This is a genomic window from Rhodanobacter sp. 7MK24 (assembly GCF_014842995.1).
Taxonomy (GTDB): Bacteria; Pseudomonadota; Gammaproteobacteria; order Xanthomonadales; family Rhodanobacteraceae; genus Rhodanobacter_A.
Genome location: NZ_JACYXL010000007.1, coordinates 115343 through 173013, shown reverse-complemented (window position 1 = coordinate 173013; position 57671 = coordinate 115343). Strand labels below are relative to the sequence as shown.

The following is a 57671-nucleotide window of genomic DNA, read 5'->3' as shown; positions in this document are numbered from 1 at the left end:
CGCGCGCATTGCGCATTGCTTGGAGCATTTTTGCAATTGAATTCACCAGACGCGAGACGAGCAGGGAGGCTTTTCATGAAAGCATCATATTCATCCTTCTTCGCCTGATGCGCATCCGTAGTCTGCCTTCTCATCGTATCGCAAACCGGGGCATCGTGTGTAGAAAGGAAATGGCCAAGCATCTTTGCCATTTGCAAACGTGCATTACCAATATCTTCGCACGCCTGTTTGATATCATCAGTCTGCGGCGCATCGGCGCCAAATAGTGCACTACATCCTGGATAGAGACTTTCTGTGTCGGCAAGGTTGCCATTCAGGTCAGTTTGAGTTTGTGAGTTACTATAGTCGTTGGCAACCGCTTGAATGCAATCCGCTCTCTCACCGGATGAGAGCCCAGCAGACGCGGATACTGCAGCACTGTCTCCGCTTGATGCGTTGACCGGCCGTTCGTCCGCACTTCCATTGCTATCATCTTTGATAGACGCAGTACATACTGGCGGAAGATCATTCTTCCGAACCTCTGGATGCTGTGTCCTTATTGAGACGCAGATTTCATCCGACATTGGCGTCGGGTCATTACTCATGAGAATCTGCTGACAATCGGAAGACACGGCTGAATGGAACATATTTAAGAATTTCTCTTTCGTCGAAGAGCCAATCTTCCCATAAAGATCGTTGATCTGAATCTTGCACTGATCCTCGAAATCATTGAGCTTCTGCGTCAGTACGTCATTCTCCTTCTTGGAGATTTCCGGAACGGTCGAAGCGACCGCTAGCGTTGCTTGGCTTGGCTGCTGTGGCAAACCTCCGTTGGAACAAGAAACCGTAGAAAGTGCAGTCAAGATTATCGTAAGCGTCAAAATCATTTTTTTCACAATGCACGCCCTCACCATGCCTGCTTTGAAGAAGAGTAAATCATGAGTCATGATTTACTTTTCGGTCGCGCCTTTCTTTTTCTCGGCGGCCAAAGAAGCTCGAAGCTCTTTCATTCGCGCATCCTTAATTTTGACTTTCGCTCTTTGTACTGCAATATCAGCTTTCAATTTCTCGTTCTCGGCAATGAGACGCTCTTCCCGAAGCGAATGATTTTTGTCGCCGAGCTTGCGTCCACCTGTTTTCTTAGTTTTCATGTGTTAGGCCCCCATTGATTAGTAATTTCCATATAAACACCCCCGTGTTTAGTGACGAATAAGTTGATTTCAGCCTATCCAAGGCCGCCTTTAGGGTTGATCTAACTTATTGTCTTGGTATTAAGCCGCGCATCGCCACTCGCCACAACGAGAAAATTTCTCACTCGCCCCGAAGCGGCTGCCGCAGCAGCGCATGCACGCGTAGCCCAGAGCGCAGGTCGCTTAAATGCAGGCGCCCGCCGAGTGCCGTGACGCGATCCTGCATGGTGGTCAGGCCATGGCCTTGGCGCAGGTGCGCTGCACCGCCGATGCCATCGTCGCGCACATCTATGAACAACCACAGCGCGCCCCCGCGCCGCTCGATGCGCAGGCGCACACGGGCGCAGACGGCATGGGCATGGCGCACGATGTTGGTGACCGACTCCTGTACCAGCCGATAGGCGGCGATGCGGTGGACATCATCCAACAGGGACAGCAGGCGCGCGTCCCCTTCGATGATGACGTCCAATTCGAGGCCCGCCCCCTGCGCCAAGCGGCGCGGCATGCCGCGGTCGATGGCGCCGAACAAACCGAGTTCATCCAATGCCATCGGGCGCAGGCGTTCGAGCACGCCGGATATGTTGTGGCGCATCGCCCGGATGATGTCCAGGAGATGATCCGCTGCGCCGCTCTTGCCGGCTCGATGCAGGTCGTCGCGAAACACCTGCATATAGGTCTGCAAGGCGGTGAGGTTCTGGCCGAATTCGTCGTGCAGTTCGCCAGCGATGCGATGGCGTTCGCGTTCCTCGGCCCGCAGATTGCCGGTTGCGGCACTGGCAAGCCCGTCGGCCAGTGCGAAGGCGCGTATCTGTGCTTCGTCAAGCTGCCGGCGCTGCCGACGCATTTCGTCGATGGCAGCACCGAACATCAAGCCCATCGCACCACTGATGGCGATGAACATCTGCAACTGGATCGGGTTGGCGGCGGTTTGGCCGGCATAGTCATCAATCGCCACCGCGATGCTCACCGACAGCACGGCCAGCGCGGCGCCGCGCCAGCCATCGCGCACGGCGGCGACTGCGATCACCGCCAGCAGAAGCAGGCGCAACACCTCCGCCAACGGAGCACTGCGCACCACCGTTCCGAGCAGCAGGAACAGCAAGGCGGCGGGCAATACCAGGCGCTGGGTGTCGCGAAGCACCTGGGCGGAACCAACGCGCTCACCCGGCGACACCACCCAGAACGTGACCGGAGCGATCAACAGGATGCCGACGAAGCAGCCCATGAAGTTCTTGATGGCAAAACGCAGCACGAGCTCCCATGACCCGGGCTGACCCAGTGGCACGGCATCGTGGATCACGTAAAGCGTCACGTCGGCGATGAATCCGTCGTTGAGCACATACAGCACGTCCTTGCTCGCCACGGCCACCGCAGAGAGCGCTGCAGCCAAATGCAGGCGCGCTATGGCGCGTGCATCGACAAGCGCGCCTGGAACCACCCCCCATCGCTGCAGCGCCAGCACGCCCGGAGCGATCAGGAACGGCTCCAGGCAGGCTCCAAGCACGAACGCCGTCCAGTCCTTCCAATAGCCCAACACGGCGCCATGACCGTGCATCACCAAGTCATTGCTCACCACCCCGTTCAACAACCGTCCCAATATCATGGCTGCAAACAACCACGGCCACCGTTGCCGCGGACTGATCCACAGCACCGCAAACAACAGCCCATCGGTAATCAACCAGTGATAGAACTGGATGTATCCCAGCAACGGGTAGATGGCGGTAAACAGCAGCGCAATCGCCGCATCCTTCATCCATGCTGGACGATGCGACCAAGGTGAGCGCGCGGAGGATGAAGCATTGGGCATCCGGCCAGCCTAGCAGCGCGCATTCCTTTCCGGACTGCGATTTTTTCAGCCCCTGCCGACGCAATGGCTCTGGCAAACTGCATGCATGCTGCGGATACTTTTAATCGACGACCACGCCATCGTGCGCGCGGGATTCAAGAGCTTGATCGCCGGCACGGAGGGCTTCGAGGTGGTGGCCGAGGCCGGCAACGCCGCATCGGCACTGGAGATGGCTCGTCGTCACCAACCCGCCTTGGCCGTGCTTGACCTCAGCCTTGGCGCTGATAGCGGTCTGTCGTTGTTGCCGCGTTTACGTGCCGCCGTGCCCGGCATGCGTGTGGTGTTGCTGAGCATGCACGAGGATCCCAGCCTGGTGCTGCGAGCCATAGAGGAAGGCGCGCAGGGCTACGTGACCAAGGCCGTTGCGGCCGAAGAGCTGATTGCCTTGCTGCGTCGCGCAGCCACTGGGGAAATCGTGTTCAGCAGCGACTTGCTGCCCAACACCGTACAGACATCGCACACTGTCCGCCTGACACCGCGCGAGCGCGAAACCTTGCGCGGCTTGCTCTCCGACCGCCCTCCCAAAGCCGTCGCCGCCGACCTTGGCATCAGCGACAAGACGTTGTACCGCCATCGTGCCAACTTGATGGAAAAGCTCGGCGCCCGTACCCATGGCGATTTGGCACGCATCGTCCGTGAACGCGGCCTGCTGATGGAGCTGGGAGCAGACTCGGTGGCTGCGCAGTGATGCAACAGGTCGCAAGTGGACGCGGCGCCTGATGCCCAGCAGGTATAGTCTTTCCGGCCACGACAACGTGCGGAGCAGACATGGGCAAGCGCTACCGCGAGACCCTGGAGGAACTCCAGATCGAATTGACCCGGCTGCAGCAAGGGCTGCGCAGCAGCGGCAAGCGGCTGCTGGTGATCTTCGAAGGACGCGACACCGCCGGCAAGGGCGGCACCATCAAGGCCATCAGCGAAAGACTGGATACCCGCGGCTGCCGCATCGTGGCGCTGCCCAAGCCCAGCGACACCGAGGCCACGCAGTGGTACTTCCAGCGTTACGTCCCTCACCTGCCCAATGCCGGCGAGCTCGTGCTGTTCGACCGCAGCTGGTACAACCGCGCCGTGGTCGAGCCGGCGATGGGCTTCTGCAGCAAGGCACAATACGAGGCCTTCATGCAGGCGGTGCCGGCTTTCGAGAAGCTGCTCGTCGACGACGGCATCGTCCTGCTGAAGTACTGGCTGACGGTGGACCAGGCCGAACAGGAACAGCGCTTCGCCGATCGTGCCAACGATCCGCTGAAGCGCTGGAAGCTGTCGCCGGTGGATCTGCGGGCGCGGCACAAATATGCCGAGATGGGGCGGCTGCGCGACACGATGATCGAATGCACGCACAGCGACCAAGCCCCGTGGTTCTTGGCCGACTTCAACGACCAGAAACGCGGCCGCATCAACCTGATCCGGCACCTGCTGCAGCAGGTGCCTCTGCACGACAAGGTTACTCCGCCCGTAAAGCTGCCCAAGTTGAAGGGCAAGCCCGGCAAGGAGCATGTCACCAAGCTGGCCCACTGGGTGCCGGACACGTACTAGCCAACAGGCGCCTGCTAGGCGATGCGGAATCCGTTCGCTGCCTGCTCGGGCAGGGCCATTCGCTCGACCGCATCCACCTGCGCCGCGGGCGGCCCTTGCCACAGCCAGCGCTCCAGCGCATCGAGCGCGGCGGCACTGCCGACGGCCAGCACTTGGACACCGCCGTCGGGCAAGTTGACCGCATGGCCTTCGATACCCAGCGCCAAAGCCTGTTCGCGGGTACTGGCGCGAAAGCACACGCCCTGCACGCGGCCACGGACGAGGAAGCGCGCTGCTGGCATCACCTGGCCTTGTTGATCGCCGCGTCCAGCTTGGCGGCATCGATCGGGCCGAGGAAATGCGCCGCCACTGTGCCGTCCGGTGCGATCAGGTAGGTGGTTGGCAGGCCGCGCGGTTCGTCGAAATCCTTGACCGGCTTGTCCAGCGTGACCTGCGCGATGGGGTAGACCACTGGATGCTTGGCGAGGAATGCTTTGATGTCGGCGGGTTCGCTGTCTTCGTAGGCGAGGCCGATGGCACGCACGTTCTTGTGCGAGGCCACGTAGTGCGAAAGCACCGGCATCTCGGCAATGCATGGCACGCACCACGTGGCCCAGAAATTCACGATCACCCAATGCCCGTGCTGGGCGGCCAGGTCATAGGCCTTGCCGTCCATCGTGGTGACGTGGATGGCCGGATGGGCAGGCATCGCGGCGCGCGTCGTGCCCACCAGCGCCAGCGGTAGCAGCAGTGCCGCAAGCCAGACGTGTCGTTTCATGGTGAAGATTCCTCCGGAGCAGCAAGCGCTGCGGGAAACACTTGCAGGAGCGGCGTGCCCAAGGTCGAGCGCATCGCGGTCGCAAGCTCGTCTAGCATCGCCAGCAACTCCGGCGGCAACGGCAGGTTCAACGCCGTCGCTTCCTGCGTCGGCTGCAGGGGCAGGCGGTAGCGGGTGTGCAGGTATACGCGCAGCAGATCGGCACTGTCCAGGCTGCGGCTGAGCAGCCAGCCGCCCGATTCGTTGCGCTGGACCAGACCAGCACGCACGAGGTCGTCGACATAGACCGCCGCCGAGGCGGTGCGCAGCCGCGGTTCGCTGGCGCAGATCGACGCGGGATCCACGCTTTCGCCCCGCCGTTGCGCGTCCACGAAGTGCTTGAGCACCACCATCAGCCCGAGGAACTCCGCGCCCTCGGGCAGCCGCTCGGCTGGCGGCTCGTACTCGTACGCCGAGATCGAGGCGGCGATCGAGGCGCCGAGGATCACGATGATCCATGACAGATAGATCCACACCAGGAAGATCGGGATCGCCGCCAGCGCCTTGCCGTAGATCTGCTGGTAAGTGTGCGCCCCGTGCACGAACAGACGGAACCCCCAGCGCGCGAACTCGAACAGGATCGCGGCGACCAGCGCGCCCACGGTGGCATCGCGCCGCGACACACGGCGGTTCGGCACCAGCACGTACATCAGCCACAGGGACACGAAGGTGGCCACGAATGGCACCACCCGCAACGCATGCGTGCCCAAACCGGGCGATGCGGCGACAGCCGCCGCTCCCTGGCGCAGCGGCGCGGACGACGCGGCGACGGTGGCCGACCCCTGCAACAGCGGTTGCGCACTCAGGTAGGAACTGGCCGCGATACCGCCGCCCACCAGCACCGGCCCCAGCGTCAGCGCCGCCCAGTACAACAGCAGGCGCGCGGCCCAGCGGCGCGGCCGCTGCACCCGCCAGATGCGGTTCAAACGGTCTTCGATACTGACCATCATCGAGATCGCGCTGAACAGCATCATCAGGATGCTGATGCCGGTGAGCTGGCTGGCATTGCCGGCGAAGCCCTGCAGTGCGTCCTGGATGTGATGGCCCGCCGCCGGCACGAAGTTGCGGAACACGAAGTCCAGCAGCAGGTCGCGCGACTGCGCGAACACCGGGAACGCCGCGAACATCGCCAGCGCCGCCACCATCAGCGGCACCAGCGACACCAAGGTGGTGTAGGACAGCGCTCCAGCTGTCTCGAAGCACTTGTCGTCGACGAAGCGCTGCCACAGGAAGTGGCCGAAGCTGTGCGTGCGGTCGCGGTCGAAACGCAGTTGCATGGGCGGCTTGCCAACCTGATCAAAAACCGGAAACCGTTCGTACCGAGCGTAGCGGAACAGAGTTCCGCGAAGTCGAAACACCTGTGCAAGGCATTGCCCTTCGACTCCGCTTTGCTACGCCCTGGACAAACGGGTGGAGCGATGGGGCTCCTTGCTCGTCATCCCGGCGAAGGCCGGAGGCGCAGGAATGACGAGCAAGATCGGGCCTTGCATAACTCTTACACTAGCGCATTGCCCACATCGCGCCCACACGCATGAATGACGTCCTCGTCCTCTATTACAGCCGCAACGGCCACACCGCGCAGCTGGCGCGACTGATCGCCCGCGGCATCGAGGAGGTGCCCGGCATGCGCGCGCGCCTGCGTCAGGTGCCGCCGGTGGCGCCCGTCACTGAAACTGCGCAGCCACCTGTACCTGAAGAGGGCGCACCCTACGTGACCAGGCAGGATCTGCAGGAATGCAGCGGCCTCGCGCTTGGCAGTCCGACCCGTTTCGGCAACATGGCCGCACCGCTCAAGCACTTCCTCGACAGCACCGGCGCCGAGTGGGCCAGCGGCACGCTGGCCGGCAAGCCCGCCGCGCTGTTCACTTCGACCAGCACCATGCACGGCGGCCAGGAATCCACCCTGCTGACGATGGCGCTGCCGTTGCTGCACCATGGCATGCTGCTGGTGGGCATTCCGTTCACCGAGCCCACGCTCAGCATCACGCAAACCGGGGGCTCGCCTTACGGCGCAAGCCATGTCGCCGGTGCCAAGGGCGAGAACGCCATCAGCGAACACGAGCGCGAACTGGCCCGCGCGCTGGGACGCCGTCTCGCCGACACCGCGCGCAAGCTGGCCGCAGGCGCATGAGCGCTGGCGCCCTGCCCTCCGAACAAAAGCTCGGCCTTGTCGCATGGGCTGCGCTCGCCGTGCTGCAATTGATCTGGCATGGCTGGCTGTTGCCGCCGCAAAGCATGCCGATGACGCTCGTACTGGCGATCGCCCTGATTCCGTTGTTGCTGCCGCTGGCCGCGCTGCGCAATCCGCGCCGCGCCCTGCTCTGGGTCGGCATCCTTGCCCTGTTCTACTTCTGCCATGGCGTGGCCGAGGCATGGAGTTCATCGATCGAACGCATGCCCGCCGTCATCGAAATCACGCTCACCCTGCTGTTGATCGGCACGCTGGGCGCAGGCGTGCGGCGACCGCGCCGCTGATATCAACCTTCCGGGAGAACCGCATGCCACACCCTGCCTTGCTGGCCGCCGCCGACATCGAAGCCATGGAGGCGGAAGCGCGTCCGCATCCGTTAAATCCGAATGCGCTGCGGCTGCGCAAGTCGCTGGGCGACGTCACCGGCCTGACCCAGCTCGGCGTGCATCGCATCGAGTTGCCGCCCGGCCGCGATTCCAGCGAATACCACCGCCATCTGTACGAGGAAGAATTCGTCTACGTACTCGCCGGACACGGACGCGCATTGATCGACGAACAGGCTCGCGACATCGGCCCGGGCGACTTCCTCGGCTTCGCGCGCAACGGCCCCGCCCACGTCATCACCAACACCACCGATGCACCCTTGGTGTTGCTGGTGGCCGGCCAGCGGCTGGAACAGGACGTCTGCGACTATCCACACCGCCGCAAGCGACTGTATGTACGCGGTGAAGAGAGTGATCTGGTGGACTTCGATGCGATCCAGCCAGGCTGAGTGCCATACGACGTGTCACAGCGCGCGATCGTGACAAAGGCAGCGGCAAGTCAGGTCACAGCGACAACCGACAGTACCTCGGCACGCCGCGCCAGCAGCGCATCGACGCCCGAGTGCGCGAGGATCGCGGACAGCGCGCCGGCGGCCGTGGCCGGATCAAGCAGGCCGGCCGCCGCATCGAACACCGACTTCACCGCCATCACCAGATCGCCGTCCACCGCCGCGAGGCGTTCGAGTGCGTCACGCTCGTTGACGTGCCGCTGCGTCACCCGATCCATCTCCGGCACCGGCGCCGTGCGCACCTTTGTCTCCAGCGATTCCAGACCCTGCTGCGCACGTTGCAAGGCCTGCGCCGTGGCGATGGCCGCGGCATCGGGAAACGGGTGTTCGCGCGTCGGCGCGGGCAGGTGTTCGCGCCGCCAATCCCGTTCCAATCCGGCCAGGTGCGCGCGCATCTGGCCTAGCATCTCGCTGACCTTGGCGCGTATCAGCAGGTCGTCCGCGCGAAGCTGGTTTTCCTTGCGATAGAAGTTGTAGCCCCAGCCGTAGAACAGGTTCGACAGCACCTGCGTGGCCGGGTCCGCGGTCTCGATCGGGTTTTCCGTCGTCTTCAATTCCATCGTGCAATCTCCAATCCGGTGGACGCACACCGCGCCCCGGCGGGGGCGGTGTGCGTGGACAGCCGTCACCCCTTCGGCAGCGTCACCGATGCATGACCATCGGGCACCGGGTACGTGCCCATCGTGGCGCCGCCAATCGAAAACGGCGCGCCCACCGCCATGTTCGGCGCAGAGACCAGGCCGCGCTCGGCCATCTTCAACGCCGTGTAGTAGCGCACCGCATCGAGCTCGCTCAAGCCGAACGCGCGCAGCGAAATCAGTTCACGCATGCGGTCGTCCTTGGGCAGGATCAGCACCTTGGCGTCGTTCAAGGTGATGCCGAATACCGAGAGGAACGCGCTCATGTGCTCCTTCAGCAGCTCGACCACTTCGTGGATGTGCTCGTTGATCTTCTCCATCGGCGTGACCTGCACGACCTGGTTGATCGCCTGCTCGACCACCGGAGCGGCGTAACTGGCCACCTCGTCGGCCTTGATGTAGTGCCCGCTGAACGGCATGTGCGTGGTGAGCTTGAGCGCATCGTCCTTGCTGTCGACGTGGATGTAGTAGTCGACCTGGTACACCATCTCGGCCATCTCCGCCGAGGTGGCCACGCCGCTGGCGCGCACCAGCAACTTGGCGCGATTCACATAGAGCACCTCGTACTGCCACGGCGAATTGCCGCCGAAGAAACCGGTGACGAAGCCGCCGAGCAGCGGCTTGTCGGGCGTCTGGATCGGATACTGGCCAGTGTCGTAGACGCCGAGCACTGCGCCACGCGACTTGAGCACGGCGAAATGGTTCGCCTCCACCGTCAACAAACTCCCGGAGATGATGCTCGCGTCCGGGTAGTGGTAGGCCATCACGTCCGGCCCCATGATGTCCGTGCCGTTGTCCTGCAGAGTCGAGATCACTTGCCGCGTCAGTGCCATGGTCATTCCCTCGTGTTATGGATGGTGTGCGCCTGTCCCTGGCCCGGCCCCTGGTACGCTGGATCGACCCGGCGATTCCGACAATACGCATCGCCGATTATGAGGTAGCGCGAGGCGCAAGTTCTTGGCGTCCACGCCTCGGCAAGGCTCCATGTTTCCTGGCCGAGCTCTACAAACCGGGGCGCCGTTGGCCACGCAAACCGGCCGCTGGCGCATGAACGCCACTATGCTGCCGGTCGAACAGAAGCGGGGCATCGCTGCGTGGCCAGGGCCGTCGTACTGCCACTGAGCTGGCATGGCATGGCCGAATGTCATGCTTCGACAAAGCGGACTCATATTCCAGGGAGGCGAATGGACGGAATGAACGATCTGAAAAGGTGGCAACCATGAAATGCCCGATGCTCATACTTGGAGCTGCACTTCTCTTGCCAAGCCAGTTCGTGCATTCCCAAGATGGTTGGCTACAGCCGGCTTCCATTCGGGACTGGGGTACGAAGCACAGCCGGGTGCCCGCCGCGAACTTTCTCGATTTGTGCGGTGATCCACAAGCACTACGGGAGTTGAAGAGCAACACATTCGTACTGGACCACAGCACGACTGGCCCTTCACTTGGCCTTAGTTGTGAAGCGCCAAGCAAGAGATACCTAATTCGATCTCTATCTCTTGGGAGCGGCGGTTTGGCGGTCTATGAGGGGCCGAATGGCTTGATCGTAAGCGTTGTCGACTTCTCTGACCCGCGCCCTCCAGCAAGGAGTGCCTTGGCCATTTGCCTTCCCTCAGACCCTCGTGGTGTGCGAGGCAGCGTGAGTTTTGCGAAGTAAGTGTGGGAGCCGATGAAACGCGGGATGTCCGCTTCCACCTAGAAGCATGCCGGCAATACTGGCGAGATGGCACCGGCACCACAGTCGGTACCGTTTCCAGGGAAGCCTGCACCGGCGCACTCGCCACGCCACTTCGCTAAGCTGTCCCCGACTACATCCATCGAGGACGGATCCCCACGCATGCGTCGCATCATCCCGTTTGCGCTGCCGCTGCTGCTGTTCGCGACACTCGCGCAGGCTGGCGTGCAACTGGTGGTGCGTGGCGTGGACGAACCGCTGCAGCAGGCGATCGGCGCATCGGTAGGGCTGTCGCAGTACGCGCGGCGCGACGTGAGCGACGCGCAAGTGCGCCGCCTGTACGCGCAGGCGCCTGCGCAGGCAAAGGCCGCACTGGAACCCTACGGCTATTACGACGCGGACATCACGGCGCAACTGCAGCAGGTCGGCAAGGACTGGAAGGTGACGCTGGACGTGCGCCCTGGCGAGCCGGTGAAGGTCGCTTCGGTGGATGTGCAACTGGATGCCGAAGCGCTCGCGCTGCCTTCGATCCGCCGCGCCCGCAGTGCCTTGACCCGCATGCGCGGCAGGCAACTGGACGATGCCAGCTACGACGCCGCACGCGATGCATTGTCGGCGACGCTCACCGCAAGCGGCTTCCTCGATGCGAGGCTGACGACGCATCGCGTGGAAGTGAACACGGCGCAACACACGGCGGCGATCCGGCTCGCATGGCAGGTCGGTCGACGCTATCGCTACGGCGCGGTGCACTTCGTAGGGTCGCAGTTCAAGGATGGCTTCCTCGAGCGCTACGTGCCGTTCAAGCCGGGCGACTATTTCGACCAGAGCCAGCTGCTGCAGTTGCAGCAGGCATTGAACGGTGCGGACTACTTCGCCGTGGTCAACGTGCTGCCGCAGGTCGACGAGAAGGCCGACGGCAAGGTCGACGTCAAGGTCGAGCTGGCGCCGGCGAAGCGTACGATCTACACCGGCGGCCCGTTCATCGGCACCGACACCGGCTTCGGTGTGCGCGGCGGACTGGAGCGGCGCTGGGTGAACCGCAGCGGCGACAAATGGAAGAACGAACTGGTACTGGCGCAACGGCTGAAAACGCTGTCCACGCTGTATTCCATACCGTTGCCCGGCGACAACCAGCGCAGCCTCGACTTCGGCGCCAACTACCGCGACGCGAACACCGACACTTCGCAATCGCGCACGCTGGAGCTGGTCGCCAACGAAACGCAGCTCTGGCACGGCTGGACGCGCACCGTGGGCCTGCATGCGCTGTCCGGCACCTTCACCGTGGGCAAGCGCAGCGACGAACCGGACGATACGCCTGGCATCGAGCACGGCAGCAGCACGCTGGTGTTCGCCGAGGCATCGCTGTCGCGCAAACAGGCGGACAACTACGATTTCGTGCACGACGGCTGGTCGCTGAATTTCGCGGCGCGCAGCACCGCGGGTGACCTGCTCTCCTCGGCCAGCTTCAGCCAGCTCACCGCGGATGCGAAATGGATACATGCGTTCGGTGCGAAAAAGCGCAACCGCCTGATCCTGCGCGGCAGCGCCGGCAAGACCTGGACCGACGACTTCTCCGCGCTGCCGCCGCAGTTGCGTTTCTTCGCTGGCGGCGATCGCTCGGTGCGCGGTTATGGCTTCCAGTCGATTGGCCCCGAAAACAGCTACGGCCGGGTGCTCGGCGGCAGCAACCTGTTCGTCGCCAGCGCGGAGGTGGAGCACTACTTCACCCGCAACTGGGGTATCGCCACTTTCCTCGACGCCGGCAACGCCTTCGACGCCGTGGATTTCCAGCCCAAGCTCGGCACCGGCATCGGTGTGCGCTGGCGTTCGCCCGTAGGCATGGTCCGGGTGGACCTCGGCACGCCCATCGACAATTCGCAGCGCCATGGCGTGGTGTTGCACCTGGTGATCGGGCCGGACCTGTGAGCAGTCGCCTGCAGCGACTGCTCACAGGCGATCCATGGATGGGTCGCACGCGTATCGGCCACAAAGTGGACGATGCGCGGTGCCGGGTCTGCGCAACGGACTCGGCGAGTCGAAGACGGGCAGGACAGCCCGGCTTCGACATAGGCAAAGGGCCTGGCCCTGCAACGCGCAAATGCACGGCGACCGAAACAAACCAGAGGCAGCAGACAACATCATGAAGTGGCTGAAGCGCCTCGCCATCGCCTTCGCGATCCTGCTGGCAGTGATTGCAGCCACGCTGTGGTGGCTGTTGGATACCGGCGCCGGGCTGCGCTTCGCCCTGGCACGCGCGCAATCCGCCACGCATGGCGCGCTGCAGTGGAAGCACGCGCAAGGCCGCTTGATCGGTCCGCTGCAACTCGACGGGCTGCGCTACGACGACGGCCAGGGCACGCGCATCGACGCGGCACACGCACGCCTCGACCTGCGCTTCTGGGCATTGCTGGCGGCCCGCGTACACGTGCGCGATCTCGACCTCGAAGACGTGACGGTGTCGCTGCCGAAAAGCAGCGACACGAGCGAAAGCTCCGGCAGCTTCTCGCTGCAGCCGCCGATCGACCTGCTGCTGGATCGCACGCATGTCGGCGCGGTGCATGTAAGCCGGGGCGGCCATCCCGTGTTCGCCTCCGACAGCCTCGACCTCGCCGGCCGCTGGACGCATGCAGGCATCGCCATCAACACGCTGAAACTGCGCGCGCCGGACGGCGTTGTCGATCTCCAGGGCCAGTTGGCCCTCGCCCGCGGACAACGCGGCAACGGCCATGCCGACTTCGCGTGGCAACTGGGCGCTACCCGCTACGCCGGCCAGCTGGTCGCCAGCAGCGACGGCAGGCAGGCGCAGCTCGACTTGCAACTCGCGCAACCCATGGCGGCACACCTGCAACTGGGTTTGAGCCAGGACACCCAGTACGCATGGAAGGCAACGCTCGATGCGCCACGCTTCGATCCCAAGCCGCTGCTCGGCGACGGCCCATTGGCATCCGTGGCGATGGCCGTGCACGGCCAGGGCGACCGCCATGGCGGCGAACTCACCGGCACGCTGGATCTGAACCAGTACCGTCTCCTGTTGCAACCGTTGCGCGCCAGCCTCAGCGGCGACGGCAACACGCTGGAGCTGCAGCAGCTCACACTGGCTTCGCCGCAGATCAAGGGAACACTGGCAGCCAACGGCAAACTGCGACTGGACGCGAAGCCCTTGGGTGGCCAGTTGGCGATCCAATGGAGCGACCTGCAATTGCCCGCCGAACTGGTTGGCCAGCCCTTGGCAAGCGCGGGCAAGCTCGATGCATACGGCAATGCAGAAAATTTCCATGCGGCCGGCGATCTCACTGTCGGGCCGCCCGGCAAGCCCGCGCACTTAGTGTTGAACATCGACGGCACGCCGCAGGCCATCGCCCTGCACCCGCTCACCCTGCAACAGGCGCAGGGCCAGTTGCAGGCTCAAGGCAGGTTGCAACTGCAACCCGTGCTCGGCTGGCAACTCGACGCCAAGGCCAGCCGCATCGATCCCGGCCAGTTGTTCGCCGGATGGAACGGCGCGCTGGATTTCGCAATCGCCAGCCAGGGAACGCTGGCGAAAGCCGGACCCGATGCCACACTGGAGCTCAAGCAACTCGCCGGACGCTTGCGCGACCGCAGCCTCGGCGGCGAGGGAAAACTGCATCTGTCGCCGGACCAAGTGATCGACGGCAAATTGAAGCTGTCCTCCGGCGGCAGCACGGTGCAGATCGACGCCAAACCCGGCGTGGGCAACAACGCCGAGCTCACGCTCGCCATCGCCTCGCTGGCCGACTGGCTGCCCGATGCCGGCGGCCGCCTGGATGGCCGGCTCTCCATCCGCGGCCTGCTGCCGAAACTTTCCGTCAACGGTCACTTGAACGGCAACGCGCTGGCATGGCAGCAGCAGCGCGTGGATACGTTGCAACTGATCGTCGGCATTCCCGACATCAGCCATCCCGCGGGAAAGCTGGAACTCACCATGGGCGGCACGCACGCCGGCGGACTGGTGTTCCAGCGTATCCACCTGCTCGCCGAGGGTAGCCAGAGCGACCACCGGTTGACGCTGGAGGCGCACGGCAGCCAGGTTTCCGGTGCGCTGGCACTACATGGGGCGCTGAAGAACGACGGATGGAGCGGTACGCTGTCCACGCTGAACCTCGATCCGCAAGGCCTGCCCGGCTGGCGCCTGCAGAACGCCAGCCAGTTGGCCTGGCGCGACGGCGCCTTCAGCCTGTCCGAACTGTGCCTCACGGCGGGCGACCCGCAGCTGTGCGCCAGCGCAAAGCAGGACAAGGCCGGCAACCTCGACGCCAGCTACCGGCTGCGCGCGTTGCCGCTTGCGCTGCTGCTCAATGCCGCAGGCGAATCCGATTTGCCGGTGCGCGTGGACGGAAGCCTGCAGGGCGACGGTCAAGTGCACCGCAATGCGGCCGGCGCATTCAGCGGCCACGCCAACATCGGCTCCAGCAGCGGCAGCATCACCTACACCGAGCATGCCGACGCGCCGTTGCTGAGCTATGACAGCTTCGCGCTGAACGTCGAACTCGACCCGCACAGCCAGCGCTTCACCCTGCAGGCAGGACTCGACCACGGCGGACGCCTGGACGGCCAAATGAATTTGAGCGGCAAGCAACAAGCACTGGCCGGACAGATCGACCTGCGTCTTAACAGCCTTGCCTTCATCGAACTGTTCAGCGACGCGCTGGCGAACGTGCATGGCCGGGCCAGCGGCAGCTTCCATCTCGGCGGCACGCTGACGCAGCCGGCCATCGACGGCAATGCCACGCTCGACGACTTCGCCGCCGAGGTTCCCGCAGCAGGGCTGAAGCTTGCGCAAGGGCGGCTGACGGCAAGCGCCATCGACGCGCGCGGCCTGCGCGTGGATGGCAGTGTGCAGTCCGGTGCAGGGACGTTGACGGTAAGCGGCGTGGTGGGCCTGGGGGGCGACGTCTCCACCGACATCGCGATCAAGGGCAGCCAGTTCACCGCCGCCGACATCCCCGCCGCCAAGGTCGCGATCGCGCCCGACCTGCGCCTGCAGCGCAATGCGCAAGGGCTGGACCTCAACGGTGCAGTGTTGCTGGACAGCGCCGACGTGAATCTCGACAAGCTGCCCGGTGCGGGTGCGAGCAAGGCTTCGCCCGACGTGGTGGTGGTCGATCGCCCGCAGCCCGAGCCGGGCGCATCGCTGCCGTTCACCGCCACGGTGAAAGTGGACCTGGGCAACAAGACCCATCTCGCCGGCATGGGCCTGGACGGCCGCCTCCGCGGCGTACTCACGGTGAGCGAGCGTCCTGGCCGCACCACCACCGGCCAGGGCCAGGTCACCGTGAGCGGCACGTACAAGGCCTACGGCCAGAACCTGGCGATCCAGAGCGGCAAGCTGCTGTTCGCCAGCACCCCCATCGACAACCCGGGCCTGGACATCCGGGCGAGCCGCAAGCTCAATCCCAATGCCACCATCGACGAAGGCCAGGAAGTGGGGCTGCAGATTTCCGGCACCGCGCAACGCCCCGTGCTCACCGTGTTCTCCAATCCGCTGATGGAGCAGTCCGACGCACTCTCCTATCTCGTCACCGGCAAGCCGCTGTCGCAGGTGAAAGGCGGCGAGGGCGACATGCTGAGCGCCGCCGCGCAGGCGCTGGGTTCGGCGGCGGGCAACCTGCTGGCCAAGAGCATCGGTTCGAAGATCGGCGTGGACGACATCGGCGTCTCCAACAACGAGGCGCTGGGCGGCAACTCCGCCTTCACCGTGGGCAAGTACCTGTCGCCACGGCTTTACCTGAGTTACGGCGTAGGTCTTTTCGAATCCGGCCAGGTCGTCACGCTACGCTACCGGCTCAACCATCGCTGGAATTTCGAGGCGCAAAGCGCCACCGACTTCAGTCGCGCCAGCTTCAACTACCGGTACGAACGCTGAACGTGTTCGCAAGAAAGTCCGCAACACCGTCCTTTTTGCGGAATCGCGCATGACCGGCGCATCGCACGTAACGAATACCGTACGACACGCATGGCAATAATCACCGCACCGCTTCTGTTCCATCGTCATCCCCATGGAGTGTTTCCGATGATCGACCGAACCTTCCCCCGCAACGCCGCCTGCACGCTGCTCTGCGCCGGCGTCGTGATGCTGGCCGGCTGCAACAAGGCCGCCGATTCGCAAGCCGCGAACCCAGCCGCCGCGGGCACCGCACCCGCATCCGCCGGCACCAGCGCACAACAGCCCGCGCCGTACACGCCTCCCTCGGCCGACCAGCTCTATCAAATGGTGGCGCCAATCGCCCTGTTCCCCGACAAGCTGGTAGCGCAAGTGCTGGCCGGCTCGACGTATCCCGACCAGATCACGGCCGCCGACAACATGCTGCAGCAGCATCCGAACCTCACCGGCAGCCAGTTGGCCGATGAGGTGAATCCGCAGCCGTGGGACCCCAGCGTGAAGGGCCTGACGCAATTCCCCAACGTGCTGGACCAGATGGCGCAGAACATCCCGTGGACGACCGCGCTGGGCGAGGCCTACGTCAATGACCCGTCCGACGTGATGAACGCCATCCAGGTGATGCGCCAGCGCGCGCAGCACAATGGCAGCCTGCGCAGCTCGGCGCAGATGCAGGTGGTCAGCCAGCCCTCGACCGCGCCGGCAGACGAACAACAAGTGGCGTATGAAGGCGACGCACAGCCCGTGTATGCCGGCCCCGCCGAGGTGCCGCCGCCGCCGCAGACCATCGAGATCCTGCCCGCGCAGCCCGATACGGTGTACGTGCCGCAATACGACCCGGAAACCGTATACGGCGAGCCGATGGCGCCCTACCCCGGCTACACCTATGCCCAGCCCGCCGGTTACAGCACCGGCCAGATCGTGGCGACGGGCGCCATCGCCTTCGGCGTCGGCATCGTGGTTGGAGCATTGTTCGAACACCACCACGACAACCAGGGCGGTCCCGGCCCGAATCCAGGCTGGGGCTGGAACAGTTGGGGCATGAACTGGGGCAGACATGGCGGCGGCCCGGAAGGCCAGGGCGGCGGCTGGCAGCGTCCGGCGGTGGTGCACAACAACACCGTCTATGTCTCGCGCTCCACGACGGTGGTCAACCGCTATGTCACCAACAACATCAACAACAGCCGCACGATCAACAACGTTACGAACAACACCCGCTACGTCAATACGACGAACAGCGGCAACAACCGTTACATCGGCAACGGCGCGAACAACGAACGCGCGCCAGCAGCGGCTGCGCAGAAACCCGCCATGCAGGCCATGACCATGCCGCACTTCGGCACGCCGGTACGCGGCGCCGAACCTGCGCGTTTCCAGCAGGCACACGCCGGCGCTCCCGCTCAGCCGGTGCCGCACGCTGCAGAAGCGCCGCGGGCCGTCGAAGCCCGGCGCGCTACCGCAGGATCGCGTCCTTTCGAAGCGCCGCGGGCTGCCGCGGCACCGCGTCCCGTCGAGGCTCCGCATGCGGTGGCAGCGCCGCGTCCCGCCGAGGCACCCCGTGCTGCCGAGGTGGTGCATAGCGTCGAAGCGCCGCATGAAGCAGCGCGCCCCGAAGCCACGCACACGGCGCCCCCGCGCCCCGAGCCCACCCACGCCACCGCACCGCGACCGGTGGAGATGGAACGTGCACCGCAACCTCCCGCGCCGCGCCCGGAAGCCAGGCCCCAGCCGGCACCCAGCCCGGCTGCCCATCCGGCGCCGGCTGAACAGCATCAGGCTGCCAAGCCCGCACACGCCCCACCGAAGAAACAGGACAACAACCAGCACTGACGGCGAGGCACGCCGGGAGCGCGCAAGAGCGCGCTCCCGGTCTTCCGGCACCTGCAACACCACCCGCTTGGCGCTATCGTGCCCGTCTCCCAAGACAGCGAGGTGGCACCCATGCAAAGCACTCGATGGATCCTGGCAACGGCGATCGCCGCCGCGCTTTGCGGCATGCCAGCCCTTGCCGCCGTGCCTGTCGCACACGGCCCCGACATCGGCATCGACCTCGCCGGCATCGACCACTCCGTACAGCCGGGCGACGAATTCTTCGACTACGCGAACGGCAATTGGCTGAAGACCGCGCAGATCCCCGCCGACCGCTCCAGCACCGGCACCTTCCTCAAGATCTTCGAGCTGACCGAGCAGCACACCGCCGACCTCATCAAGAACGCCGGCGCCAGCCATCCCGCCGCGGGCAGCAACGCACGCAGGATCGCCGACTACTACGCCGCCTACATGGACGAGGCCGCGATCGAGCAGCATGGCCTCGCGCCGCTGAAGACCGAACTGTCCGCCATCGACGCCATCGCCTCGAAGGACGACCTCGCCCGCGTGCTCGGCAGCCGCCTGCGCGCCGACGTGGATCCGGTCAACGCCACCAACTTCCATACCGAGAACCTGTTCGGCCTGTTCGTGACGCAGGGGCTGGAAGATCCCTCGCACACCGTCGCGTATCTGCTGCAGGGCGGCGTGGCCATGCCCAGCCGGGACTACTACCTCGCCGACGATTCAAACATGGCGGCGTTCCGCAGCCAGTACCACACCTACGTGGTCGCGCTGTTCAAGCAGGCCGGCATCGCCGACGCGGAGGCCAAGGCCGCCACGGTGATCGACCTGGAAACCAAGATCGCCAAGGCGCAGGAAAGCCTGGTCGACAGCCAGGACGTGCACAAGGCGAACAACCTGTGGAGCACGACCGACTTCGCGCAGAAGGCACCCGGCCTGGACTGGGCCAGCTACTTCAAGGCCGCCGGCCTCGGCAGCCAGAAGCAGATCGACGCATGGCAGCCCGGCGCCATCACCCGCCTCGCCGCACTGGTCGGCAGCGAACCGCTGGACGCATGGAAGACCCTGCTCACCTTCCACACGCTGGACGGCGCCGCGCCCTTGCTGCCCAAGGCCTACGCCGACCTCCATTTCGGTTTCTATGGCCACACCTTGCAGGGCACGCCCCAGCAACAGCCGCGCTGGAAGCTCGCGGTGGGCGCCACCAACACCGATCTCGGCGATGCGGTGGGCCAGCTCTACGTGCAGAAATATTTCCCCGCCTCCTCCAAGGCCGAAGTGCAGCAACTGGTGAAGAACCTGATCGCCGCCTTCAACGAACGCCTCGACACGCTGAGCTGGATGACCCCGGGTACCCGCGCCAAGGCGAAGGAGAAACTGGTCACGTTGAAAGTGGGCGTGGGCTATCCCGAGCACTGGCGCGACTACGGCAGCATGCAGGTCAGCGCCGACGATCCACTGGGCAACCACCTGCGTGCGGAAAAACACGAATACGAACACCAGCTGGCGAAGCTCGGCAAGCCGGTGGACCGCGGCGAATGGTGGATGACGCCGCAGACGGTGAACGCAGTGAACCTGCCGCTGCAGAACGCGCTGAACTTCCCCGCCGCGATCCTGCAGGCACCGTTCTTCGACCCGAAGGCCGACGCCGCTGCCAATTACGGCGCCATCGGCGCCATCATCGGCCACGAGATCAGCCATAGCTTCGACAACACCGGCGCCGACTTCGACGCGCAGGGCAAGATGGAAAACTGGTGGACTCCCGCCGACGAGGCACACTTCAAGAGCGCCACCGAGCAGTTGGCCAAGCAGTTCGACCAGTACGAGGCGCTGCCCGGCCTGCATGTCAACGGCGAGCAGACGCTGGGCGAAGACATCGCCGACGTTTCCGGCCTCACCATCGCGTACCTCGCGTACCACAAGTCGCTGGGCGGCAAGCCTGCGCCGACAATCGACGGCCTGAGCGGCGACCAGCGCTTCTTCCTGGCCTTCGGGCAGGCCTGGCGCTCGAAGATACGCGACGCCGCCCAGCGCCAGCGCCTCAGCATCGACGTGCACGCGCCCGCGCAGTTCCGCGCGCTCACCGTACGCAACCTCGATGCGTGGTACCCGGCGTTCAACGTGAACCCCGGCCAGAAGCTCTATCTTGCGCCGGACCAGCGGGTGAAGATCTGGTAAGCGCCACTGCCGTAGGAAACCTTGAAAAGCCGCGCCCGAAAAGGCGCGGTTTTTTTCCATAATGGCGGCCATGAACAACACCAAGCCAACCCCTCCCGCACTGCGCAAGCTGCTGGACGACGCCCGGCAGGCCCGTGCCCGCGGAGACCATGCGCAAGCCGGCCAACTCGCCGCGCACGCCACGCAAGTGGATGCCAACTGCGCCGAAGCGCACTACCTCGCCGGCCGCATTTGCCTCGACACCAGGCAACAGGGTCGTGCACTGGAGCATCTGAACCGCGCCGTGGCCATCGAAACCGAGAACGCCGAATACACCACGTATTTCGCGCTTGCGCTGGCGATTTCGTGCCGCTATGGCCAAGCCCTGCAGGTCGCCAACATCGCCTACGCGCTGACGCCGGCCGACCCGCTGACACTGGATGTGCTGGGCGGCGTCTACATGCAGTGCAATGCGTTCGAGCGCGCCAATGCGATGTTCCGTCGCGCGACGGCCGCGCTGCCGGATCACGCCGTCGTCCGCTTCAATGCCGCCGTGACCGCCACCTTCACCGGCAACCTCGCCGCCGCCGAAACGCACTTCGGCACTTGCGTAGCCTTGCAGCCGACGTACTGGCCGGCCTACGGGCTGCGATCGCGCCTGTACCGGCAAACGCCGGACCGCAACCACGTCGAAGCTCTGCGCACGCTGCTGACCGAACATGCCGGCGATGTCGATGCGCAAATCCACCTGCACAGCGCGCTGGCCAAGGAGTGTGAAGATCTCGGCGACTATGCCGCCTCCTTCGAGCACATGCGGCTGGGCAAGGCCGCCGCGCGCACGCGCGTGGACTACCAACCCCAGCGGGATCGCGCGATGGTCGACGCGCTGATCGCGGCGTTCCCCGGCACGGTGGACAGCGGCAGCGGCTACGGCAGCGACGAACCCATCTTCGTCGTGGGCATGCCGCGCTCCGGCACCACGCTGGTGGAGCGCATCCTGTCCAGTCATCCGGATGTGCATTCCGCCGGCGAACTGATGGACTTCGGCACGCAGCTCTGCCGCCTGGCGCCTGCCGGCGCACCGGCAAGGCTGTGCCCGGAACTGATCGCGCAATCGCACCGGTACGACTGGCACCAGCTCGGCCTGCGCTACGTGGACGCCACCCGCCCGCAGACCGCGCTCAAGCCGCGCTTCATCGACAAGCTGCCGCACAACTTCCTCAACCTCGGCCTGATCGCCAAGGCGCTGCCGAAAGCGAAGATCATCTGCCTGCGCCGCCATCCGCTCGACACCTGCCTCAGCAACTTCCGCGAAGCCTTCGCGGAAAACTCCGCCTTCCACGGCTACAGCTTCGACCTGCTCGACATCGGTCGCTTCTACATCCAGTTCGACCGAATGATGGCTCACTGGAACACCGTGCTGCCCGGTCGCATTCTGCAGGTGGACTACGAAACCCTGGTGGCCGAACAGGAAGCCACCACCCGCAAGCTGCTCGCACACTGCGACCTGGAATGGCACGACGCCTGCCTGGCCTTCCAGAACAATCCTTCCGCCGTGGCCACCGCCAGCACCGCGCAGGTCCGCGAGGGCATGCACCGCCGCGCCGTAGGTCGCTGGGAAAAATTCCGGCCCTGGCTGGGGGAACTGGATGCATTGCTGCGGGAAGGCGGGATCGACACTTCGGCGGCATGAGGTCGCGCAGAAGTTTCCATGTCGTTCTCGCAAGTGACAAAGCGGTTTCGTGCGCCCCAAGAAAAGCAGCGCGCTCCTGCGTGCAGAAGCAAACGGCCAAAGCAGAGCGTGGCGGTTGCCTGTCATTCCGGCGAAGGCCGGAATCCAGTTGCGACGAGCTATACGGCTGCTGGATCCCGGCCTTCGCCGGGATGACGAGCGTGACGTCCCCGATTTCGCGTGTGCCCCAGCTCCCGGATACGGCGCGGCATGGCGGCGGCGGCGGTCGTGTCGCGCGATGCAGTTCCAACATCCTCGAAACAGCAGGCTTGTAATCCCGGCGGATTGAGCAAGGCCGCTCTTTGGGCCACCTTCCTTTGGGCCAGCAAAGAAAGGGACTCGGGCGCCGGCAGGCAATCGAAAGGCCTCCGCAGGCGAGCCCGATCGCGGAAACGAACGGTCGTCGCCAGAACCACCCTCTCCCCCACTCCTCCCCGCAGGCCCGAGAGGGAGAAAATGCGCAGCTCACCGCGACTTGCGCCACAAACTCACGCGCCGATCCATACCGACCTGCTCCCAGCCGAACCGCCGCGCGATCCAACGCAGCGAAGCCTCGGAATGAAATCCCACATGCGTAGGATCACGGTGGTAATGCCAGCGCGCAAACCCCGCCATCGCCGGACGCAATTCGGTCATCAGGCCGAGCAAGCCGCCAGTCACGAGCATCGCGTCGATGCATGCAAGATCGCGCAAGGGGGCATGCATGTGCTCCAGCACTTCAGTGCAGGTGACGAAGTCGTAGCGCGCGGCCAGCGGCATCTCATCGGGAGCGAAGAACGGGTCATAGCCGACTGTCGGGAAACCCGCTTCGCTCAGCATCGTGGCGAGCGCCGGCGCCGCACCGCAACCATAATCGAGACCATGCGCGCCAGGCGCGAGACGTACCATCAACGGTCCGGCAAGTTGCGCGAGGAAACGGCGATAGCCCGGATCGTCGACGCGGTTGTCGTGTGTGCCGTAATAGGCACGCTCGGCCACGGCGTCCAGCCATGTCGCCGGGTCGCGGCTGACCAGATCGCACGACGCACAATGGCGGTAGATACCGGTGGTTTCGCGCCACGACGCGCCGGACGAATCGCCGCACAGCGGGCACGCCACCACGGCGTCAGCGGATGCCGAGCCCATCGATGCCGGTCGTTTCGACAGCGAAGCCGGCCAGCTCCGCGAAACGGCGACCGCGCTCGGCATAGTCCTTGAACTGGTCGAAGCTGGGCGCGCCCGGCGACAGCAGCACCACGCCATCCGCCGGCGTGACAGTGCGTGCCATCGCCACCGCGTCGGCGAAATCCTCGGCCTCGCCCAGCGGTACCGTGGCCTTGGCCGTACGCAGCGCCAACGCGATGCGCGGTCCGTTGGCCCCCTGCGTCACGATGCGCAGGTCGGTGCGATCCTTGGCGGCACGCACGAAGTCCGACCAGTCCAGCCCGCGATCATGCCCGCCCACGACCACCGTGACCTCGCGTCCGGCCAGGCTGTCCAGCGCAGCCAGCGTGGCCAGCGGCGTGGTGCTGATGGAATCGTTGATCCACGCCAGGCCGTCGCGGATGCCGAGCGGTTGCAGGCGATGCGGCAGCGGGCGGAAATCCGCCAATGCCGGCGCGGCCTTGATCGCGTCGTAGCCCAGCGCTTCCAGCGCAGCCAGCGCCGCGCAGGCGTTGAGCGCGTTGTGCAGGCCGGGCGCAGCCATCGCGTGGATGTCGAACACGGCCTGTTCGCCACGGCGGATCGCAGCATCGGCCACATGCCAGCCCTCGGGCGTGCCGAACACGAGGCGATGCGGATGCGTGGCGGTGCGCTCCAGCAAGTACGCCTGCTGCCCGTTGACCAGCAGGGTACGCGACACATCCGCGAGCTTGAGCTTGTCGGCCACGTAGCGCTCGCGCGAACCGTGCCAGTCGAGGTGTTCCTCGTACAGGCTGGTGACCACGCCCAGCTCCAGCGCACCCGCTTCTCCGGTCTGGAAACTGGAAAGTTCGACGGCCCACAAGTCGGCGGACTGGCCTTGCAGCTCCAGCAAGGGCAGGCCGATGTTGCCGGCCAGCGCGGTGCGCACATCCAGGGCACGCGCGAGATGCGCGATGAAGGCGGTGGTGGTGCTCTTGCCCTTGGTGCCGGTCACCGCGATCACGCGTGCGTCCGCGTTCTCCGCGAACCAGAGCGCAGTGCCCGAGGTGAACGCGGTGCCTTGTGCCTGCGCGGTGGTCACCGCAGGCTTGTAGACGGAGATGCCCGGCGACTTCACCACCACGTCGTAGGCGCACAGAGCTACCGAGCCCGGCTCCTGGCCATAGACGGTAAGCGCGGCGTCGAATGCGCGCGCCGCATCGGCCTCATCCTCGCTGCAATACAGCGCCAACGGCAGCTGCGGCAGTTGCGCATGGATGGCGCGGATCGCGGCCCGGCCCTCGCGGCCGAAACCCCACACCGCGACGCGCTTGCCCGCCAGGTCGGCGATGCGCATCAGGCGATGGCCTTCAACGCGGCCTGCAGGCGCTCTGGCACGCGATGTTCGGAGGAGGGTTCGAGCCATGGCTCCAGCGCGAGTTGCGCCACCTCGAGCTGCGGCAGGATTTCGCTGCTGAAACGCGCCACCAGCGCGTCCTCCTGCCACTCCGGCCGCTGGCTCAGCGCATACATGGCCGCGCGCGCCTCGGCGCCCTCGCCCACGCATTCGAACGGCTTGTGGTCCTGGTATTCCAGCAGGGCGTCGAACCCCGCTGCCTGCGTCTCGTCGTCGAGCAGGTTGCGCCCGAAGATCGCGAGCAGGCGAGGCTTGGGCAGGAACGGCGCCAGTGCGAGAAACACGAAATGGCACTTCGGGCACTGCCCGCACCAGCGGTCCGCCGGCTTGGGACCGAGGATCTTGAAGTTGCGGTTGCAGCTGGAGAAGGCGTCGAAATACGGCGTGAGCTTTGCGAACGCACGCGTGATCGCCAGTTCGGAGTACGGGCGCAGCAGCGAGCAATAGTCGAGGTCGGCGGCCACGTGCGTGTGCAACCAGTCGCCCAGCAGCTGTTCGAAGGCGTAGCCCTTGCTCCACTGGTGGTTCACCTGCTGGCCTTCGTATTCCAGCGTCGCGGCGGAGGCGGAGCGTTCGTTGGCGAAAGCGATGGAGTCGAAGCCATAGAGGATGGCGGCCACGGCGAGGATGACCGAGTTCACCGCGGTCACCGGGATGTGGCCGTTCCACGCACCGCGCTGGTTGAGCTCGAACAGCGCCGGCGCCAGCTCGCGCTGAAGGTTGAGCATGGGCAGGCCGGTGCGCTCGGCGCAGGCGGCGATCAGCGCGGAGTTGCCGACCCACACCGCGGTGGCTTCACCGCCGATGGACTTGATGGCTTCCACCGCGACCAGGGAATCCTTGCCGCCGCCGATGGGAACCAGGGTGCGTTGCGGCAGGCCCAGGGCTTTCGCTTCAGGCCGGCTCACGCCACCACGTGGGATCGCCGGATCGGCTTCCGCACCAAGGCGCGGGAACACGATGCGCCCGCGCAGGTCCAGCCCGTTGCGATACGCAAACTCGGCCAGACCATGCAGGTAAAGCGCATCGAGCAGGTCGGCGGTGGCGTCGTCCAACGGACCGTCGGTCACCTCGATCTTCGGCGGCACGCCGGCCTTGTAGTAGCTGACGCCGGCGACCAGGTGCAGCAGTTTCAGTGCGGCATCGAATGCGGCCTTGCGCTCCACCGGCAGCGCGGGGGCATGCGGGAAGCGGATACGCTCCACCATGGGCTCGCCATCGTCGAAGGCATATGCCAGCTCGGCCACGCCGTCGGCGTAGCTTGCGTGCAGGAAGCGGAACACCTGGGTCAGGCGGGGATTGTGGATCGTCGTCATTCTCTCAAGTCTCCCGCGAGCCCTGCCCCCACTCCCCTCCGGGGAGAGGGTTGGGGTGAGGGACCGGGCTTGCCAAGGCCTCCAGACTCGCCTCAAGCACGCCCTCGATATTTGTCAGTACGTCATTGTCCCAGAAACGCAGCACGCGGTAGCCCATGGCTTCCAACTTGCGCGTGCGAGTTTCGTCATAAATCATCTGTTCGCCATGCTGGCTGCCGTCCAATTCCACGATCAGGCCTGCATCCGGACAGACGAAGTCGGCGATGTAACGATCCATTTCATGCTGGCGGCGGAATCTCCAGCCTTGCATCTGGCGGTTGCGCAGGTGGTGCCAGAGTTTTTGTTCGGCTTCGGTTTGGCCGACTCTCAGACGTCGTGCCCGATCCACGTGCAAGTGTTTCATCCTTGAAACCTCCGCTTCGTTGGATAGCTGCCTACGAGCACCCACCCCTCACTCCAACCCTCTCCCCAGAGGGGAGAGGGAGAAAGGCGGTCAATTATCCAGCACGACCTCTTCCGTTTCGCCGCGCAGGTTGTAGGGCGAGGACATCACTTTGCCGTACGCGCCGGTCTGGGCGATCAGGACCACGTCGCTTTCCCGTGGCTCGGGCAGGCGGCGGTCGCTGCCCAGCACGTCGCCGCTTTCGCAGATCGGGCCGACCACCTGGAACAGCGCGTCGGAGGGCTCGTCCAGGCGACTGAGGTTGACGATCTCGTGCCAGGCGTCGTACAGCGCGGGACGGATCAGGCTGTTCATGCCGGTGTCCACGCCGAGGTAGCGCCAGCTGCCCTTGCCCTTGGTCTGGGTGACGCGCGCCAGCAACACGCCGGCGTCGGCCACCAGGTAACGACCCGGCTCCATCCACAACTGGTAGTGCGGGTAGGCCGCCTTGACCTCGCGCAGCACCTTGTCCAGCGCGGCGATGTCCAGCTTCGCCTCGCCCGGGTGCGAGGGCACGCCCAGGCCGCCGCCGATGTTGAGGAAGGCGATGCTGCCGATGCGCTCGGCGAGGCTGGCCAGCTGGCTGTACACCTCGCCCCAGTGCTTCGCGTCGAGCACGCCCGAGCCGAGGTGCGCATGCAGGCCACGCACCACCACGCCATGCGCGTCGGCGTGGCGCAGGAAGACATCGAGCTGTTCGACGGGCAGGCCGAACTTGCTGCCGCTGCCGCCGGTGCGCACCTTCTCGTGGTGGCCGAGGCCGCGCCCTAGGTCCACGCGCAACACGATCTCGCGGCCGCGGAACAGCTCGCCCCAGTATTCCACCGGGTGCAGTGCATCCAGCGTGATCGTGGCGCGTGTAGCCAGGCCGCGCTCGAAATCCGCACGCGAGGCGAAGTTGGGCGTGAACAGCAGCAGCACGTCCGCAGGCACCGCCGCCGACACCGATTCCAGTTCACCCGGCGACACGCATTCGAAGGCGAAACCCTCCGCGGCCAATACGCGCAGGATCGCCGGGTGCGTGTTCGCCTTCACCGCGTAGTGCAGGCGATCCACCGCTGCCAAGGTTTTCAGCTCGCGCGCCTGCTGGCGCACCGTTGGCAGGTGGTAGACGTAGCGCGGCGTGGCCTCGGCGGCGATATCGAGCAGCCGGCTGCGTTCGGCCGGCTCGCGCCACCACGCGTGCGCAACCGCCGCCTCGCCGCTGCCGTACAGCTGCTGCCAGCTCGGGCCGAACAGCACGCTGTCGTCGGTACGCAGCGCGCCGGCAGTGATCAGCAGCTCGTGCAGGTGCGGCAGCAGGTCGTCCACCACGTCCTCGTCCACCACGAAGGTGAGGTTGAGGTTGTTGGACGACTGCGAGATCAGGTGCACGCGCAGCTGGTCGAACTCGGCCAGCACACTGGACAGCGTGTGCAGCATCGAGCGCATGCCGCGGCCGACCAGGGTGATCGCCGCGCAGGGTGCGATCACCTTGACCCGGCACACCTTGGCGAGGTCGCCGGCCAGCGCGGCGATCGCGTCGGAATCGAGCAGGTTCTCGGTGGGGTCCAGCGACACGGTGACGTTGGTCTCGGCCGAGCCGATCAGGTCCACCGAGAGACCGTGTTGCTTGAACTGCGCGAACACGTCGGCAAGGAAACCGACCTGCTGCCACATGCCCACCGATTCCATCGACACCAGGGTGATGCCCTTGCGCGCGCTGATCGCCTTCACCGAGGGCGCGTGCTCGCGCACCTGCGGGCCGATCACCGTGCCTTCCAGCTCGGGGCGGTTGGTGTCCTTCACCAGCAGCGGCACGCGCGGCTCGCGCAGCGGCGAGAGGCAGCGCGGGTGCAGCACCTTGGCACCGGTGGAGGCGATTTCCTGCGCCTCCTCGTAGTCCAGCTTCTGCAGCAGGCGCGCGCCCGGCACCTGGCGCGGGTTGGCGGTGAACATGCCCGCCACGTCGGTCCAGATCTCCACGCGCGCCGCCTTCAGCAGCGCGCCGAAGTACGAGGCCGAGGTGTCCGAGCCGCCTCGGCCGAGCAGCACGGTGCGCCCTTCGCTCTCGCGCGCGATGAAGCCCTGCGTGATGAACACCTCGCCCTGCGCGGCGAGGCGCGCGTTCAGGGCCGGATCGGGCTTGGCCTCGACCATCGCGGAAAGCAGCTTGGTGCGCTCGTTCTGGTTGGGCAGCGCAATGGCGGCAAGGCAATCGCGCGCGTCCACCCACTGCGTGGGCAAGCTGCTGTGGCTGAGAAAAGCTGCGCCCAGCGCGCTGGACATCAGCTCGCCGTGCGCCTGCACCAAGGCTGCCCAGGCCAGTTCGCCCAGTCGCGACGGGCCTTCCGCCGCCAATGCGGCCAGCTCGTCCAGGCGCGCGCCCAGCGTGGCCGGCAGCTGGAGCTGCATATGGCCGAGCAGGTCGTAGTGGCGTTGCGCGATGGCGCCGGCCGCCGCCTTGCGTTTGCCCTGGTCGCCCTCGCCGCACAGCTGTTTCAGCGCGTCGGTGATGCCGGTGAGCGCGGATACGACCACCAGCACGCGCGCGCCTTCTGCGCGGCGGCTGGCGACCAGCTCACGGATGTTCTGCCAGCGCGGCAGGGTGGCGACACTGGTGCCGCCGAACTTCATCACGATCCAGGGGGCGTCCGCAGGCAGCGGCGCAGGGGCGTTGGGGTTCACGGGTCTCTTGGGTGGTGGCTGGGGAAATGATCCGCCCAGTGTTGCGCTGCGGCAACACGATTGCAACCGTCGATTCATCCAATACCATTTGGACGTCCAGACGTCCACTTGACGGAACCAAGGGCGCCCTGTCGCAGCGCTGCTAGACTGCGCGCTGCCGACCAGGAACCCGCCAGCGCATGACTGCCGCGCCTTTCGCCCTGTCCACGATGTTGCGGGCACTGCCCGAGGCCATGGCGGCGATGCTGGCCGCCCTGCTCACCATGGCCTGCGCCCAATGGCTCGCACCCGGCCCTGGCAGCGCGGTGCTGGCGGTGGTGCTGAGCCTGTCGCTGGCGCGCAGCCGGCTCGACCGCGACCACCGCGGCCAACTGGAAGCGGCCATCGCCCTGCCCGTGGTAGGCCTCGCCGCGACCGGCGTCGGCTGGTTGCTTCTGCACGCACCGTGGATCGGCGCCACGGCGTTCACCGTGGGCATGGCGTCGTCGGTGTGGCTGCGCCAGTTCGGCGAGCTGGCGCGGCGTGCCAGCCGGCTGGTCGCCTTGCCCTTCGTGACCGTGCTCACCGTGCCGCACCTGTCCGGGGCGCAGCGCGGGCCGTTGCCCGCCGCGCTGGTTCCGATCCTGGTGGCACTGCTGGCGCTGGCCTGGGTGTCCTTGCTCGACGCGCTGGGCCAGCGCATGGGTTGGCTGGTCGATGAGCGCAAGCACCACGTTGCCGCACCGACGCGCGCCCCGGCCAGCCAGGCGCGACTTTCGGCCACCACGCGCATGGCCTTGCAGATGGCGGTGGCGCTGGCGCTCGCCTTCGCCGTTGGCCACCTGGGTTTCGGCGAACACTGGCCATGGGTGGTGCTGACCGCCTTCATCGTGCACAGCGGCAACCGCGGCCGGCTGGAGGTGGCGTACAAAAGCCTGCTGCGGCTGGCGGGTGCGGCAGGCGGCTGCGTTGCAGCAGCCCTGCTCGCCGCACCGGCCGATGCGCACGGCAGCGTCGCGTTGATCCTGCTCGCGCTGTTCCTCGGCACCTGGCTGCGCCAGCTCAACTATGCCTGGTGGGCGCTGTTCGTCACCGTGGCGCTGGCGCTGTTGCAGAACTACGCCGGATTACCCGCGGCATCGGCGATGACACTGCGCCTGGCCGCCATCGCGGCCGGTGCGGCCATCGGCGTAGCCACCGCATGGCTGGTGTTGCCGGTGTGTTCCACCGATGTATTGCGCCGACGTCTGGCCGACGCGCTGGCCGCGCTGGGCGAGGCGCTGGATCCAGCGGTTGAGCGACGCGACGCGGCGGCCTTCGTTCGTGCACTCAATGACGTGGAATCGCTGGCTCCCGCGTTCCGTGCTGCACGCATGCTCGGGCTGCGCCAGCCGGCGGACTGGATCGACGTGCTGCCCGCTTGTCGTGCGCCCGCGCTGGCGCTGATCGAACAAGGCGCCACGCCAGGGGATGTGCGGCGCGCGATAGGCGCGGCAAGGCAGGCGCTACGGGAACCCGAGCGCCTGCTCGATGCCTTGAAGGCACTGCACGACGCACTCCCTCTCCCCGCCGGGGAGAGGGTTGGGCTGAAGGGACAATCTGGCGAATGACTTTGACGAAGCACCACGTGCTTCGATGTGATGCTCTCGCGCCCCCTCACCCTGTCCGTTGCTAGGCTCGTTCCTCGCCAAGCACCCCCGGCACTCGCACCAGCGCTCGGGCGCTCAGCCATACGCAAGCCAGTGGCTCGCAAGCAGCATGGCCTCGCCCCAAAGGGGAGAGGGGAAAATCAGGCGACCACCACGGGAATCTTGCCGATCCGCGCCTGCCACTCCTTCGGTCCGGTCTGGTGCACGGAAGTGCCGGCGGAATCCACCGCCACGGTCACCGGCATGTCCTGCACCTCGAACTCGTAGATCGCCTCCATCCCAAGGTCGGCGAAACCGACGACGCGCGAGGCCTTGATCGCCTTGGACACCAGGTAGGCGGCGCCGCCCACGGCCATCAGGTACACCGACTGGTGCTTCTTGATCGCCTCGATCGCGGCCGGGCCGCGCTCGGCCTTGCCGACCATGCCGAGCAGGCCGGTCTGCGCCAGCACCTGTTCGGTGAACTTGTCCATGCGCGTGGCGGTAGTGGGGCCGGCCGGGCCGACCACTTCGTCGCGTACCGGATCGACCGGGCCGACGTAGTAGATGAAGCGGCCATGGAAATCGACCGGCAACGGCTCGCCCTTGTTGAGCATCTCCACCATGCGCTTGTGCGCAGCATCGCGCCCCGTGAGCAGCTTGCCGTTGAGCAGCAGCACTTCGCCCGGCTTCCACGCGGCGACTTCTTCCTTGGTCACCGTATCGAGGTTCACGCGGCGCGCGTTCTGCGGGCTGTAGGTGAGCTTGGGCCAGTCTTCCAGCGACGGCGGATCGAGCAGGACGGGGCCCGAACCATCCAGCGTGAAGTGCGCATGGCGGGTGGCGGCGCAGTTGGGGATCATCGCCACCGGCAGGTTGGCCGCGTGGGTCGGGTAATCCTTGACTTTGATGTCGAGCACGGTGGTGAGACCGCCCAAGCCCTGTGCGCCGATGCCCAGCGCGTTGACCTTCTCGTACAGCTCGATGCGCAGCTCTTCCGCGCGGTTCTGCGGACCGCGGGCGATCAGCTCCTGGATGTCGATGTGCTCCATCAGCGACTCCTTCGCCAGCAGCATCGCCTTCTCGGCGGTGCCACCGATGCCGATGCCCAGCATGCCCGGCGGGCACCAGCCGGCGCCCATGGTCGGCACGGTCTTCAGCACCCAGTCCACGATGGAGTCGGAGGGGTTGAGCATCACGAACTTGCTCTTGGCTTCCGAACCGCCGCCCTTCGCCGCGACGATCACGTCCACGGTGTCGCCCGGCACGATGGAGACGTTGATGACGGCCGGCGTGTTGTCCTTGGTGTTGCTGCGCTTGCCGGCCGGGTCGGCCAGCACGCTGGCACGCAGCTTGTTGTCCGGGTCGTTGTAGGCGCGGCGCACGCCTTCGTTGACCATGTCCTCCAGCGACATCGTGGCGTCGTCCCAGCGCACGTTCATGCCCACCTTGAGGAACACGGTGACGATGCCGGTGTCCTGGCACAGCGGACGATGCCCTTCGGCGGCCATGCGCGAATTGATCAGGATCTGCGCCATCGCATCCTTCGCCGCCGGCGACTCCTCGCGCTCGTACGCGGCGGCGAGGTTCTTGATGTAGTCGACGGGGTGGTAGTAGCTGATGTACTGCAGGGCGTCGGCGACGGACTGGATCAGGTCGGCTTGCTTGATGGCGGTCATGGGGATGGCTTGACTGGGGAACGGAGAAAGGCGCCGTCTGGACTGCCGCCAGCGACGCGCGAAAGGGGTTATTGTGCCGCAAGCACCCCCGCTCCGGGCTCGGAGCCGGCCCGTTGGCCGCCCGCCGCTCAAGTTTTTCGTTGGATTGCCGTTAAACGTCTGGCAAGGGCCACGCCCTTCCCTATCGACCATCAACGGATCCAACCCAATGCTTTCCAAGAAGACCCTTGCCGCGACCCTCGTGGCAACGATTGCCGCTGCCTCCAGTGCGCATGCCGACGACAGCTTCTCCTGGCGTTTTTCCGGCTTCGGCACGGTCGGCTATACCGCCACGAACACCAACGACATGCTGCTGGTCAATCCAGGCCAGCTCAAGGGCGCCCAGGAGGGCGGCACCGGCCTGGTCGATTCGCGCGTCGGCGGCCAGCTCGACCTCACCTTCACGTCCAGCCTCAGTGCCACCGCACAGGCCATCGCGATGCAGGACGCCAAGGGCCGCTTCCGCCCGACGGTGGAGTGGGCCTTCCTGCGCTACAAACTCAGCAGCGACACCACGCTACGACTGGGCCGGCTGGGCTGGCCGGCTTACCTGGTCTCCGATTACCGCTATGTGGGTTATGCCAACCCGTGGGTGCGCGCGCCGCTGGAGGTCTACAACCTCGCCGCGATGGACAACTACGAAGGTGCGGACATCAGCTGGTCGCACAACGCCGGCGCGGGCTACCTCACCCTGCAGGCGCTGGGCGGGCACGCCTCCAGCCCGCTGCCCGACACCACCGAGACGACCGCACGGTTGAAGGTCAACCAGTTGGCCGGTGCCTACGTCACCTACGAGATCGGCAACCTGCGCCTGCGCGGCGGAGCCAGCACCGGCAAGGTGACCTACCGCTCGGACAACCTCGGATTGCTGGTGGACAGCCTGCAGATGGTCGGCTTCGACCAGTACGCCAGCACCATCAACGCCGACGGTGCGCGCACCACCTTCATGAGCCTGGGCGGCAACTACGACGACGGCAAGCTGTTGCTCACCGGCGAGTACGCCAAATTGCGCTCCGCTTCCGACGCGCTGGGCACCGCTTCCGGCTGGTACGGCACGGCCGGCTACCACTTCGGCAAGTGGATGCCCTATGTCACGTGGGCCGGCTACGCCAAGCGCGACAACAGCTCGAACTACGCATTCCCGCCGTATCCGCCGCTGATGCCCCTTGCGCAGGGCGTGGACGGCCTGGTTGAAGGCAACAGCCAGCACACCGCCTCGGCGGGCGTGCGCTGGGACGTGTACAAGAACGTGGCGATCAAGCTGCAGGCCGATCACGTCCAGCCTTCTTCCCATGGCGGCACTTTCACGGACGTGGTCCCCGGCTACGACGGGCATGCCGTGGACGTGTACTCCGCCGTCGTCGATTTCCTGTTTTGAGGTTCGTCATGCATCGCATCTTCCGAAACTGTCTCGTCGCTGGCGCACTGGCGCTGGTCGGCGCCCCTGCCCTCGCTGGCACCGTGGTGATCGTGAGCGCCAGCAGCCCGGTCAAATCGCTCAGCAAGGACGACGCCGCCGCGCTCTACCTTGGCAAGACCACCAGCCTGCCCGCGGGCGGTAACGCCAAGTTGTTCGACCTGGCCGATTCCAACCCGCTGCGTGAAAAGTTCTACCAGGCAGCCACCGGCAAGTCGGCCAGCCAGGTGAAATCGGTATGGTCGCGCCTGGTATTCAGCGGCCGCGCCGTGCCGCCGAAGGAGCTGGGCAGCGACGACGCCGTGGTCAAGGCCGTGGCCGCCGATCCGTCCGCGGTCGGCTACGTCGACAGCAGCGCGGTGAACGGCTCGGTCCGGGCCGTGCTGCAGCTGCCCTGACCGTGCACGCCCGTCGCCTCGAGGCGACGGGCGAGTCAGCCCGCCCGAGAGCCCGTCCATGAAGTTCAAGACCCGCATCCTGCTCCTGCCCGGCGTCACCCTCGCCCTGTTCGTCGCCGGCTGGCTGGCGAGCAGCACCATCGCCTCGCGCTCCGCCACCATGGTGTCCGCGCTGGGCACCGACGACTACCCCTACCTGGAAGGCGTCACCCAGCTTGACGAGCTGAGCAAGCGCACGACGCAGACCATCCAGAGCGCCGTTGCCGAAGGCGACAAGAGCAAGCTGGACGACGTCAAGGCGATCGCGACCGAAGCCGCCGCCACGAGCAAGCGCATGCTTGCGCTGAACGGCCATCAGGACACCGCCAAGACCCTGGGCGACGCTTACGATGCCTACGTGAAGAGCGCCACCGACGCAGCCTCCGTGATGCTCGGCGGCAAGGGCGACACCGCCAGCAAGGTGTCCGCCATGCAGGACGCGCAACATGCTCTCGAAACCCTGCTGAACCATGAGATCGCCGCTGCCCGCGGCGACGTGCAGCAGCACCTGGACGCTTCGGCGCAAGGCGTGCACCGCGCGATGGTGGCCAACACCGTCTCCGGGGCCGCCATCGTGGTCGTGCTGGTGCTGGGCGCATGGCTGGTGCTGCGCGCCATCACGCGCGATCTCGGCGCCGAACCCGAGCACCTGCGCGAGATCGTGGGACGCATCGCCGCCGGCGACCTGCGCCACGAGGCAAACGACACGGCGCATTCGGAATCCGTACTGGGCCGGCTGCAGGGCATGATGAAACAGCTCGGCGAGATCGTCGGCTCGATCCGCAGCGCCTCACAAACCGTCGGCGAAGCCTCCGCGCAGATCACGGAAGGCAACGATGACCTCTCGCAGCGCAGCCAGGATCAGGCTGCCGCACTGGAGCAAACCGCCGCCTCGATGGAAGAAATGAATGCCTCGGTGCGGCACAACGCCGACAACGCCAGCCACGTCGACCAGCTCGCCCGCAGCGCACGCACGCAGGCCGAGCAAGGTGGCCGCGTGGTGGCCGAGGCCAACGCCGCCATGCAGGCCATCGACGCCTCCAGCCGACGCATCGCCGACATCGTCGGCCTGATCGACGAAATCGCCTTCCAGACCAACCTGCTCGCGCTGAACGCGGCAGTGGAGGCCGCACGCGCCGGCGAACAGGGCCGCGGCTTCGCGGTAGTGGCCGGCGAAGTGCGCAGTCTGGCGCAGCGCTCTGCTGGTGCCGCCAAGGAGATCAAGGCGCTGATCGCCGACAGCGTCGACAAGGTCAATATCGGCAGCGAGCTGGTGGAACGTTCCGGACAGACCCTGGCCGGCATCATCGACAGCGTGAAGAAAGTCACCGACAGCGTGGCCGAGATCGTCGCCGCCAGCCAGGAGCAGGCCACCGGCATTGACGAAGTGAGCCGCACCATCACCGCGATGGACGACAACACGCAACGCAACGCGGCCTTGGTCGAACAGGTATCCGCCACCAGCCGGTCCATGCACGAACAAGCCAGCACGCTGCTGCGCCAGGTCGCCTTCTTCACCCTCGGCGAGTCGACCGGCAGCCATGTCGACACTTTTGCGCTCGAACACGAACCCGGCACCGAGCTCGCGCTCTACGACTGACGCTGGACAAATTAAGGCGAGCCCCCGCAAAAGTCCCTCCTCGAGGCCGCCTCCAATTGCCGCTGCATCGCCAGACCGCGGTGCAGCGGCTTTTTTTACCCGCTTTTCGCCACCGTGCCGGCCTCGCCACGCTTGGTCAGCGGCGCCGCGACGGGAAGTTCGACGACGCGCAAGGCATCCTTGATGTTCGTCTCGATGAGGGCCCACCAGATCGACCGCAAGGCGTCATGGCGACATACGTTCGAGATGCAGCCTGGATCAACGCCATCGGCAGGAAGCGCAATCTCCGTGAAGCTGCATTGCGAATCCTTCACCGACCGCACCGAACGACCTCGGCTCACCGATGCAAATGGATGCACCTGCCTCCGATCCGTGCGTCGCCGCAGCAGGAGGCACCAGCATGCCGTTGTGGCACCTCAATAACGGTGGCTCGGATGGTGTCGTCTATCAGACTAGAGGGACCAGGGTTACCTCCTGCTCTTTTTATGTGGCCAACCTCAATCGGTTGCTTGGCCGAGGCTGAGGTTTGCTCCATGGGTGAAACGACGACGGCCGCGCAAACGGCCGTCGTCGTTTTCGCTTGCGGCAATCAGGCCCTCGTCCTGCGCCGCAGGCAACCCGGCTTCCCTCCCCGTCAGTCGTCGCTCTCCGTCGACTGCGTATCGCCACGCACGCCCAACGTGCGCACCTGCAGTTGCTTCCCATCCGGCGTGGCCTCTAGAACCTGCAGGGTGCCGCCCTTGTCGGCACCCTTTGCCATCACCACGGGCGCGCCCTGAGCGTCCAGCAGCATGAACACCGTGTTGCCTTTGCCATCGACCATCAGGCCGACGCGATCGCGCGCCGTGCCCTTCGGTGTACTCGACGCATCCAACCCAAGCGCCACGCGGCCATTGGCCATAGTCGCCATGCCTCCGCGCTCCAAGCCCGTTTCGTCATAGAGAACGACACCCGATACAGGACTCAAGCGCTGGATGCCAGGGCGATCTTGTCCGATCCGCACGCGCACCGTGCCTGCGTCATCCACCGCATAGATGCGGTGCACCCGTATCTCGCGCTGCACGATGCCGCCTACGCCGTACCAGGCGAGGAACATCGCTACCACCAGCAACAACAGGCCAACCATGCCCCAGCGCGCGCGTCGCAACGAACGCTCGAGCCGGGCCAAACGCACTTCAACGGCTTCCGACGGTACGGAATTCATGCACGTTCCTTTGTGGGTGTGGGGTGCGCCGACGCTAGCATCCGGCCGGGTCCGCCGACAATCACACGGCTTGTCGAAAACCTGTCAGTCCGTTCGTCGATCCATGGAAGACCGCCACCATGGCCCAGCCCCACAAAGGAAATTTCATGAGCTTGCTGCTCTACATGCACCCGCTGTCCTCGTTCTGCCACAAGGTGCTGATCGCCTTGTACGAGAACGACACGCCGTTCGAGCCACGCATGGTGCGGCTGGACGACGAAGCTTCGCGCGAGGATTTCCGCAAGGTGTGGCCGATCCTGCGCTTCCCGGTGCTGCGCGACGAAACGCGCGGCCGCACCGTGCCGGAGTCCAGCATCATCATCGAATACCTGGCGCTGCACTATCCGGGGCGCACGACGCTGGTGCCGATCGGTCCGCAAGCCGCGCTGGCCGTGCGCGAGCGCGACCGCTTCTTCGACCTTTACCTGCACGTACCCACGCAGAAGATCATTACCGATCGCATGCGCCCCAAGGGCGGCCACGATCCGATTGGCGTGGAACAGGCACGTGCGCAGCTGCGTACGGCATATGCGCTGCTCGATCAGGAGATGAGTCAGCGCACCTGGGCAGCAGGCAACGAGTTCACCATGGCCGACTGCGCAGCCGCACCGCCGCTGTTCTACTCCGCGTGGGCGGAGCCGGTGGACGACTTCCCGCATATCGCCGCTTATCGGCAGCGGCTGATGGAGCGGCCGTCCTTCGCCCGCGCGTTGCGCGAGGCGGAGCCGTACCTGCAGTTCGTGCCGAAGGCCTAACGGCAGGAGCGCACCCTGTGCGCAAATGCCTTGATGCCCGATCAGAGCAAAAGCATTCGCGCACAGGGTGCGCTCCCATAAAGGTTTTCAGCCCAGTGCCAGCACGTCGCCCAGCAATGCCTGTGCGGTGACCTCCGGCCCCGCGCCCGGCCCCTGGATCACCAGCGGCTGCGTGTGGTAGCGGGTGGTGGTGAGCGCAAACTGATTGTCGGTGCCGTAGAGGCGCGCGGCGGGGTGTTCGGCCGGCACCTCGACCAGGCCTACGCGCGCATGGCCGCGCTGGTTGAGCCTTGCGAGGAAGCGCAGCACGTTGCCACGCGCCTTGGCTTCGGCATGGAGGGTGGCGAGCGGTTCGTCGAGTTCTTCGAGACGGGCGAGGAATTCCCCGGTATCGATGGCGCGCAGCGGTTCGGGCACCAGGCTTTCCACCTGTACCTCGTCCCAGCCCAGTGCGAAGCCGGCGTTGCGGGCGATGATGAGCAGCTTGCGCGCCACGTCCTCGCCGGAAAGGTCGGCGCGCGGATCGGGCTCGGTGTAACCACGCTCGCGCGCCTCGCGCAGCAGTGCGGAGAACGGGCGGCTGCCGTCGTAGCCGTTGAACAGGTAGCTGAGCGAGCCCGAGAACACGCCTTCCAGCGTGAGCAGGGCATCGCCGCACTGGCGCAGGCGGCGCAGGGTGGAGAGTACCGGCAGGCCCGCTCCCACGGTGGCGGAGTCGCCGTAGCGCGCGCCGTTGGCCAGTGCGGCCTGCAATGTCCGCCAGCCGGGCAGCTCGCCGCCACCGAGCGACTTGTTGGCGGTGACCACGTGATAGCCCTGCGCCAACCATTCCGCGTGGCGCGCAGCGAGCGCAGTGCTGGCGGTGGCGTCCACGATCACCTTGGTCGCCGCATCGCTGGCGGCCAGCGCGGCGAGCAGGACTGCGTCGTCGCGCTGCGCGCCAGTGCTCTTGAGCTGCTCGCGCAGGTTGCGCTCGGCGAGCTTGGCGGGCTCGGTCTGCTGGCGGCGCGAATTGGCCGCGCCTACCAGGCGCAGCGAAGCGGCGGCCGGCGTGTTGAGCAGCTTGAGGAAGGCACCGCCGACCACGCCGGTGCCCAGCAGCACCACCGCGATCGGGAATGCCTGCTCGCGTTTCGCTGCAGGCATGGTCTCGACCAGCACCGCGCTCACGCACCCACCGCACGTTTGGATTTGCCCGCGGCCACCGCGCGCGCCAGCCCGGCATCGAGGTCGCGCAGCAGATCGTCGCCGTCCTCGATGCCCACCGACACGCGCAGCAGCGTGTCGGCGATGCCGGCCTTGCGGCGCGCTTCCGGCGCCATCGCGGCATGGGTCATGGTGGCCGGATGCGCGACCAGGCTTTCCACGCCACCCAGCGACTCGGCCAGCGAGAAGTATTCCAGCCCGTCGACGAAGGCGGCGATCTGTGCCTCGTCACCGTCCAGCTCGAAGCTGAGCATGGCGCCGAAGCCCTGCTGCTGGCGCGCGGCCAGCGCGTGGTACGGGTTGGACGCAAGACCCGGGTAGTACACCTTGCGCACGGCGGCATGGCCGTCCAGGTGCGCTGCGATGCGCTCGGCGTTCTCCTGGTGCTGGCGCAGACGCACGCCCAGCGTGCGCAGGCCGCGCAGGGTGAGGTAGCTGTCGAACGGCGCGCCGGTAAGGCCATTGCAGTTGCCCCACCACTTGAGCTGCTCGGCCAGCTCCGGCGTGCGCGCCACCACGGCGCCGCCCACCACGTCGCTGTGGCCGTTGATGTACTTGGTGGTGGAATGCACCACCACGTCGGCGCCCAGCACCAGCGGCTGCTGCAGCGCGGGCGAGAGGAAGGTGTTGTCCACCACCACCAGCGCGCCGGCGGCGTGCGCGGCCTGTGCCACGTGACGGACGTCGGTGATGCGCAGCAAGGGATTGGACGGCGTTTCCACCCATACCAGCGCGGGTTTGGCGGCAAGGCCGGCTGCCAGCGCGGCGGGATCGGTGAGGTCGGCGAACTGCACCGCGAAGCGGCCCTTCTTCGCCCAGGCGTCGAGGATGCGCCAGGTGCCGCCGTAGCAATCGTGCGCAGCCAGCACCGTGGCGCCGGCCGGCACCAGCTCCAGCGCCAGCGCCACCGCGGCCATGCCGCTGGCGGTGACCACCGCGCCCGCACCCTGCTCCAGTTCGGCCAGGGCGTTCGCCAACAGGTCGCGCGTGGGATTGCCGCTGCGCGAGTAGTCGTAGGGGCGCTTCTTGCCGAAGCCCTCGAAGCTGTAGTTGGTCGAGAGATGCAGCGGCGGCACCACGGCACCGTGCTGGGTGTCGCTCTCGATGCCGGCGCGCACAGCGCGGGTGATGGAAGTGGCGTTGTCGCTCATGGGGTTGCTCCCGAAATCCAGAATGTCGTTATGCGTGTTTTCAGCGCAGGGCTTCGCGCAGCAGCGGCGCGAGTTGCTCCGGCTCCTTGAGGAAGGCGTCGTGGCCATAGGGCGACTCCACCACTTCGAGCGTGGCCGGGCCGCGCAGGCGGCGCTGCAGTTCGCAGAGGTCGGCCAGAGGTACCAGGCGATCCGACGGGAAGCCGATCAGGGTGGTCGGCAACGGCACCTGCTCGGGCTTCACGTCGTGCAGATCGATGGATTCGGACAGCGCAAGGAAGCGGTCGGCATCGAAGCGCTCCACGAAGCGACGCCCCTGATGCTCGAGGTAGTCCTCGACCGGGAAATGGAAGCGCTCGCCGCGCCATTCCGGCTCGCCGGCGAAGCGCCGGCCGAATTCGGCGCTGCCGCGGTAGGTGGTGATGGCGAGCTGGCGGGCCAGCGCCAACGCCTCATCCAGTTGGCCGCTGGACTGGCCGAGCCGCACGATGCCGCGCTGCACGCTGCGCTGCGCGGTGGAAAGCGGATGAGCCCGGTGCGCGCCGGCCAGCAGCACCAGGCGGTCGGTGCGCTGCGGGTGCCGGGCCGCAAAAGCCAGGCCGACCATCGCGCCATAGGAGGAACCCACGAAGGCATGCGTCTTGACGATGCCCAGCGCGTCGAGCAGCGCGGCCAGCGCATCGGCCTGGTCCTCGCTGGAAATGGTGGTGGCACCCAGTTCCACCGGGGTGAGCCAGTCGATGGCCAGGACACGGAAGCGGACCAGGTCGATCGCCGCGTCCTCGGCCACTAGCGACTGCCACCAGCCCGCCGTGGTTCCGGTCGGCGCGGTGACGTCACGGTTCGCGGAAATACCGCCCTGCACGATCACGGTGGGCGCATCCGGCGCGCCGCACCACAGGTAGCGCACGTCGACCTCGCGCGGGCCGTTGCCGTGCTTCGGACTGAGCGTCAGCCGCCGCGTGCTGCGCTGCGCGCCGAGCGCGCGCGGCGCCACGGACGGGCCGACCACGTCGCTGGTACAGGGAATACAGGTTTCGGGCTGCGGCTGGCTCATGCGTCTCTCCGTTCGGCATCGCCTGCGGATGCCGGAGAGGAGCCCCGCGCGATACGGCAAGACGCCGCTGCGCAAGCTGCCCATCTGCCGGGGCGCCTTCGCGCCACCGCAGGAGTTGGCACCGTCGCGGAACATTCCGCAGGTTGCCCCGGCTTCAAAGGGCCTGTCCCTCAGCCGGTCTCGATGAGTACGACGGATTCTGCAATATGACTTTCCTTCATGTCAATAGACGTCTAAACGTCTGGACGTTCATATGTCTATTTGTGACCGAAGCTTTTCGTTCGCACGAAGAGAACTTCTTCTCCCGAGAAAGGCGACGCGAAACGGCGGTTCGGACTTGCCGCATTGCCTCGTCCCGCCCGAGCGCTCACCCGGCTACCGCCGCCCTCCCCGCGGTGAGAGGAGTCCACCGGCAAACGCAAGGATTTGCCCGCATTCCGCCACGCACCAGCCAGTGCCGCTTCATGCGCAAACTGTTAGTTTGCGCGGATGGACCTCCCCAACCCATCCGATTTGCATGCAGCGCTGCAGCACGAAGGCTTCGCCTTCCTCACCGCCGACGCGATGCACGGCCTGCTGGACGCAGCCACGCTGGACGACTGGCCCGCGTTTGCCGCGAGCTGGAACACGCTGGGCGATGACGGCTACCTGGCCGCGCGCGGCCGCCTTCGCCGGCGCCGGCATGCCGTGTTCACCGCCGATGCCACCACCGGCGCAATCGTCCGCCAACCCAACCAGCCGCATTACCAGAGCCTCGCCTACAACGCCCTGCAGGGAGGCATCGAGCGCTGGTTCGAGCCGGTGGAACCGGCCATCGCGGGCAGCAGCAGCCTGCGGCGCATCCTTGCGTTCTGTCGCGACAACTTCGGTGCGCTGGCGCCGGATGTGCGGACCTGGCGCATCGAGACGCACCAGTTCCGCATCGAGGCACGCGCCGACGCCGCCGGCGAACCCACGCCCGAGGGCGTGCACCGCGACGGCGTGGACTATGTCCTGGTGCTGCTGATCGACCGCGAGAACATCGAGCGTGGCACCACCACCATCCACGCACCGGATGGCCGCGAACTGGGCCAGTTCACCCTCGTCCATGCTTTCGACGCGGCCCTGCTGGATGACCACCGCGTGTTCCACGGCGTCACTCCGGTGGTGCCAAAGGATCCCGCACAAGCCGCGCATCGCGACGTGCTGGTGGTGACGTTCAAGGCCGCCTGACCCCACATCCCACGCAAGGACCAACATGTCGCCACGCTTCCCGAAACGCGCCTTCGCGCTCGCCGTGCTACTGCTCGCCGCGCAAGCCACGTTCGCCCAGACCCCTGCCACCGTGCAACTGCAGGATCTCACCTGGACCGAAATCCGCGACCAGGTCCATGCCGGGAGGACCACCCTCATCATTCCCATCGGCGGCACGGAGCAGAGCGGTCCCTACATCGCGGTGGGCAAGCACAACCGGCGCGCCACCGTGCTGGCCGAGCGGATCGCGCAAAAGCTCGGCAATGCGCTGGTGGCGCCGACCGTCGACTACGTGCCCGAGGGCAGCTATGCGCCGCCAAGCTCGCACATGCGCTTTCCCGGCACCATCACCATCCCCGACGCCACGTTCGAGCAACTGCTCGCATCGGCCGCGAACAGTTTTGCCGTGCACGGCTTCCGCAACATCGTCTTTCTCGGTGACCACGGCGGTTACCAGAAGGATCTGCAACGCGTAGTGGAGCAACTCAACAAACAATGGGCCGGTACGCAAGCGCGCGCCTTCGTGCCGCCGGAGTACTACGAGGCAAGCTCCACCGGATATGCGCAAATCCTGCGCCAGCACGGCGTCCGCGACGACGAGATCGGCACCCACGCAGGGCTGGCCGACACCTCGCTGCAACTGGCGGTGGCCCCGCAGATGGTGCGACTGGATAGCCTGCGCGGTGCGCCGAAGCTCGGCGCCACCGATGGCGTGTATGGCGGCGATCCGCATCGTTCCAGCGCCGCGTTGGGCCAGCTCGGCGTCGACGCCATCGTGACGCGCACTGTCGAGGCGATCCGCAAGGACACGTCTGAGCGATAATACCCGACCCGCTTTTCCCCATTCCCGCAGCGAACCGATCATGACCCGACACACCCTTCGTCTTCCCCGCCTCGCCCTGATCGCTGGCGCCCTTGTTGGCCTCTGCGCTTCCGCCGTCGCCGTGGCCCAGTCGGTCACCACCGTGCCGGGCATGCCGCGCGTGGTGAATGCCGCCGACATGTACAGCCAGGCGGGTTACAACATGTTCAGCCCGGCAGTGGTTGGCGCGTTGCCGCGCATCTATGTGCCGAACCTGCGCGGCAACAGCGTCAGCGTGATCGACCCTGCCACCTACAAGGTGATCGATACCTTCCCCGTCGGCCGCAGCCCGCAGCACGTGGTGCCTTCGTGGGATCTCAAGACACTGTGGGTCACCAACAATTCCGAAGGCCGCAACAACGGCAGCCTCACCCCGATCGACCCGAAGACCGGCAAGCCGGGCGCGGCGATTCCGGTGGACGACCCGTACAACATGTACTTCTCGCCCGACGGCAAGCTCGCCATCGTGGTGGCCGAGGCGCATGCGCGCCTGGATTTCCGCGATGCGCACACGATGGCGCTGAAGTTCAGCATCGAGGCGCCGGAATGCAAGGGCATCAACCACGCGGACTATTCGATTGACGGCCGCTACGCGATCTTCACCTGCGAGTTCGGCGGCAAGCTGGTCAAGATCGACATGGTCAACCACAAGGTGCTCGGCTACCTCGACCTCGACAAGCACGGCATGCCGCAGGACATCCGCGTCTCGCCCGACGGCAAGGTGTTCTATGTCGCCGACATGATGGCCGACGGCGTGTTCCTGATCGACGGGGACAGCTTCACCAAGATCGGCTTCATCAAGACCGGCATCGGCACGCATGGTGAATATCCGAGCCGCGACGGCACCAAGCTCTACGTCGCCAACCGCGGCTCCAACAAGGTGCACGGCCCGCGCGGCGGCAAGGGCAGCGTGTCGGTGATCGATTTCGCCACGCGCAAGGTCGTCGCCAACTGGCCGATCCCCGGCGGCGGCAGCCCGGACATGGGCAACGTCAGCGCGGACGGCAAGACGCTGTGGCTGTCCGGCCGCTTCGATGATGTGGTCTACGCCTTCGATACCGCCACCGGCTCGGTGCGCAAGATCAAGGTCGGCGCCGAGCCGCACGGTCTGGCGGTGTGGCCGCAGCCGGGCCGTTATTCGCTGGGGCATACCGGCATCATGCGCTGACGGCAGGGCAGCATGCTTCCACGAAGAGCCCGGGCCATGACCCGGGCTCTTCGTTTCGGGACGGCAGCTATGCCTCGCCGCCGGCCCTACTCTTTGGCGCAGCCGCCGAACCGGCAAGGATGCCGCCATCGATGTGGAGTTCGCTACCCGTCATGTAGGTCGCCTCGTCCGAAGCGAGCAGGACGGCGACGACCGCCACCTCTTCCGGCCTGCCGAAACGCCGCAGCGGCGTATCCCTGACGAAAGCCGCCATGTTCGCCTCGCGTTCCTCGCCGCTACCGAGCATCGGCTCCCACATCGGCGTGAGCACCGCGGCCGGATGGATGGCATTGCAACGCACGCGCAAACCCTGCTCCGCACAATAGAGCGCCACGCTCTTGGTGTGGCTGCGCACCGCCGCCTTGCTCGATGCGTAAGCGGCCGCCGCCGGGATACCGACCACGCCGGAGCGCGACGAGAGGTTGATGATCGACCCCGTCCCGGTCGCGCGCATCGCGCGGATCGCCTCGCGACAACCGAGGAACACACCGTCCAGGTTGGTTTCGTGCACGCGCCGCCACTCGGCAAGGCTGGCGTGCTCCGGATCGTGCGATACGAAGCCGGCCTCGAATCCCGTGATGCCGGCATTGTTCACCAGCACGTCGAGGCGCCCCGATAGCGCCAGCACCCGACCGACCGCCTTGCGCCACTGCGCTTCATCGCGCACGTCCAGCGGCAGGAACACCGCCGCCTCGCCAAGCCGCGACGCCGTCGCTTCACCGCACGCGGCATCGATGTCGGTCACATAGACCGACGCACCTTCATTAACGAAGGCCGCTGCGATGGCAGCGCCAATCCCCTTTGCCGCGCCAGTCACCAGCGCGACCTTGCCCTTCAGACGACCCATGGTTGCGTCTCCAGCAAAAAGTCATGGAAAGCGAGGCGCGCAGGCGCCTTGCCGTTGGCTTATTGCCTGGATGCGTTCATGGCACGCTGCTCCGCAGCTTCGAGGGAGGGCACGGATCATCCCCGGGAGGGCCGGGTCGGCGCAACTCGGCCTGGGGCCAAGCGGGCCCGTGCAAGCTAGAATAGGCGGTTAGCACATCGACCGACGCCCCTCATGTCCACCCATCTCGACGAAACCCGCCGCCGCCGCACCTTCGCCATCGTCAGCCATCCCGACGCGGGCAAGACCACGCTGACGGAAAAGCTGCTGCTGTTCGGCGGCGCGATCCAGATGGCCGGCAGCGTGAAGGGCCGCAAGGCCGCGCGCCACGCCACCTCGGACTGGATGGCGCTGGAAAAGGAGCGCGGCATCTCGGTGACCTCGTCGGTGATGCAGTTCCCGTACGAGGGCAAGATCGTCAACCTGCTCGACACGCCCGGCCATGCCGACTTCTCCGAGGACACCTACCGCGTGCTCACCGCGGTGGATTCGGCGCTGATGGTGATCGACTGCGCCAAAGGCGTAGAAGAGCGCACGATCAAGCTGATGGAAGTGTGTCGCCTGCGCGATACGCCCATCATGACCTTCATCAACAAGCTCGACCGCGAGGGCAAGTCGCCGATCGAGCTGCTGGACGAAGTGGAATCCGTGCTTGGCATCGCCTGCGCTCCGCTGACCTGGCCCATCGGCATGGGCAAGCGCCTGAAGGGCGTGTACCACCTGCTGCTCGACGAGGTGCACCTGTTCGAGCAGGGCAAGAACTTCACGCGGCAGGACTCCACCATCTTCAAGGGCCTCGACGCACCGGGCCTCGAAGCAGCCCTCGGCAGCGAGGCCCTGGCCGAACTGCGCGAAGAACTGGAGCTGGTGCAGGGCGCCGCGCCCTCGTTCGACCTGGACGACTACCTCGCCGGCAAGCTCACGCCGGTGTTCTTCGGTTCGGCGGTGAACAACTTCGGCGTGCAGCTGCTGCTGGACTTCTTCGTCGAGCACGCGCCCGCGCCGCGCGTGCGCGCCACCACCTCGCGCGAGGTGCAGCCGGAGGAGGAAAAGCTCACCGGCTTCGTGTTCAAGATCCAGGCCAACATGGATCCGGCGCACCGCGACCGCGTGGCCTTCATGCGCGTCTGCTCGGGCACCTACAGCGCCGGGATGAAGATGATCCAGACGCGCACGAACAAGGAGGTGCGCATCGCCAACGCGCTCACCTTCATGGCCAGCGACCGCGAGATCGTGGAAACCGCGTATCCCGGCGACGTGATCGGCCTGCACAACCACGGCACCATCTCCATCGGCGACACCTTCACCGAGGGCGAGCCGGTCTCGTTCACCGGCATCCCCAACTTTGCGCCGGAGCTGTTCCGCCGCGCGCGCCTGCGCGATCCGCTGAAGATGAAGGCGCTGCAGAAAGGCCTGGCGCAGCTGTCCGAGGAAGGTGCCACGCAGTTCTTCCGTCCGCTGATGTCGAACGACCTGATCCTCGGTGCGGTGGGCGTGCTGCAGTTCGACGTGGTGGCCTACCGCCTCAAGGACGAGTACGGCGTGGATGCCGCGTTCGAACCGGTGACCGTGTCCACCGCGCGCTGGGTGCACTGCGACGACGCGAAGAAGCTGGAAGAGTTCCGTGAGAAGAACGCCATGAACCTGGCCATCGATGCTGCAGGCGAACTGGTCTATCTCGCGCCTTCGCGGGTGAACCTGCAGCTGGCGCAGGAGCGCTCGCCTGCGGTGCGCTTCTCGGCCACGCGCGAGCATGCGACGTCAGTGGAAATGTAAGTCCCGCCCTTCCCGTGGTTCGCGCTGGCAGCTGTTTATGCGCCGGCCACGGAAGAAGGCCACGTCTGGGGGCTGATGGATGGACCTGGCGTCGAGGAACACGGAGTGGACGCCCGTCCATGGCCGGATAGTGCAGCACGCATACGGGGAGGCGGCCCAGGTCCTGTACACCACCTCGTAGCAGCCACCTGCGGCTGCGCGTGGCGGAAGTCACGCAGACGGGACACCGTACGCCAGTTAGGCTCTGCGGCACCTCATCCCATGGATCGCACGCATGAATGCCACGCCAACGCTCGCCTACGTCACGCCGGCCACACCGCCAGCCTGGAAGCGCTGGCTGGTGTGCTCGCCGCTGGCGCGCATCGTGATCTTCATGGCGATCTTCCTCGTGCTGAACCGGTCGGCTGCAGCGCTCGTCCACCTGCTCATGCAGGGCATAGCCAAGACGCCGATGACCTCGGCACTGACTTATCTCGCGGTTGCCATGCTTCCGGCGATCGTCACCTACCTGTTCCTGACCCTCGTGGTCGAACGCCGCAAGCCGGCGGAGCTGGCACTGCGGCGCTGGCCCGATGTATTCCGCGGCCTGCTCGCGGGCGGCCTGCTGTTCAGCACCGTGGTGGGCGTGCTCTGGCTGCTGGGCAGCTATCACGTCGTCGGCTTCAACCCCCACGCCGACTGGCTGCCGCCTCTGCTGGTCGCCGGCATCGGCGCAGGCATCACCGAGGAGATCCTGTTCCGCGGCGTGCTGTTCCGCGTCGTGGAGGAAGGCCTGGGCACCTGGGCTGCGCTGCTGATCTCCGCGCTGTTCTTCGGCTTCGCCCATGCCGCCAACCCCGGCGCCACCGTGTGGAGCTCGACGGCCATCGCGATCGAGGCCGGCCTGCTGTTCGGCCTGCTCTACCACGCCACCCGCTCGCTGCTGCTCTGCATGGGCCTGCACGCAGCCTGGAACTTCTGCCAGGGCACCGTCTACGGCATCCCGGTCTCCGGCCTGAAGGCTGATGGCTGGCTGGTGTCCACGCGCACGGGGCCGGACTGGCTCAGCGGCGGCGTGTTCGGCGCCGAGGCTTCCGTGGTGGCGCTGACGCTGTGCCTGCTGTGCTCGGCAGCGCTGCTGGCCGTCGCCTTGCGACGGCACTCGCTGGTGCCCCCCTTCTGGCGTCGACGCTAAGCCCAAACGGGCGCCCGTCTATGGCTGGGCGCCCGTAGCGGTTACCCTGTGCGCAGCAGTAGGCCCGCGCACGGCAGGGACGTGCGACGGTCAGTTCCTCGACACGTTCGGCGACACGACCATGCCAGCGACGACACCTGCGAAGCCCCGAAAAAAGTATTCCTGGCTGGCAAACCAGCCGATCCAGCGCAAGATCCAGCTGGCCATCGTGCTGTTGCTTGGCGTGCCGCTGGTCGCCAACCTGCTCACGCTGGATTCGCTGCGCCAACAGGATGTGGCACGACACTGGTACGTGCATACCTACTCGGTGCTGCAGCAAATCGACGATATCCGCCATGCGACCAAGACCGCCCAGGTCAGCATCCGCGGCTACCTGCTCGACCAACGCACCGACGAGCGCAACGCCTACCTCTCCAACATGCAGGAATATGCGGGGCTTGCGCACCACCTGCGCGCGCTGACTGCTGACAACCCGCTGCAGCAGGTGCGCATCGATCGGCTCGACAACCTGGTGGCGCAATGGATCCAGGAGGTGAATGTCGGGGTATTCACGCCGTTGAAGAACCTCGGGACGCTGGATCCGGCGCAACAGCCCGCGCAAAGGCAGCACATCCAGGCCGACTACATCGAGCACCGTACCGTGCAGGCCACCGACGTCCTTACCCTGCTTGATCAAATGAGCGCCAGCGAGCAGGACCTGCTGTCCAGCCGCACCGCGCGCCTGGACAGCCTGATGACGCGCACCCGCGTGATCGACGGCGTATTCACGCTGATCATGTTGCTGCTGGGCGGAATGGTGGTTTCGCTGTGCTTCCGCCTGATCACCCGGCCGCTGCGGCGCATCACGGACCAGATGAGCCGGCTCGCCACGCATGACCACAGCGTCGAGATCCGCCAGCTGGAGCGCGGCGACGAGATCGGCGAGATCGCCCGCGCGCTGCAGGTGTTCAAGGAAATGGCGATCGCGACAAGCGACAACGCCCTGCTGAAGAGCCAGGTCGCGGCGATCTCGCGGCAACTGCAGGAAGCGACCAGTCACCGCGAGTACGCCGAGCGGCTGACCGGCGAGCTGATGCCCCTGCTCAAGGCCGGCCTTGGCCTGCTCTATCTGCACGATGAAACCAGCAGGCGGCTCGACCTGATCGGCAGCTACGGGCTCCGGCTTGGCGCCAATCCCGCCGTGCACTATCTGCCGGGCGAAGGTCTGGTCGGCCAGTGCGCGCAGAGCCATCGCTCCATCGAACTGGACCAGTTGCCGGACGACTACCTGCGCATCGATTCCGGCACCGGCAGCGCACTGCCGCGCCACCTAGTGATCCTGCCTGTGCTGCTGCGCGACCGCCTGATCGGTGTGCTGGAATTCGCCGGTTTCGAAGCCCCGACCGCATTGCATCGACAATTGCTGGAACAGCTGCTGCCGATGGTTGCCCTCTCGCTGGACAACCTCAGCCGAGCCGTCCGCACCCAGTATCTGCTCGAACAGACCCAGGAGCAGGCCGACCAGCTGCGACTCAGCAGCATCACCATGCGCCAGCAGCAGCAGGCCCTGCGCGAATCGCACGACACCTTGCATGCGAAGACCCTGGAACTTGAGGAGCAGTCGCAGCGCCTGCTGGTCTCCGAGGAGGAATTGCGAGTGCAGGCGGAGGAGTTGCAGGCCTCGAACGAGGAGCTGCGCCTGCAGAGCGACACCTTGCACGAACAGAAGCGGACACTCGAGGCGCTGCAGGCGGAGACCGCCGAGACGGCTCACGAGCTGGCGCGCGCCAGCCAGTACAAGAGCGAGTTCCTCGCCAACATGTCGCATGAATTGCGCACGCCGCTGAACAGCCTGCTGATCCTTTCGCGCAGCCTGGCCGAGAACCCGGGCGGCAGACTGGACAGCGAGGAGGTCGAGTCGGCGCAGATCATCCACGACGCGGGAAGCAGCCTGCTGCGCCTGATCAACGACATCCTCGACCTGTCCAAGATCGAGGCTGGCAAGATGGAACTGGCGCTGTGCGACTACGCGCTGGAAGACCTCGCCCGTAGCCTGCGCCGCAACTTCGACCACGTGGCCCGCGACAAACGGCTGGACTTCGGCGTGCAGCTGGCCGAGGGACTGCCCGCAAGCATCCATACCGATCCGGGCAAGCTTGAGCAGATCATCAACAACCTGCTGGCCAACGCCTTCAAGTTCACCGCTTCCGGATCGGTGCAGGTGCGCATCGACAGGCCGACCGCCGATCTGCCGCTGCCCGCGTTGCTCACCGGAACGCCGTTGCTGGCGATAAGCGTGACCGATACCGGGATCGGCATTCCCGCGGAAAAGCTGGAAAAGGTGTTCGCCGCGTTCGAACAGGTCGATTCCAGCACCAGCCGGCAATATGGCGGCACCGGGCTGGGCCTGAGCATCTCGCGGCGCATGGCTGCCTTGTTCGGCGGCGACATCGTGTTGCGCAGCGAGAGCGGCAAAGGCAGTGAATTCACCCTGCTGCTGCCCGAACACAGCGCGTCCGCCACGTCGACGGCGGCCGTGGAACCATCGACAGCACCGCCCATTCGGCCGCTGCCGAATCCGTCGCTGCTGCCGGGCAACCTGCCCGACGACCGCGAACGCCTCGCTCCCGGCGAGACCTCGATCCTGATCGTTGAGGACGATCTTCCGTTCGCGCGGATCCTCGCCGACATGGTGCGCCAGAAGGGCTACCCCATGCTGCTCGCCACCGATGGCGAGAGCGGGCTGGAGCTGGCCCGTCGTTACCGCCCCCTGGGCATCCTGCTCGACGTGATGTTGCCGGGCATCGACGGCTGGACCGTGGCCGAGCGGCTGCAGGCCGATCCGGCCACGCGCTCCATTCCGGTGCATTTCCTGTCGGCTGCCGACGACGCCGAGCACAGCCGCGAACTGGGTGCGGCGGGTTTCCTCACCAAGCCGGTCAGCCGCGAGCAGATCAACGGCGCGGTGGATCGCCTGCTGCATGTGGCGCGCGACCGCGCACGCCGCCTGCTGGTGGTCGAGGACAATGCCACCGAGCGCCGCGCCTTGCACAGTCTGTTGCAGCAGGATCGCGTCGAGATCGACGAGGCGGACTCCGCCGAACAGGCGCTGGAGCAGCTCGCGCACAATACCTACGACTGCATCGTGCTGGATCTCGGCCTGCCTGGCCTCTCCGGCATGGAGCTGCTGGAACGCCTCGCCGCCAGCGGCAGCGTGCCGCCGGTGGTGATCTATTCCGGCCGCGATCTCAGCCGCGAGGAAAGCCTGCGCATCCGCCAGTACACCGACAGCATCGTGATCAAGGGGGCGCGTTCGCCGGACCGGCTGCTGGACGAGGTCAGCCTGTTCCTGCACCGCATACGACAGGAGCCATCTGCTGGCGCAATCGACGCCACCGACGGGCTGCGGGGTCACCAGTTGCTGCTGGTGGACGACGACATGCGCAACCTGTTCGCGCTGTCGAAGGTGATGCGCGGCTGGGGCCTCAAGGTCAGCATGGCGCAGGACGGCCCCAGGGCACTGCGCATGCTGGACGAGGAAGACGCGCTGGAACTCGTGCTGATGGACATCATGATGCCGGGCATGGACGGCTACGAGGCGATCCGACAGATCCGTGCCCAGCCGCGCTTCGCGCAACTGCCGATCATCGCGCTTACCGCCAAGGCCATGCGCGGCGACCGCGAGCACTGCCTTGCGGCTGGCGCGAACGACTATCTCTCCAAGCCGGTCGACCTCGACAGGCTCAACTCGATGATCCGCGTCTGGCTGCGCCGCTGAGCAATGAGTCACGTGCTGGACGAAATCGAGCTGGAAGGCATCGAACTGGATCTGTTCGTGGAGGCGATGCGCCGACGCCACGGCTATGACTTCAGCCAGTACGCGCCGGCTTCTCTGCTGCGCCGCGCGCGCTTGCTGGCCGAACGGCACGGCGGCGGTTCGATCAGCGCGCTCATCCATCGCATGCTGCACGAACCGGAGCTGCTGCCGCAGCTGCTGGAAGGATTGTCGGTACCGGCCTCGGACATGTTCCGGGATCCTTCCGTATTCCATGCGCTGCGCGAGCAGGTGCTGCCGATGCTCGCCTCGCACCCGCAGATCAATATCTGGCAGGCGGGCTGCGCACACGGCGAGGAGGTGTATTCGCTGGCGATCCTGCTGGAGGAAGCCGGGCTGTACGAACGCAGCCAGATTTTCGCCACCGACCTCAGCACGCGCGCACTGGAGCGTGCGCACGAAGGCATCTATCCGCTGCGCTCCGCGCAGCAGTGGTCGCGCAACTATGTGGCGGCCGGCGGCCTCCATTCGTTTTCCAACTACTGCAGCGCGCGCTACGGCCTGCTCAAGCTCGACCGGCGGCTGCGTCGCAACGTCACGTTCGCCCAGCACAACCTGACGGCCGACGAGATGTTCTGCGAGGCGCAGCTGGTGTTGTGCCGCAATGTGCTGATCTATTTCACGAACCCGCTGCAGCAGCGCTGCCTTGCGCTGTTCCGCGACTCGTTGGTGCGCGACGGCTTCCTTTGCCTGGGGCTGCGCGAGCGCCCGGGCGCGGCCGCGGCCGAAGCCGACTTCGCGCCCGTCGATGCCAACCTGCGGATCTACCGCCGCGGCGCGGCCATGTCGGGACGACGGCTGTGAAACGCATGGCGGCGATCGTGCTGGGCGGCTCCGCCGGCGGCACCGAAGCGCTGAAGGCAGTCCTGGGCGGACTTGATCCACGCCTGCCGCAGGCGGTGCTGGTCTGCTGCCACACCGGCTCGGAAACGGTGGAACTGCTCTGCGAGATGCTGGGACATGTCTCGCAGCTGCCGGTGATCGAGGCGGGGGAGCGTGAGCCGGTACGCGGTGGCGTGGTGCAGGTCGCACCTGCCGGCTACCACTTGCTGGTGGAGCGCGATTTCCATTTCACGCTGTCGGCCGATCCACGCGTCAACCTTTCGCGTCCCTCGATTGACGTCCTCTTCGCCTCCGCTGCCGCAGCATGGCGAAACGCCCTGATCGGTGTGGTACTCAGCGGAGCGAACGCCGACGGTGCCGAGGGCATGTGGGAGTTGCGCCGGCTGGGAGGCTGCGCCATCGTGCAGTCGCCGGACAGCGCCTTGGCGCGCGTGATGCCACAAGCTGCCATCGATCGCGCCGGCGCCGACCATTGCGTACCCTTGGATGCGATCGCCCCCCTGCTCAACCGGCTATGCCTGCCATGAACGACAAGCGTCCGAAGCTCCTGATCGTCGACGACACCCACGCCAACCTCGTGGCGATGCGCCGCCTGCTCGGCGACTGCGGCGCAGAGCTGATCGAGGCGACGAGCGGCAGCGAGGCGCTGGCCCTGTGCCTGGAGCACTCGTTCGCGCTGATCCTGCTCGACGTGAACATGCCCGACATGGATGGTTTCGAAGTCGCCTCCCTGCTCGGCGACGCCGAGCAGCTGCGTGACACGCCCATCATCTTCGTTACCGCCGCGTATGCCGATGACCAAAACCGCCTGAAGGGTTACCGCTCCGGTGCGGTGGATTACATCGCCAAACCGGTCAACGACACCATCCTTCGCTCGAAAGTGCGCGTGTTCCTCGACCTCTACAACGCGCGCATGCAGCTGCAGCAGACGCTGGGCGAACTTTCCGAGCGCAACCACCAACTGCGGGAAGAGATCGCCGAGCGCCAGCGCGTCGAGGCCCAGGTGCGCCACCAGGCCACCCACGACATCCTCACCGGCCTGCCGAACCGCGCGCTGTTCCACGAGCGCCTGCTCGAGGCCATCGCGAACTCTCCGAGTGGCCGCGGCTTCGCGTTGGCCATGCTGGACATCGACGGCTTCAAGGCAGTCAACGACACCCACGGTCATCCCGTCGGCGACGCCCTGCTGAAGGCCATCGCAGAGCGCCTGCGCGGGTGCGTGCGCGCCGGCGACACGGTGGCGCGGCTGGGCGGTGACGAATTCGCGCTGGTCCTTGAAGACGCGATGGAACTGTCGCTGCTGCTCCAGCGCTGCCAGCAACTGTGCGACACGCTCGCCCTGCCCTATACCTTGCCCGGACCGTCCGGCGAGGTGACGGCCCGGGTCAGCGCCAGCATCGGCATCGCGGTGTGGCGCACCGATACGCCGTCGGACGAGGCGCTTATCCAGAGTGCCGATCGGGCGCTCTACGAGGCCAAGCGGGCGGGCAAGAACCGCTGCCTGCTCGATGTGGCGCACGCTGCCTAAGGCACCTCATCCCTGGGTCCCAGCGACAGCCATATCTCGATGGGTGCACGGGACACTTCCGTGCTTGCGTCGTCGCGCACCCGCACCGCCACCGGCCACGCATAACCGTTGCCGGGCTCGGCAGCGGCCTGCGATCGCTGATCGCGATTTTGCAACGCCCCGGCCCCAGCGCTACAACGCGCGGCGCGATGGCGGCAAAATTCGGCACCTTGAAGCAGATCAACCGGCCGAGAGCCCACGGCCGGCGGCAATACGGAAAACCGGCATTACAGTTTCCGCGCGTTGCTTATGTTCCTGGCTCCCGACGGACGAACGAGGCGACGCACGCCTCGTCGTCCACGACCCGGCTTATGCCGCGTCGGCCAACTGCTTGCGGCGCTCGTCCGCGCGAGTCACTGCCGCACCCAGCTCGGACGGGTCGAAGTCATCCACCGAGATGAATTCGAATACCGCCGCGTGCACGCGCTTCAACAGGTCGTGTTCGGCCTGGCTGAGCACGCCGGCGGCGAGCGCCTCGGCCAGTTGGCCATCGTAGTCGTGCGCCTTGAACTGGCCGGCCTTCAAGCCCTTGAGGAACTTGCGCTCCACCGGCTCGGCGGCGATCACGTCGGGCAACAGCGCGTCCATGCGGCCTACCGTGTTGTTCGCCGTGGGCGTGAGGTACACCCACTCGGTGAGGCGCGCACGGGCATCGTTCGGTGCCGTGAGCAGCGCGGCCACGCGCCGGCCCAGGCGATCTGATGGTGGCACTTCGCGGCGGCCCAGCGGGAATACCAGCACGCGCAGCAGCCACGCCACCGGACGCACCGGGAAGTTGCGTATGGCGCCATCCAGCGCGTTCTGGATCAGCCACATGCACTCGTGGAAGCCCCAGGCGAGGAAGGGACGATCCGCCTCCGGCCGGCCGGTATCCTCGTAGCGCTTGAGCATCGAGCTCGCGATGTACAGATAGCTCAGCACGTCGCCGAGGCGCGCAGAGAGCTTCTCCTTGAACTTCAACTTGCCGCCCAATACGCCCATGAAGGTATCGGCACACAACGCCAGCGCTGCGGAGTAGCGGTTGAGCTTCTTGTAGTAGCGGCGCGTATAGGAATCGCCCGCAGCCTCACCCATGCGTCCGCCGGAGAGTCCCATCGCGAAGCTGCGCGCTGCGTTGGACAGGCCGAAGCCGATGTGGCCGAACAGCGCTTTGTCGAAGCTGTGCAACCGTTCCCGGTAATCGACGATCGATAGCGCGTCCATTTCCTTCAACACGTAAGGATGGCAGCGGATCGCGCCCTGGCCGAAGATCATCAGACTGCGCGTCATGATGTTCGCGCCCTCCACCGTGATCGCGATCGGCACGCTGGACCAACCGCGTCCTGCGTAGTTCTTCGGGCCCAGCTGCACCGCCTTGCCGCCGTGCACGTCCATGGTGTCGCCGGCCACCACGCGCGCCCATTCGGTGGCGTGGTACTTCGCGATGGCCGAGGGCACCGCGGGCTTCTCGCCGCGGTCCACCGCCGCCGCGGTGGCGCGCGAAAGCGCAGTGGTGGCGTAGGTAAGTCCGCCGATGCGGCCCAGCGCCTCCTCCACGCCCTCGAAGCGGGCAATCGCGAGACCGAACTGCTTGCGCATGCGCGCGTACGCGCCGGTAGCCGCCGCGGAGCCGCGCATCGCACCGGTTGCGTTCGACGGCAGCGAGATCGCGCGGCCCACCGACAGGCATTCCACCAGCATGCGCCAGCCGTGGCCGGCCATCTGCGGGCCACCGATCAGGGTGCTGAGCGGTGCGAACACGTCCTTGCCGTGGATCGGGCCGTTCTGGAACGGAATGTTGAGCGGGAAATGGCGACGGCCGATTTCCAGCCCAGGTGTGGAACGTGGCAGCAGCGCCAACGTGATGCCGAGATCTTCCTTCTCGCCCAGCAGACGCTCGGGGTCGTACATGCGGAAAGCCAGACCCACCACGGTGGCGACCGGTGCTAAGGTGATGTAGCGCTTGTCGAAGTTGAGCCTCACGCCCAGCGTCTCGACGCCGTCCGCAACTTGCTTGCAGACCACGCCGTAGTCGGGAATCGAGGTGGCGTCGGAGCCGGCGTAGGGGCCGGTGAGCGCGAAGCAGGGAATCTCCTCACCCACTGCGAGGCGCGGCAAGTAGTAGTTCTTCTGCTCGTCCGAACCGTAGTGCAGCAGCAGCTCCGCCGGGCCCAGCGAATTCGGCACGGCCACCGTGGACGCCACCGTGGCCGACATCGTCGACAGTTTCTGCAGCACCGCCGAATGCGCCAGCGCGGAAAATTGCAGGCCGCCGTACTGCTTCGGGATGATCATGCCGAAGAAGCGATGCTTCTTGATGAAGGCCCAGATTTCCGGCGGCAGGTCGGCCAGCTCATGGGTGATCTGCCAGTCGTCGATCATCCCGCAGAGCTCTTCCACCGGACCGTCGAGAAAGGCCTGCTCCTCCACGCTCAGTTCGGGCTTGGGCTGCTTCAGCAGCTCATGCCAGTCCGGCTTGCCGGAGAACAGCTCGCCCTCGAACCCCACGGTGCCGGCTTCCAGCGCGGTCTGCTCGGTCTCCGACAGCTTCGGCGTGACCTTGGCGAACATTTTCAGCAGCGGGGCGGTGATCTTCCTGCGGCGGAAGCTGTCCATCAGCAGTGGTATCGCGATGCCCAGTTCGACAATCAGCAGGACGACCATCGTCCAGAACGCGCCGGCGAGCAGGCCCACGACCAGCGTGACCAACGGCGCCGCGATGGCAAAAGTGCGTAGGCTGCTGCGGTGGTAGGCACAGGCGCCGCTCGCGATGAGCGCCGCCAGCAGGGTGAGTATTACGGCCATCTCGACTTCCTCGTTGCGGTCATGCCTGTTGGGCGATGCATGCGCCTGACCCGGCAACTGCATCGTCCAGTGACTGGATGAAATGTGCGATCT

At 66.1% G+C, this 57671-nt stretch carries 46 protein-coding genes and 1 riboswitch (2 of these 47 running past the window's edge); of the genes, 24 read left to right on the top strand and 22 right to left on the bottom strand.

Annotated elements, in window-relative coordinates; genetic code table 11:
• The 3 genes from IHE49_RS12825 to IHE49_RS12815 form a co-directional block, all read right to left on the bottom strand.
• Window positions 1–926 carry the 5' portion of a hypothetical protein gene (locus IHE49_RS12825; RefSeq protein ID WP_192158483.1) on the bottom strand. Its footprint begins 337 nt before the window's first position, so only the first 926 of its 1263 coding nucleotides appear in the window; the start codon lies at window positions 924–926; its stop codon lies off the left edge, out of view.
• A gap of 3 nt (window positions 927–929) precedes the next feature.
• Window positions 930–1130 (bottom strand): hypothetical protein, encoded by a 201-nt coding sequence (locus IHE49_RS12820; RefSeq protein ID WP_192158481.1) that lies wholly within the window; start codon window positions 1128–1130, stop codon window positions 930–932.
• Between the two features lie 160 nt (window positions 1131–1290).
• The gene (locus IHE49_RS12815) at window positions 1291–2976 is read right to left on the bottom strand and encodes a histidine kinase (RefSeq protein ID WP_192158480.1); all 1686 of its coding nucleotides are present in this window, start codon (window positions 2974–2976) and stop codon (window positions 1291–1293) included.
• 85 nt (window positions 2977–3061) lie between these two features.
• On the opposite strand from IHE49_RS12815, the gene IHE49_RS12810 reads away from it, so the two are divergent.
• Entirely contained in the window at window positions 3062–3703 is a 642-nt protein-coding gene (locus tag IHE49_RS12810; protein WP_192158478.1) for a response regulator transcription factor, read from the top strand.
• 80 nt (window positions 3704–3783) lie between these two features.
• Window positions 3784–4548, top strand: a complete 765-nt coding sequence (ppk2, locus tag IHE49_RS12805) for a polyphosphate kinase 2 (RefSeq protein WP_192158476.1) — start codon at window positions 3784–3786, stop codon at window positions 4546–4548.
• A gap of 14 nt (window positions 4549–4562) precedes the next feature.
• On the opposite strand, the gene IHE49_RS12800 is transcribed toward ppk2, so the two are convergent.
• Genes IHE49_RS12800 through IHE49_RS12790 form a run of 3 tightly spaced genes read right to left on the bottom strand, consistent with a single transcriptional unit; the run spans window position 4563 to window position 6621 of the window.
• A complete protein-coding gene (locus IHE49_RS12800; protein ID WP_192158474.1) occupies window positions 4563–4829 on the bottom strand; it encodes an acylphosphatase in 267 nt (88 codons plus the stop codon).
• The gene (locus IHE49_RS12795; RefSeq protein ID WP_192158472.1) at window positions 4829–5305 is read right to left on the bottom strand and encodes a TlpA disulfide reductase family protein; all 477 of its coding nucleotides are present in this window, start codon (window positions 5303–5305) and stop codon (window positions 4829–4831) included. The genes IHE49_RS12800 and IHE49_RS12795 overlap by 1 nt, the downstream gene beginning before the upstream one ends.
• A complete protein-coding gene (locus tag IHE49_RS12790; protein WP_192158470.1) occupies window positions 5302–6621 on the bottom strand; it encodes a YihY family inner membrane protein in 1320 nt (439 codons plus the stop codon). Before IHE49_RS12790 ends, IHE49_RS12795 begins: the two co-directional genes overlap by 4 nt.
• Before the next feature lie 254 nt (window positions 6622–6875).
• Here IHE49_RS12790 and wrbA point away from each other — a divergent pair, with 254 nt between their 5' ends.
• The 3 genes from wrbA to IHE49_RS12775 are packed head-to-tail and all read left to right on the top strand — an operon-like array spanning window position 6876 to window position 8307.
• On the top strand, window positions 6876–7475 hold the full coding sequence (gene wrbA / locus IHE49_RS12785) for an NAD(P)H:quinone oxidoreductase (protein WP_192158468.1): 600 nt from the start codon (window positions 6876–6878) through the stop codon (window positions 7473–7475).
• Window positions 7472–7819, top strand: a complete 348-nt coding sequence (locus tag IHE49_RS12780; RefSeq protein WP_192158466.1) for a DUF2069 domain-containing protein — start codon at window positions 7472–7474, stop codon at window positions 7817–7819. Before wrbA ends, IHE49_RS12780 begins: the two co-directional genes overlap by 4 nt.
• Before the next feature lie 23 nt (window positions 7820–7842).
• Window positions 7843–8307: a cupin domain-containing protein gene (locus IHE49_RS12775; RefSeq protein ID WP_192158464.1), complete on the top strand. Its 465-nt coding sequence runs from the start codon at window positions 7843–7845 to the stop codon at window positions 8305–8307.
• A 50-nt stretch (window positions 8308–8357) separates the two neighbouring features.
• Here IHE49_RS12775 and IHE49_RS12770 read toward each other — a convergent pair whose 3' ends face one another.
• A complete protein-coding gene (locus tag IHE49_RS12770; RefSeq protein ID WP_192158462.1) occupies window positions 8358–8927 on the bottom strand; it encodes a hypothetical protein in 570 nt (189 codons plus the stop codon).
• 65 nt (window positions 8928–8992) lie between these two features.
• Complete coding sequence (locus IHE49_RS12765) at window positions 8993–9838, bottom strand: SPFH domain-containing protein (protein WP_192158460.1); 846 nt, start codon at window positions 9836–9838, stop codon at window positions 8993–8995.
• Window positions 9839–10839: 1001 nt separating this feature from the next.
• Here IHE49_RS12765 and IHE49_RS12760 point away from each other — a divergent pair.
• The 5 genes from IHE49_RS12760 (at window position 10840) to IHE49_RS12740 (ending at window position 22256) form a co-directional block, all read left to right on the top strand.
• Window positions 10840–12603 (top strand): autotransporter assembly complex family protein, encoded by a 1764-nt coding sequence (locus IHE49_RS12760; RefSeq protein WP_192158458.1) that lies wholly within the window; start codon window positions 10840–10842, stop codon window positions 12601–12603.
• A gap of 214 nt (window positions 12604–12817) precedes the next feature.
• Window positions 12818–16561, top strand: coding sequence for a translocation/assembly module TamB domain-containing protein (locus IHE49_RS12755; RefSeq protein WP_192158456.1), 3744 nt, complete (start codon window positions 12818–12820; stop codon window positions 16559–16561).
• Window positions 16562–16708: 147 nt separating this feature from the next.
• Entirely contained in the window at window positions 16709–18406 is a 1698-nt protein-coding gene (locus tag IHE49_RS12750; protein WP_192158453.1) for a DUF3300 domain-containing protein, read from the top strand.
• A gap of 111 nt (window positions 18407–18517) precedes the next feature.
• Window positions 18518–20584, top strand: coding sequence for a M13 family metallopeptidase (locus IHE49_RS12745; protein ID WP_192158451.1), 2067 nt, complete (start codon window positions 18518–18520; stop codon window positions 20582–20584).
• A gap of 70 nt (window positions 20585–20654) precedes the next feature.
• Window positions 20655–22256 (top strand): sulfotransferase, encoded by a 1602-nt coding sequence (locus IHE49_RS12740; RefSeq protein ID WP_225578421.1) that lies wholly within the window; start codon window positions 20655–20657, stop codon window positions 22254–22256.
• Between the two features lie 504 nt (window positions 22257–22760).
• On the opposite strand, the gene IHE49_RS12735 is transcribed toward IHE49_RS12740, so the two are convergent.
• The 5 genes from IHE49_RS12735 to IHE49_RS12715 all read right to left on the bottom strand — a co-directional run bounded on the left by IHE49_RS12735 (window position 22761) and on the right by IHE49_RS12715 (window position 29241).
• A complete protein-coding gene (locus IHE49_RS12735) occupies window positions 22761–23420 on the bottom strand; it encodes a class I SAM-dependent methyltransferase (protein WP_192158449.1) in 660 nt (219 codons plus the stop codon).
• Window positions 23401–24756: a UDP-N-acetylmuramoyl-L-alanine--D-glutamate ligase gene (gene murD, locus IHE49_RS12730; protein WP_192158447.1), complete on the bottom strand. Its 1356-nt coding sequence runs from the start codon at window positions 24754–24756 to the stop codon at window positions 23401–23403. Before murD ends, IHE49_RS12735 begins: the two co-directional genes overlap by 20 nt.
• Window positions 24756–26132 (bottom strand): UDP-N-acetyl-alpha-D-muramoyl-L-alanyl-L-glutamate epimerase, encoded by a 1377-nt coding sequence (gene murL / locus IHE49_RS12725; protein WP_192158445.1) that lies wholly within the window; start codon window positions 26130–26132, stop codon window positions 24756–24758. The genes murD and murL overlap by 1 nt, the downstream gene beginning before the upstream one ends.
• Window positions 26133–26136: 4 nt before the next feature.
• Window positions 26137–26535, bottom strand: coding sequence for an endonuclease domain-containing protein (locus tag IHE49_RS12720; protein WP_192158443.1), 399 nt, complete (start codon window positions 26533–26535; stop codon window positions 26137–26139).
• Window positions 26536–26625: 90 nt separating this feature from the next.
• Window positions 26626–29241: a bifunctional aspartate kinase/diaminopimelate decarboxylase gene (locus tag IHE49_RS12715; protein WP_343227578.1), complete on the bottom strand. Its 2616-nt coding sequence runs from the start codon at window positions 29239–29241 to the stop codon at window positions 26626–26628.
• A 179-nt stretch (window positions 29242–29420) separates the two neighbouring features.
• Between IHE49_RS12715 and IHE49_RS12710 the strand changes: the two genes are divergently transcribed.
• A complete protein-coding gene (locus tag IHE49_RS12710) occupies window positions 29421–30830 on the top strand; it encodes an FUSC family protein (RefSeq protein WP_192158441.1) in 1410 nt (469 codons plus the stop codon).
• Window positions 30831–31009: 179 nt separating this feature from the next.
• On the opposite strand, the gene IHE49_RS12705 is transcribed toward IHE49_RS12710, so the two are convergent.
• Window positions 31010–32527: a fumarate hydratase gene (locus IHE49_RS12705; protein ID WP_192158439.1), complete on the bottom strand. Its 1518-nt coding sequence runs from the start codon at window positions 32525–32527 to the stop codon at window positions 31010–31012.
• A gap of 208 nt (window positions 32528–32735) precedes the next feature.
• On the opposite strand from IHE49_RS12705, the gene IHE49_RS12700 reads away from it, so the two are divergent.
• From IHE49_RS12700 to IHE49_RS12690, 3 genes are read left to right on the top strand one after another with little or no spacing between them, the layout of a single operon-like run.
• Complete coding sequence (locus tag IHE49_RS12700; protein WP_192158437.1) at window positions 32736–33944, top strand: hypothetical protein; 1209 nt, start codon at window positions 32736–32738, stop codon at window positions 33942–33944.
• A gap of 8 nt (window positions 33945–33952) precedes the next feature.
• Complete coding sequence (locus tag IHE49_RS12695) at window positions 33953–34381, top strand: phosphate ABC transporter substrate-binding protein (RefSeq protein WP_192158435.1); 429 nt, start codon at window positions 33953–33955, stop codon at window positions 34379–34381.
• Window positions 34382–34439: 58 nt separating this feature from the next.
• Window positions 34440–36020: a methyl-accepting chemotaxis protein gene (locus IHE49_RS12690; RefSeq protein ID WP_192158433.1), complete on the top strand. Its 1581-nt coding sequence runs from the start codon at window positions 34440–34442 to the stop codon at window positions 36018–36020.
• Window positions 36021–36115: 95 nt separating this feature from the next.
• On the opposite strand, the gene IHE49_RS12685 is transcribed toward IHE49_RS12690, so the two are convergent.
• Window positions 36116–36334 (bottom strand): hypothetical protein, encoded by a 219-nt coding sequence (locus IHE49_RS12685; protein WP_192158431.1) that lies wholly within the window; start codon window positions 36332–36334, stop codon window positions 36116–36118.
• Between the two features lie 320 nt (window positions 36335–36654).
• A complete protein-coding gene (locus IHE49_RS12680) occupies window positions 36655–37224 on the bottom strand; it encodes a hypothetical protein (protein WP_192158429.1) in 570 nt (189 codons plus the stop codon).
• 146 nt (window positions 37225–37370) lie between these two features.
• Here IHE49_RS12680 and IHE49_RS12675 point away from each other — a divergent pair, with 146 nt between their 5' ends.
• Window positions 37371–38018, top strand: coding sequence for a glutathione S-transferase family protein (locus tag IHE49_RS12675; protein ID WP_192158427.1), 648 nt, complete (start codon window positions 37371–37373; stop codon window positions 38016–38018).
• 87 nt (window positions 38019–38105) lie between these two features.
• Here the strand turns inward: IHE49_RS12675 and IHE49_RS12670 are convergent, their stop codons facing one another.
• The 3 genes from IHE49_RS12670 to IHE49_RS12660 are packed head-to-tail and all read right to left on the bottom strand — an operon-like array spanning window position 38106 to window position 41432.
• Complete coding sequence (locus IHE49_RS12670; protein ID WP_192158518.1) at window positions 38106–39164, bottom strand: homoserine dehydrogenase; 1059 nt, start codon at window positions 39162–39164, stop codon at window positions 38106–38108.
• Window positions 39165–39184: 20 nt separating this feature from the next.
• Entirely contained in the window at window positions 39185–40375 is a 1191-nt protein-coding gene (gene metB / locus IHE49_RS12665) for a cystathionine gamma-synthase (protein ID WP_192158425.1), read from the bottom strand.
• A gap of 40 nt (window positions 40376–40415) precedes the next feature.
• A complete protein-coding gene (locus IHE49_RS12660; RefSeq protein ID WP_192158423.1) occupies window positions 40416–41432 on the bottom strand; it encodes a homoserine O-succinyltransferase in 1017 nt (338 codons plus the stop codon).
• Window positions 41433–41509: 77 nt separating this feature from the next.
• Window positions 41510–41622: riboswitch (SAM riboswitch) on the bottom strand.
• A 299-nt stretch (window positions 41623–41921) separates the two neighbouring features.
• Between IHE49_RS12660 and IHE49_RS12655 the strand changes: the two genes are divergently transcribed.
• Genes IHE49_RS12655 through IHE49_RS12645 form a run of 3 tightly spaced genes read left to right on the top strand, consistent with a single transcriptional unit; the run spans window position 41922 to window position 44695 of the window.
• Complete coding sequence (locus tag IHE49_RS12655; protein WP_192158421.1) at window positions 41922–42644, top strand: 2OG-Fe dioxygenase family protein; 723 nt, start codon at window positions 41922–41924, stop codon at window positions 42642–42644.
• A 25-nt stretch (window positions 42645–42669) separates the two neighbouring features.
• Window positions 42670–43488 carry a creatininase family protein gene (locus tag IHE49_RS12650; protein ID WP_192158419.1) on the top strand — a complete coding sequence of 273 codons (819 nt, stop codon included), beginning with the start codon at window positions 42670–42672 and terminating at the stop codon, window positions 43486–43488.
• 40 nt (window positions 43489–43528) lie between these two features.
• A complete protein-coding gene (locus IHE49_RS12645; RefSeq protein WP_192158418.1) occupies window positions 43529–44695 on the top strand; it encodes a YncE family protein in 1167 nt (388 codons plus the stop codon).
• A 67-nt stretch (window positions 44696–44762) separates the two neighbouring features.
• On the opposite strand, the gene IHE49_RS12640 is transcribed toward IHE49_RS12645, so the two are convergent.
• On the bottom strand, window positions 44763–45581 hold the full coding sequence (locus IHE49_RS12640) for a glucose 1-dehydrogenase (protein WP_192158417.1): 819 nt from the start codon (window positions 45579–45581) through the stop codon (window positions 44763–44765).
• A gap of 213 nt (window positions 45582–45794) precedes the next feature.
• On the opposite strand from IHE49_RS12640, the gene IHE49_RS12635 reads away from it, so the two are divergent.
• The 6 genes from IHE49_RS12635 to IHE49_RS12610 all read left to right on the top strand — a co-directional run bounded on the left by IHE49_RS12635 (window position 45795) and on the right by IHE49_RS12610 (window position 54755).
• Window positions 45795–47396 carry a peptide chain release factor 3 gene (locus IHE49_RS12635; protein WP_192158415.1) on the top strand — a complete coding sequence of 534 codons (1602 nt, stop codon included), beginning with the start codon at window positions 45795–45797 and terminating at the stop codon, window positions 47394–47396.
• Window positions 47397–47670: 274 nt separating this feature from the next.
• Window positions 47671–48570, top strand: coding sequence for a type II CAAX endopeptidase family protein (locus tag IHE49_RS12630; RefSeq protein ID WP_192158413.1), 900 nt, complete (start codon window positions 47671–47673; stop codon window positions 48568–48570).
• A gap of 121 nt (window positions 48571–48691) precedes the next feature.
• Window positions 48692–52327 (top strand): response regulator, encoded by a 3636-nt coding sequence (locus IHE49_RS12625; protein ID WP_192158411.1) that lies wholly within the window; start codon window positions 48692–48694, stop codon window positions 52325–52327.
• Between the two features lie 3 nt (window positions 52328–52330).
• Window positions 52331–53188 (top strand): CheR family methyltransferase, encoded by an 858-nt coding sequence (locus IHE49_RS12620; RefSeq protein ID WP_192158409.1) that lies wholly within the window; start codon window positions 52331–52333, stop codon window positions 53186–53188.
• Between the two features lie 5 nt (window positions 53189–53193).
• The gene (locus IHE49_RS12615) at window positions 53194–53754 is read left to right on the top strand and encodes a chemotaxis protein CheB (protein WP_225578430.1); all 561 of its coding nucleotides are present in this window, start codon (window positions 53194–53196) and stop codon (window positions 53752–53754) included.
• Window positions 53751–54755 (top strand): diguanylate cyclase, encoded by a 1005-nt coding sequence (locus tag IHE49_RS12610; RefSeq protein ID WP_192158406.1) that lies wholly within the window; start codon window positions 53751–53753, stop codon window positions 54753–54755. Before IHE49_RS12615 ends, IHE49_RS12610 begins: the two co-directional genes overlap by 4 nt.
• 348 nt (window positions 54756–55103) lie before the next feature.
• Here IHE49_RS12610 and IHE49_RS12605 read toward each other — a convergent pair whose 3' ends face one another.
• Complete coding sequence (locus IHE49_RS12605; protein WP_192158403.1) at window positions 55104–57578, bottom strand: acyl-CoA dehydrogenase; 2475 nt, start codon at window positions 57576–57578, stop codon at window positions 55104–55106.
• A 19-nt stretch (window positions 57579–57597) separates the two neighbouring features.
• On the bottom strand, window positions 57598–57671 hold the 3' portion of the coding sequence (locus IHE49_RS12600; RefSeq protein WP_192158401.1) for an alpha/beta hydrolase. Its footprint extends 832 nt past the window's final position; 74 of the gene's 906 nt are visible here — the last part of the coding sequence; its start codon lies beyond the right edge, outside the window — the gene reads right to left on this strand; it ends in the stop codon at window positions 57598–57600.

Coding starts and splice junctions, on each gene's coding strand:
- IHE49_RS12820 (WP_192158481.1), bottom strand. CDS start 1,130: ATGAAAACTAAGAAAACAGGTGGACGCAAGCTCGGCGACAAAAATCAT.
- IHE49_RS12815 (WP_192158480.1), bottom strand. CDS start 2,976: ATGCCCAATGCTTCATCCTCCGCGCGCTCACCTTGGTCGCATCGTCCA.
- IHE49_RS12810 (WP_192158478.1), top strand. CDS start 3,062: ATGCTGCGGATACTTTTAATCGACGACCACGCCATCGTGCGCGCGGGA.
- ppk2 (WP_192158476.1), top strand. CDS start 3,784: ATGGGCAAGCGCTACCGCGAGACCCTGGAGGAACTCCAGATCGAATTG.
- IHE49_RS12800 (WP_192158474.1), bottom strand. CDS start 4,829: ATGCCAGCAGCGCGCTTCCTCGTCCGTGGCCGCGTGCAGGGCGTGTGC.
- IHE49_RS12795 (WP_192158472.1), bottom strand. CDS start 5,305: ATGAAACGACACGTCTGGCTTGCGGCACTGCTGCTACCGCTGGCGCTG.
- IHE49_RS12790 (WP_192158470.1), bottom strand. CDS start 6,621: ATGCAACTGCGTTTCGACCGCGACCGCACGCACAGCTTCGGCCACTTC.
- wrbA (WP_192158468.1), top strand. CDS start 6,876: ATGAATGACGTCCTCGTCCTCTATTACAGCCGCAACGGCCACACCGCG.
- IHE49_RS12780 (WP_192158466.1), top strand. CDS start 7,472: ATGAGCGCTGGCGCCCTGCCCTCCGAACAAAAGCTCGGCCTTGTCGCA.
- IHE49_RS12775 (WP_192158464.1), top strand. CDS start 7,843: ATGCCACACCCTGCCTTGCTGGCCGCCGCCGACATCGAAGCCATGGAG.
- IHE49_RS12770 (WP_192158462.1), bottom strand. CDS start 8,927: ATGGAATTGAAGACGACGGAAAACCCGATCGAGACCGCGGACCCGGCC.
- IHE49_RS12765 (WP_192158460.1), bottom strand. CDS start 9,838: ATGGCACTGACGCGGCAAGTGATCTCGACTCTGCAGGACAACGGCACG.
- IHE49_RS12760 (WP_192158458.1), top strand. CDS start 10,840: ATGCGTCGCATCATCCCGTTTGCGCTGCCGCTGCTGCTGTTCGCGACA.
- IHE49_RS12755 (WP_192158456.1), top strand. CDS start 12,818: ATGAAGTGGCTGAAGCGCCTCGCCATCGCCTTCGCGATCCTGCTGGCA.
- IHE49_RS12750 (WP_192158453.1), top strand. CDS start 16,709: ATGATCGACCGAACCTTCCCCCGCAACGCCGCCTGCACGCTGCTCTGC.
- IHE49_RS12745 (WP_192158451.1), top strand. CDS start 18,518: ATGCAAAGCACTCGATGGATCCTGGCAACGGCGATCGCCGCCGCGCTT.
- IHE49_RS12740 (WP_225578421.1), top strand. CDS start 20,655: ATGAACAACACCAAGCCAACCCCTCCCGCACTGCGCAAGCTGCTGGAC.
- IHE49_RS12735 (WP_192158449.1), bottom strand. CDS start 23,420: ATGGGCTCGGCATCCGCTGACGCCGTGGTGGCGTGCCCGCTGTGCGGC.
- murD (WP_192158447.1), bottom strand. CDS start 24,756: ATGCGCATCGCCGACCTGGCGGGCAAGCGCGTCGCGGTGTGGGGTTTC.
- murL (WP_192158445.1), bottom strand. CDS start 26,132: ATGACGACGATCCACAATCCCCGCCTGACCCAGGTGTTCCGCTTCCTG.
- IHE49_RS12720 (WP_192158443.1), bottom strand. CDS start 26,535: ATGAAACACTTGCACGTGGATCGGGCACGACGTCTGAGAGTCGGCCAA.
- IHE49_RS12710 (WP_192158441.1), top strand. CDS start 29,421: ATGACTGCCGCGCCTTTCGCCCTGTCCACGATGTTGCGGGCACTGCCC.
- IHE49_RS12705 (WP_192158439.1), bottom strand. CDS start 32,527: ATGACCGCCATCAAGCAAGCCGACCTGATCCAGTCCGTCGCCGACGCC.
- IHE49_RS12700 (WP_192158437.1), top strand. CDS start 32,736: ATGCTTTCCAAGAAGACCCTTGCCGCGACCCTCGTGGCAACGATTGCC.
- IHE49_RS12695 (WP_192158435.1), top strand. CDS start 33,953: ATGCATCGCATCTTCCGAAACTGTCTCGTCGCTGGCGCACTGGCGCTG.
- IHE49_RS12690 (WP_192158433.1), top strand. CDS start 34,440: ATGAAGTTCAAGACCCGCATCCTGCTCCTGCCCGGCGTCACCCTCGCC.
- IHE49_RS12680 (WP_192158429.1), bottom strand. CDS start 37,224: ATGAATTCCGTACCGTCGGAAGCCGTTGAAGTGCGTTTGGCCCGGCTC.
- IHE49_RS12675 (WP_192158427.1), top strand. CDS start 37,371: ATGAGCTTGCTGCTCTACATGCACCCGCTGTCCTCGTTCTGCCACAAG.
- IHE49_RS12670 (WP_192158518.1), bottom strand. CDS start 39,164: ATGCCTGCAGCGAAACGCGAGCAGGCATTCCCGATCGCGGTGGTGCTG.
- metB (WP_192158425.1), bottom strand. CDS start 40,375: ATGAGCGACAACGCCACTTCCATCACCCGCGCTGTGCGCGCCGGCATC.
- IHE49_RS12660 (WP_192158423.1), bottom strand. CDS start 41,432: ATGAGCCAGCCGCAGCCCGAAACCTGTATTCCCTGTACCAGCGACGTG.
- IHE49_RS12655 (WP_192158421.1), top strand. CDS start 41,922: ATGGACCTCCCCAACCCATCCGATTTGCATGCAGCGCTGCAGCACGAA.
- IHE49_RS12650 (WP_192158419.1), top strand. CDS start 42,670: ATGTCGCCACGCTTCCCGAAACGCGCCTTCGCGCTCGCCGTGCTACTG.
- IHE49_RS12645 (WP_192158418.1), top strand. CDS start 43,529: ATGACCCGACACACCCTTCGTCTTCCCCGCCTCGCCCTGATCGCTGGC.
- IHE49_RS12640 (WP_192158417.1), bottom strand. CDS start 45,581: ATGGGTCGTCTGAAGGGCAAGGTCGCGCTGGTGACTGGCGCGGCAAAG.
- IHE49_RS12635 (WP_192158415.1), top strand. CDS start 45,795: ATGTCCACCCATCTCGACGAAACCCGCCGCCGCCGCACCTTCGCCATC.
- IHE49_RS12630 (WP_192158413.1), top strand. CDS start 47,671: ATGAATGCCACGCCAACGCTCGCCTACGTCACGCCGGCCACACCGCCA.
- IHE49_RS12625 (WP_192158411.1), top strand. CDS start 48,692: ATGCCAGCGACGACACCTGCGAAGCCCCGAAAAAAGTATTCCTGGCTG.
- IHE49_RS12620 (WP_192158409.1), top strand. CDS start 52,331: ATGAGTCACGTGCTGGACGAAATCGAGCTGGAAGGCATCGAACTGGAT.
- IHE49_RS12615 (WP_225578430.1), top strand. CDS start 53,194: ATGGCGGCGATCGTGCTGGGCGGCTCCGCCGGCGGCACCGAAGCGCTG.
- IHE49_RS12610 (WP_192158406.1), top strand. CDS start 53,751: ATGAACGACAAGCGTCCGAAGCTCCTGATCGTCGACGACACCCACGCC.
- IHE49_RS12605 (WP_192158403.1), bottom strand. CDS start 57,578: ATGGCCGTAATACTCACCCTGCTGGCGGCGCTCATCGCGAGCGGCGCC.